Origin of the sequence: Catalinimonas alkaloidigena, assembly GCF_900100765.1 — a bacterium.
GTDB lineage: Bacteria > Bacteroidota > Bacteroidia > Cytophagales > Flexibacteraceae > Mooreia > Mooreia alkaloidigena.
This window is the reverse complement of the sequence record NZ_FNFO01000002.1, coordinates 632,816-687,381: the sequence shown is the minus strand read 5'-3', so window position 1 is coordinate 687,381 and position 54,566 is coordinate 632,816. Positions and strand designations below refer to the sequence as shown.

Annotated in this window: 65 protein-coding genes (2 of these 65 running past the window's edge); 33 read left to right on the top strand and 32 right to left on the bottom strand. The window is 54.4% G+C overall.

The window, feature by feature from the left end; translation table 11 throughout:
* On the top strand, nt 1–1,020 hold the end of the coding sequence (locus BLR44_RS06355; protein ID WP_089680389.1) for a M56 family metallopeptidase. Its footprint begins 1,197 nt before the window's first position; 1,020 of the gene's 2,217 nt are visible here — the last part of the coding sequence; its start codon lies beyond the left edge, outside the window; it ends in the stop codon at nt 1,018–1,020.
* On the opposite strand, the gene BLR44_RS06350 is transcribed toward BLR44_RS06355, so the two are convergent.
* Nucleotides 1,010–1,540, bottom strand: coding sequence for a DUF4269 domain-containing protein (locus tag BLR44_RS06350; RefSeq protein WP_089680387.1), 531 nt, complete (start codon nt 1,538–1,540; stop codon nt 1,010–1,012). The two genes, BLR44_RS06355 and BLR44_RS06350, sit on opposite strands and share 11 nt — an antisense overlap.
* Nucleotides 1,537–2,079, bottom strand: coding sequence for an NUDIX hydrolase (locus tag BLR44_RS06345; RefSeq protein WP_089680385.1), 543 nt, complete (start codon nt 2,077–2,079; stop codon nt 1,537–1,539). The genes BLR44_RS06350 and BLR44_RS06345 overlap by 4 nt, the downstream gene beginning before the upstream one ends.
* Before the next feature lie 146 nt (nt 2,080–2,225).
* Between BLR44_RS06345 and BLR44_RS06340 the strand changes: the two genes are divergently transcribed.
* Together BLR44_RS06340 and BLR44_RS06335 are read left to right on the top strand one after the other, a co-directional pair.
* The gene (locus BLR44_RS06340; RefSeq protein ID WP_089680779.1) at nt 2,226–3,209 is read left to right on the top strand and encodes an aldo/keto reductase; all 984 of its coding nucleotides are present in this window, start codon (nt 2,226–2,228) and stop codon (nt 3,207–3,209) included.
* Nucleotides 3,210–3,285: 76 nt separating this feature from the next.
* Entirely contained in the window at nt 3,286–4,353 is a 1,068-nt protein-coding gene (locus tag BLR44_RS06335) for an Ldh family oxidoreductase (RefSeq protein WP_089680383.1), read from the top strand.
* 5 nt (nt 4,354–4,358) lie between these two features.
* On the opposite strand, the gene BLR44_RS06330 is transcribed toward BLR44_RS06335, so the two are convergent.
* A complete protein-coding gene (locus BLR44_RS06330) occupies nt 4,359–4,715 on the bottom strand; it encodes an Hpt domain-containing protein (RefSeq protein ID WP_176955919.1) in 357 nt (118 codons plus the stop codon).
* A gap of 299 nt (nt 4,716–5,014) precedes the next feature.
* On the opposite strand from BLR44_RS06330, the gene BLR44_RS06325 reads away from it, so the two are divergent.
* The 3 genes from BLR44_RS06325 (at nt 5,015) to nspC (ending at nt 12,295) form a co-directional block, all read left to right on the top strand.
* Complete coding sequence (locus BLR44_RS06325) at nt 5,015–8,779, top strand: PAS domain-containing hybrid sensor histidine kinase/response regulator (protein WP_218127020.1); 3,765 nt, start codon at nt 5,015–5,017, stop codon at nt 8,777–8,779.
* Nucleotides 8,780–9,618: 839 nt separating this feature from the next.
* Nucleotides 9,619–11,007: an undecaprenyl-phosphate glucose phosphotransferase gene (locus BLR44_RS06320; protein ID WP_089680378.1), complete on the top strand. Its 1,389-nt coding sequence runs from the start codon at nt 9,619–9,621 to the stop codon at nt 11,005–11,007.
* Between the two features lie 112 nt (nt 11,008–11,119).
* Nucleotides 11,120–12,295 carry a carboxynorspermidine decarboxylase gene (nspC, locus tag BLR44_RS06315; protein WP_089680376.1) on the top strand — a complete coding sequence of 392 codons (1,176 nt, stop codon included), beginning with the start codon at nt 11,120–11,122 and terminating at the stop codon, nt 12,293–12,295.
* On the opposite strand, the gene BLR44_RS06310 is transcribed toward nspC, so the two are convergent.
* The 3 genes from BLR44_RS06310 to BLR44_RS28550 form a co-directional block, all read right to left on the bottom strand.
* Nucleotides 12,274–15,024: a PAS domain-containing hybrid sensor histidine kinase/response regulator gene (locus BLR44_RS06310; protein ID WP_089680374.1), complete on the bottom strand. Its 2,751-nt coding sequence runs from the start codon at nt 15,022–15,024 to the stop codon at nt 12,274–12,276. The two genes, nspC and BLR44_RS06310, sit on opposite strands and share 22 nt — an antisense overlap.
* 624 nt (nt 15,025–15,648) lie before the next feature.
* The gene (locus tag BLR44_RS06305; RefSeq protein WP_089680372.1) at nt 15,649–16,317 is read right to left on the bottom strand and encodes a YggS family pyridoxal phosphate-dependent enzyme; all 669 of its coding nucleotides are present in this window, start codon (nt 16,315–16,317) and stop codon (nt 15,649–15,651) included.
* Entirely contained in the window at nt 16,314–16,541 is a 228-nt protein-coding gene (locus BLR44_RS28550; protein ID WP_143017156.1) for a hypothetical protein, read from the bottom strand. The genes BLR44_RS06305 and BLR44_RS28550 overlap by 4 nt, the downstream gene beginning before the upstream one ends.
* Between BLR44_RS28550 and BLR44_RS06300 the strand changes: the two genes are divergently transcribed.
* The 5 genes from BLR44_RS06300 to BLR44_RS06280 are packed head-to-tail and all read left to right on the top strand — an operon-like array spanning nt 16,534 to nt 20,690.
* Nucleotides 16,534–18,093: a GH3 family acyl-acid amido synthetase gene (locus BLR44_RS06300; RefSeq protein WP_089680369.1), complete on the top strand. Its 1,560-nt coding sequence runs from the start codon at nt 16,534–16,536 to the stop codon at nt 18,091–18,093. The genes BLR44_RS28550 and BLR44_RS06300 overlap by 8 nt on opposite strands.
* The gene (locus BLR44_RS06295) at nt 18,090–18,746 is read left to right on the top strand and encodes a LysE family translocator (protein WP_089680367.1); all 657 of its coding nucleotides are present in this window, start codon (nt 18,090–18,092) and stop codon (nt 18,744–18,746) included. The genes BLR44_RS06300 and BLR44_RS06295 overlap by 4 nt, the downstream gene beginning before the upstream one ends.
* 48 nt (nt 18,747–18,794) lie before the next feature.
* Complete coding sequence (locus BLR44_RS06290; RefSeq protein WP_089680365.1) at nt 18,795–19,382, top strand: DUF6992 family protein; 588 nt, start codon at nt 18,795–18,797, stop codon at nt 19,380–19,382.
* A 10-nt stretch (nt 19,383–19,392) separates the two neighbouring features.
* Nucleotides 19,393–20,028 carry a flavin reductase family protein gene (locus BLR44_RS06285; protein WP_089680363.1) on the top strand — a complete coding sequence of 212 codons (636 nt, stop codon included), beginning with the start codon at nt 19,393–19,395 and terminating at the stop codon, nt 20,026–20,028.
* The gene (locus tag BLR44_RS06280; protein ID WP_089680361.1) at nt 20,028–20,690 is read left to right on the top strand and encodes an alpha/beta fold hydrolase; all 663 of its coding nucleotides are present in this window, start codon (nt 20,028–20,030) and stop codon (nt 20,688–20,690) included. Before BLR44_RS06285 ends, BLR44_RS06280 begins: the two co-directional genes overlap by 1 nt.
* A gap of 92 nt (nt 20,691–20,782) precedes the next feature.
* Here BLR44_RS06280 and BLR44_RS06275 read toward each other — a convergent pair whose 3' ends face one another.
* On the bottom strand, nt 20,783–21,154 hold the full coding sequence (locus tag BLR44_RS06275) for a VOC family protein (RefSeq protein WP_089680359.1): 372 nt from the start codon (nt 21,152–21,154) through the stop codon (nt 20,783–20,785).
* Between the two features lie 37 nt (nt 21,155–21,191).
* Nucleotides 21,192–21,401: a hypothetical protein gene (locus BLR44_RS06270; protein WP_143017155.1), complete on the bottom strand. Its 210-nt coding sequence runs from the start codon at nt 21,399–21,401 to the stop codon at nt 21,192–21,194.
* Between the two features lie 168 nt (nt 21,402–21,569).
* Between BLR44_RS06270 and BLR44_RS06265 the strand changes: the two genes are divergently transcribed.
* Nucleotides 21,570–22,235 (top strand): S24 family peptidase, encoded by a 666-nt coding sequence (locus BLR44_RS06265; protein ID WP_089680355.1) that lies wholly within the window; start codon nt 21,570–21,572, stop codon nt 22,233–22,235.
* A gap of 64 nt (nt 22,236–22,299) precedes the next feature.
* The gene (locus tag BLR44_RS06260; RefSeq protein WP_089680353.1) at nt 22,300–22,671 is read left to right on the top strand and encodes a VOC family protein; all 372 of its coding nucleotides are present in this window, start codon (nt 22,300–22,302) and stop codon (nt 22,669–22,671) included.
* An 8-nt stretch (nt 22,672–22,679) separates the two neighbouring features.
* Here BLR44_RS06260 and dtd read toward each other — a convergent pair whose 3' ends face one another.
* A complete protein-coding gene (gene dtd, locus BLR44_RS06255) occupies nt 22,680–23,132 on the bottom strand; it encodes a D-aminoacyl-tRNA deacylase (RefSeq protein ID WP_089680350.1) in 453 nt (150 codons plus the stop codon).
* 2 nt (nt 23,133–23,134) lie between these two features.
* Nucleotides 23,135–23,695, bottom strand: a complete 561-nt coding sequence (gene pth, locus BLR44_RS06250) for an aminoacyl-tRNA hydrolase (RefSeq protein ID WP_089680348.1) — start codon at nt 23,693–23,695, stop codon at nt 23,135–23,137.
* 118 nt (nt 23,696–23,813) lie between these two features.
* Here pth and BLR44_RS06245 point away from each other — a divergent pair, with 118 nt between their 5' ends.
* Nucleotides 23,814–24,296 carry an MOSC domain-containing protein gene (locus BLR44_RS06245; RefSeq protein WP_245705983.1) on the top strand — a complete coding sequence of 161 codons (483 nt, stop codon included), beginning with the start codon at nt 23,814–23,816 and terminating at the stop codon, nt 24,294–24,296.
* Between the two features lies 1 nt (nt 24,297).
* Here BLR44_RS06245 and BLR44_RS06240 read toward each other — a convergent pair whose 3' ends face one another.
* The 3 genes from BLR44_RS06240 to glgP all read right to left on the bottom strand — a co-directional run bounded on the left by BLR44_RS06240 (nt 24,298) and on the right by glgP (nt 26,913).
* Nucleotides 24,298–24,933 (bottom strand): HD domain-containing protein, encoded by a 636-nt coding sequence (locus BLR44_RS06240; RefSeq protein WP_089680344.1) that lies wholly within the window; start codon nt 24,931–24,933, stop codon nt 24,298–24,300.
* Nucleotides 24,933–25,211, bottom strand: coding sequence for a hypothetical protein (locus BLR44_RS06235; protein ID WP_089680342.1), 279 nt, complete (start codon nt 25,209–25,211; stop codon nt 24,933–24,935). The genes BLR44_RS06240 and BLR44_RS06235 overlap by 1 nt, the downstream gene beginning before the upstream one ends.
* Before the next feature lie 115 nt (nt 25,212–25,326).
* Nucleotides 25,327–26,913 (bottom strand): alpha-glucan family phosphorylase, encoded by a 1,587-nt coding sequence (gene glgP, locus BLR44_RS06230; protein ID WP_089680340.1) that lies wholly within the window; start codon nt 26,911–26,913, stop codon nt 25,327–25,329.
* Between the two features lie 192 nt (nt 26,914–27,105).
* Here glgP and BLR44_RS06225 point away from each other — a divergent pair, with 192 nt between their 5' ends.
* A complete protein-coding gene (locus tag BLR44_RS06225) occupies nt 27,106–28,902 on the top strand; it encodes a DUF885 domain-containing protein (RefSeq protein WP_089680778.1) in 1,797 nt (598 codons plus the stop codon).
* A 4-nt stretch (nt 28,903–28,906) separates the two neighbouring features.
* On the opposite strand, the gene BLR44_RS06220 is transcribed toward BLR44_RS06225, so the two are convergent.
* The 9 genes from BLR44_RS06220 to pgeF all read right to left on the bottom strand — a co-directional run bounded on the left by BLR44_RS06220 (nt 28,907) and on the right by pgeF (nt 38,041).
* A complete protein-coding gene (locus BLR44_RS06220) occupies nt 28,907–29,947 on the bottom strand; it encodes a LacI family DNA-binding transcriptional regulator (protein WP_089680338.1) in 1,041 nt (346 codons plus the stop codon).
* 221 nt (nt 29,948–30,168) lie between these two features.
* Nucleotides 30,169–30,801, bottom strand: a complete 633-nt coding sequence (locus BLR44_RS06215) for a nucleotidyltransferase family protein (protein WP_089680336.1) — start codon at nt 30,799–30,801, stop codon at nt 30,169–30,171.
* Nucleotides 30,802–30,817: 16 nt separating this feature from the next.
* Nucleotides 30,818–31,942 (bottom strand): XdhC family protein, encoded by a 1,125-nt coding sequence (locus BLR44_RS06210; RefSeq protein ID WP_089680334.1) that lies wholly within the window; start codon nt 31,940–31,942, stop codon nt 30,818–30,820.
* Nucleotides 31,939–32,349, bottom strand: coding sequence for a c-type cytochrome (locus BLR44_RS06205; protein ID WP_089680332.1), 411 nt, complete (start codon nt 32,347–32,349; stop codon nt 31,939–31,941). The genes BLR44_RS06210 and BLR44_RS06205 overlap by 4 nt, the downstream gene beginning before the upstream one ends.
* 825 nt (nt 32,350–33,174) lie before the next feature.
* Entirely contained in the window at nt 33,175–33,621 is a 447-nt protein-coding gene (locus tag BLR44_RS06190) for a DinB family protein (protein WP_089680328.1), read from the bottom strand.
* Between the two features lie 14 nt (nt 33,622–33,635).
* Nucleotides 33,636–34,985, bottom strand: coding sequence for an adenylyltransferase/cytidyltransferase family protein (locus BLR44_RS06185; protein WP_089680326.1), 1,350 nt, complete (start codon nt 34,983–34,985; stop codon nt 33,636–33,638).
* A gap of 207 nt (nt 34,986–35,192) precedes the next feature.
* Nucleotides 35,193–36,563 (bottom strand): alpha-L-fucosidase, encoded by a 1,371-nt coding sequence (locus BLR44_RS06180; RefSeq protein WP_089680324.1) that lies wholly within the window; start codon nt 36,561–36,563, stop codon nt 35,193–35,195.
* 67 nt (nt 36,564–36,630) lie between these two features.
* Nucleotides 36,631–37,146 carry a YfiT family bacillithiol transferase gene (locus tag BLR44_RS06175; protein ID WP_089680322.1) on the bottom strand — a complete coding sequence of 172 codons (516 nt, stop codon included), beginning with the start codon at nt 37,144–37,146 and terminating at the stop codon, nt 36,631–36,633.
* A 100-nt stretch (nt 37,147–37,246) separates the two neighbouring features.
* Complete coding sequence (pgeF, locus tag BLR44_RS06170; RefSeq protein ID WP_089680320.1) at nt 37,247–38,041, bottom strand: peptidoglycan editing factor PgeF; 795 nt, start codon at nt 38,039–38,041, stop codon at nt 37,247–37,249.
* A 79-nt stretch (nt 38,042–38,120) separates the two neighbouring features.
* Here pgeF and BLR44_RS06165 point away from each other — a divergent pair, with 79 nt between their 5' ends.
* Nucleotides 38,121–39,083 carry a serine hydrolase gene (locus tag BLR44_RS06165; RefSeq protein ID WP_089680775.1) on the top strand — a complete coding sequence of 321 codons (963 nt, stop codon included), beginning with the start codon at nt 38,121–38,123 and terminating at the stop codon, nt 39,081–39,083.
* Nucleotides 39,084–39,087: 4 nt separating this feature from the next.
* On the opposite strand, the gene BLR44_RS06160 is transcribed toward BLR44_RS06165, so the two are convergent.
* The 10 genes from BLR44_RS06160 to BLR44_RS06115 all read right to left on the bottom strand — a co-directional run bounded on the left by BLR44_RS06160 (nt 39,088) and on the right by BLR44_RS06115 (nt 44,282).
* Nucleotides 39,088–39,375 (bottom strand): hypothetical protein, encoded by a 288-nt coding sequence (locus BLR44_RS06160; RefSeq protein ID WP_143017154.1) that lies wholly within the window; start codon nt 39,373–39,375, stop codon nt 39,088–39,090.
* Between the two features lie 293 nt (nt 39,376–39,668).
* Complete coding sequence (locus BLR44_RS06155) at nt 39,669–40,025, bottom strand: hypothetical protein (RefSeq protein ID WP_089680315.1); 357 nt, start codon at nt 40,023–40,025, stop codon at nt 39,669–39,671.
* Nucleotides 40,026–40,796: 771 nt separating this feature from the next.
* Nucleotides 40,797–41,225 (bottom strand): hypothetical protein, encoded by a 429-nt coding sequence (locus BLR44_RS06150; RefSeq protein WP_089680313.1) that lies wholly within the window; start codon nt 41,223–41,225, stop codon nt 40,797–40,799.
* Nucleotides 41,226–41,329: 104 nt separating this feature from the next.
* A complete protein-coding gene (locus tag BLR44_RS06145; RefSeq protein WP_089680312.1) occupies nt 41,330–41,638 on the bottom strand; it encodes a helix-turn-helix domain-containing protein in 309 nt (102 codons plus the stop codon).
* 26 nt (nt 41,639–41,664) lie between these two features.
* Nucleotides 41,665–42,081, bottom strand: coding sequence for a hypothetical protein (locus BLR44_RS06140; protein WP_143017152.1), 417 nt, complete (start codon nt 42,079–42,081; stop codon nt 41,665–41,667).
* A 20-nt stretch (nt 42,082–42,101) separates the two neighbouring features.
* Nucleotides 42,102–42,509 carry a hypothetical protein gene (locus BLR44_RS06135; RefSeq protein WP_089680307.1) on the bottom strand — a complete coding sequence of 136 codons (408 nt, stop codon included), beginning with the start codon at nt 42,507–42,509 and terminating at the stop codon, nt 42,102–42,104.
* Nucleotides 42,510–42,565: 56 nt separating this feature from the next.
* Entirely contained in the window at nt 42,566–42,967 is a 402-nt protein-coding gene (locus BLR44_RS06130) for a hypothetical protein (protein WP_089680305.1), read from the bottom strand.
* Between the two features lie 25 nt (nt 42,968–42,992).
* Nucleotides 42,993–43,406 (bottom strand): hypothetical protein, encoded by a 414-nt coding sequence (locus tag BLR44_RS06125; RefSeq protein ID WP_089680304.1) that lies wholly within the window; start codon nt 43,404–43,406, stop codon nt 42,993–42,995.
* 31 nt (nt 43,407–43,437) lie between these two features.
* The gene (locus BLR44_RS06120; protein ID WP_089680302.1) at nt 43,438–43,857 is read right to left on the bottom strand and encodes a hypothetical protein; all 420 of its coding nucleotides are present in this window, start codon (nt 43,855–43,857) and stop codon (nt 43,438–43,440) included.
* Nucleotides 43,858–43,877: 20 nt separating this feature from the next.
* Complete coding sequence (locus tag BLR44_RS06115) at nt 43,878–44,282, bottom strand: helix-turn-helix domain-containing protein (protein ID WP_089680300.1); 405 nt, start codon at nt 44,280–44,282, stop codon at nt 43,878–43,880.
* A 111-nt stretch (nt 44,283–44,393) separates the two neighbouring features.
* On the opposite strand from BLR44_RS06115, the gene BLR44_RS06110 reads away from it, so the two are divergent.
* The 17 genes from BLR44_RS06110 to BLR44_RS06030 all read left to right on the top strand — a co-directional run.
* Nucleotides 44,394–44,669: a helix-turn-helix domain-containing protein gene (locus BLR44_RS06110; RefSeq protein ID WP_089680297.1), complete on the top strand. Its 276-nt coding sequence runs from the start codon at nt 44,394–44,396 to the stop codon at nt 44,667–44,669.
* Between the two features lie 38 nt (nt 44,670–44,707).
* Nucleotides 44,708–45,073, top strand: a complete 366-nt coding sequence (locus tag BLR44_RS06105) for a helix-turn-helix domain-containing protein (protein WP_089680295.1) — start codon at nt 44,708–44,710, stop codon at nt 45,071–45,073.
* Complete coding sequence (locus BLR44_RS06100; RefSeq protein WP_089680292.1) at nt 45,070–45,390, top strand: hypothetical protein; 321 nt, start codon at nt 45,070–45,072, stop codon at nt 45,388–45,390. Before BLR44_RS06105 ends, BLR44_RS06100 begins: the two co-directional genes overlap by 4 nt.
* Nucleotides 45,391–45,506: 116 nt before the next feature.
* Complete coding sequence (locus BLR44_RS06095) at nt 45,507–46,826, top strand: helix-turn-helix domain-containing protein (RefSeq protein WP_143017150.1); 1,320 nt, start codon at nt 45,507–45,509, stop codon at nt 46,824–46,826.
* A 6-nt stretch (nt 46,827–46,832) separates the two neighbouring features.
* A complete protein-coding gene (locus tag BLR44_RS06090) occupies nt 46,833–47,114 on the top strand; it encodes a hypothetical protein (RefSeq protein ID WP_218127019.1) in 282 nt (93 codons plus the stop codon).
* A 230-nt stretch (nt 47,115–47,344) separates the two neighbouring features.
* The gene (locus BLR44_RS06085; protein WP_089680287.1) at nt 47,345–47,530 is read left to right on the top strand and encodes a hypothetical protein; all 186 of its coding nucleotides are present in this window, start codon (nt 47,345–47,347) and stop codon (nt 47,528–47,530) included.
* Nucleotides 47,527–47,751 carry a hypothetical protein gene (locus tag BLR44_RS06080; protein WP_089680285.1) on the top strand — a complete coding sequence of 75 codons (225 nt, stop codon included), beginning with the start codon at nt 47,527–47,529 and terminating at the stop codon, nt 47,749–47,751. The genes BLR44_RS06085 and BLR44_RS06080 overlap by 4 nt, the downstream gene beginning before the upstream one ends.
* Complete coding sequence (locus tag BLR44_RS06075) at nt 47,748–48,167, top strand: hypothetical protein (protein WP_089680283.1); 420 nt, start codon at nt 47,748–47,750, stop codon at nt 48,165–48,167. The genes BLR44_RS06080 and BLR44_RS06075 overlap by 4 nt, the downstream gene beginning before the upstream one ends.
* A gap of 108 nt (nt 48,168–48,275) precedes the next feature.
* Nucleotides 48,276–48,764: a hypothetical protein gene (locus BLR44_RS06070; RefSeq protein ID WP_089680281.1), complete on the top strand. Its 489-nt coding sequence runs from the start codon at nt 48,276–48,278 to the stop codon at nt 48,762–48,764.
* A gap of 125 nt (nt 48,765–48,889) precedes the next feature.
* Nucleotides 48,890–49,429 (top strand): hypothetical protein, encoded by a 540-nt coding sequence (locus tag BLR44_RS06065; RefSeq protein WP_089680278.1) that lies wholly within the window; start codon nt 48,890–48,892, stop codon nt 49,427–49,429.
* Between the two features lie 2 nt (nt 49,430–49,431).
* Entirely contained in the window at nt 49,432–50,610 is a 1,179-nt protein-coding gene (locus BLR44_RS06060) for a hypothetical protein (protein WP_089680277.1), read from the top strand.
* Nucleotides 50,607–51,419 carry a hypothetical protein gene (locus BLR44_RS06055; protein ID WP_089680275.1) on the top strand — a complete coding sequence of 271 codons (813 nt, stop codon included), beginning with the start codon at nt 50,607–50,609 and terminating at the stop codon, nt 51,417–51,419. The genes BLR44_RS06060 and BLR44_RS06055 overlap by 4 nt, the downstream gene beginning before the upstream one ends.
* A gap of 2 nt (nt 51,420–51,421) precedes the next feature.
* Nucleotides 51,422–52,129, top strand: a complete 708-nt coding sequence (locus BLR44_RS06050) for a hypothetical protein (protein WP_089680273.1) — start codon at nt 51,422–51,424, stop codon at nt 52,127–52,129.
* Nucleotides 52,126–52,650, top strand: a complete 525-nt coding sequence (locus BLR44_RS06045) for a hypothetical protein (RefSeq protein WP_089680271.1) — start codon at nt 52,126–52,128, stop codon at nt 52,648–52,650. The genes BLR44_RS06050 and BLR44_RS06045 overlap by 4 nt, the downstream gene beginning before the upstream one ends.
* On the top strand, nt 52,595–53,059 hold the full coding sequence (locus BLR44_RS06040) for a HAMP domain-containing histidine kinase (protein WP_143017149.1): 465 nt from the start codon (nt 52,595–52,597) through the stop codon (nt 53,057–53,059). The genes BLR44_RS06045 and BLR44_RS06040 overlap by 56 nt, the downstream gene beginning before the upstream one ends.
* Nucleotides 53,060–53,123: 64 nt before the next feature.
* Nucleotides 53,124–54,476, top strand: coding sequence for a S49 family peptidase (locus BLR44_RS06035; RefSeq protein ID WP_089680267.1), 1,353 nt, complete (start codon nt 53,124–53,126; stop codon nt 54,474–54,476).
* A gap of 42 nt (nt 54,477–54,518) precedes the next feature.
* On the top strand, nt 54,519–54,566 hold the 5' portion of the coding sequence (locus tag BLR44_RS06030; protein WP_089680266.1) for a hypothetical protein. It continues 900 nt past the right edge of the window; the window shows 48 of its 948 coding nt (coding positions 1–48); it begins with the start codon at nt 54,519–54,521; its stop codon lies off the right edge, out of view.

Below are 54,566 nucleotides of genomic sequence, written 5' to 3'. Positions count from 1 at the left end.
CCGGTTACTCTGGTATCCCATGCCGACACGAGCAAATCGTCGAAACAAGACCGCACGTCGGTTACCATTACCGACCGTGACGAGAACGGCAAGCGCAAACGCATCAAAGCCGAACTGGAAGACGACGAGCTGGTGGAGTTGCGCATCAACGGCCGGAAAATTCCGGAGAAGTATTATCAGGAACACCAGCGCGAACTGGATCAGATTTTCAGACAACTGCGGCGCGGCACGTCCACGGCCCCTCGTGTTTACGTCGCGTCTTCGCGGGGTGGTGTGTCGGCCCTTCATGTAACGCCGCCGTCGCCAGTTGCGCCAATGGCTCACACCGAGACCATGACGATCTTGAGCGACCTGGCCTCACTGGGTGAGTTTGACTTGGTAGCCCCGTTGCCCGATTTCGAAGTCGTTATGCCCGCTCCCCTGGCCTTTACCGCGCCGATGACGGCCCCGCTAGCCATCGCCGTTCCGCCCTTCCCGCCCGATTCGCTCGATAGCCTCCGCTGGAACCACGAAGCCTTTGCCGAACACATGCAGGAGTGGCAGGAAGAATTCCGTCAGTCGCAGGAAGCGTGGCGGGAGCAGTGGGAAGTGTACCGGGAAGAACTACAGGAGCACCAACACGAATGGCAGGAGAAAGTGGACGAATACCGCGAGCAGGTTCGTGAACTACGCGAGCAGTATCAAGAAGAGATGCGTGGTTATCAGGACAAAGTGCGCGCCGAACAGGAGAAACTTCGTGCCCAACAACGCGACCACTTCCGGGAGCAACGGGCGCTGGCACAGGCCTACGCCGGCGATGTGGTGTTGAACGAAAAAGTGATCGACGCTTTTGAAGATGCCTTTGTGGAAGATGAACTCATTGAAGACCGCGACCGATATTCGTTCGAAATGTCGCCCGAGCGCTTGGTAGTCAACGGAACCTCACAACCGCGGGAGGTGCTGGAAAAATACCTCGACCTGTACGAAAAACTAGTTGGGAAACGGCTGCGCGGTAACTTCAATTACATGTTCAGCAAGTAGCATCCGCCCACTGCAACAGCGCTTCGTAGGGATCGCCCGACAAGCCCAATAAGTGCGCAAAAGCCGCTTCTGTCGATAGTCCGGTTCGTTTGAGCCGGACTATTTCGTTTCGGAACGCTTCGTCCCGGTCCTGTAAAATCCGGTGCTCGACCACCATATGCCGGTAACCGTATTGCGCGTCAACTGGTTGGGGCTGCCCAAAAATCTCTACCAGAAAACCCTGCGCGTTGAAACGCACCAGCACCGTAGGAACGGAACGCAACAGTTTCGTTTTCAACTCAAAATCAGGACGATGCTGAAAATGAGCCCGCAGGTGCCTTATGAAAACGTCGTCCTGTGCGAAGCAACAGGCCAGATCCAGGTCACTGCCGGGCAGGTCGATCTGGAGAGGAATGGTGCCGATCAGAACAGGATCAAAAGGTGCCAGTGCCGTCAGGATGTCCCCGTCAGTCAGAGCTCGGTACGCGCGTTGCTGCCGCACGTTTCCGGCTTGCAGGTAAGCCAAATCACGCCAGTTCATGACGTACGCAGGCAACTGCTTCCCAGGTACGTTTGCTTATCGGGCTTCAACCGATTTTCGAAATACCGTTCCAACGCAAAGCGGTGTGAGCTGAACGCCATGTCGTCCCAGGGAATTTCCGTCTCCGCAAAGAAATTAACTTCGAGGCTTTCCGGCCCTGCTTCGATGCCGGTCTCCTGCAACTGGGCCACAAAATGTATGATGATCTGATCGCAGTGCGGCAAGCTATAAACCGAGTGAAGTCGCTCTACTTTTACGCGGGCCCGCGCTTCTTCCCACGTTTCGCGAATGGCCCCTTCTTCTACCGTCTCGCCACTTTCCAGAAATCCGGTCGGCAAATTCCAGAAGCCATAGCGCGGCTCGATGGCCCGGCGGCACAAGAGAACCCGTTCCTCGTGCACCACCAGACAGCCCACCACCATTTTGGGGTTGACGTAGTGGACCGTGCCGCATACCTGGCACACATAGCGCGCCACGTGATCGCCCGCCGGCACTTTACAGTCGAGTTGGTTGCTACCGCAATGACTACAGAAATTCATACCGGGCAAAAGATAAAGTACTTTACCGGAACAGCCAACGCCCGCTGTAGGTTTATTCACGCGTATTTATCGCCTTATTTTCTGCAAAAAGGTTTGCCAACTAACGAGGTTTGGGCAACTTGGTCGCCGAACCTACTTTTATAGACATGCAATACCGTACTCTCGGCAAAACCGGCTGGCGCATTTCCGAAATCTCGTTGGGCACCTGGCAGGTGGGCGGCCGATGGGGCTCTCCCTTCAACGAAAAAACCGCCGCTCACACGCTTCGGGCGGCGCTCGACGGAGGCATCAACTTTATCGATACGGCCGATGTATACAGCGAAGGGCTTAGCGAGCGGGCGGTAGGAAACGTGCTGAAAGAATGCCGCGAAGAAGTCTACGTTGCTACCAAGTGCGGACGCCAAATCCAGCCCCACGTCACCGAAGGCTACACCCCGGCCGCGCTGACGAAGTACGTCGAAGACAGCCTAAAGCGGTTGCAGCGCGACACGATCGACCTGGTTCAACTTCACTGCCCTCCGACGCCCGTCTACGACCGTCCTGAGATTTTCGAAACGTTCGAACGCCTTCAGGAACAGGGCAAGATCCGCCACCTGGGCGTCAGTGTCGAAAAAATTGCGGAAGCGCAGAAGGCTATTGAATACCCGAACGTAGCGACCGTGCAGATTATCTTTAACATGTTCCGGTTGCGTCCTGCCGACGATTTTTTCCCGCAGGCGAAAGACAAAAACGTTGGCGTGATTGTACGCGTGCCACTGGCCAGCGGCCTGTTGGCCGGAAAGATGACCAACAATACGGTGTTCGATCCCGACGATCACCGCAACTTTAACCGCAATGGCGAAGCGTTCGACAAAGGCGAAACCTTTTCGGGTGTGCCGTACGGTCAAGGGCTGGAAGCAGTCGAGGCGCTGAAGAAGATTTTTCCGGAAGGCGAACTTGCTGCCTGGGCGTTGCGCTGGGTGTTGATGTTCCCGGAAGTGAGCACCGTAATTCCAGGGGCCTCGCACGCCGAACAAGTCGTTTCGAACGTCCACGCTGCCGAGTTGCCTGCCATTTCTCAGGAACAACTGCAGGCAGTCCGCAACGTATACGATCGCTACATTCGCGCCAGCGTGCACACCCTCTGGTAAGGAGAAAAGCCACACAAACCCTTTGTAACTAGACGCGGCCCATTACCTTAGCGGCCGCAACGTATTCTGATAGTCCATGCATTCTTACGAACAGCTCCGGCGATTTAGCGAACAGGTCTTCTTGCAGATGGGCTGCCCCCCCGACCACGCCGCGCTGGCAGCCGAAGTGCTTTTGTCCGCCGACTTACGCGGCATCGATTCGCACGGAGTAGCGCGCCTGTCGGGGTACGTACGTTTGTGGGAAGCGGGGCGCATCAACGCCACTCCTAACATCCAGGTGGTACACGAAACGCCCAGCACTGGCGTTATCGACGGAGACGGAGGTTTGGGACTGGTGGTCGGCCCCAAAGCGATGCAACTCGCCATCGAAAAGTCGCGCCAAGTAGGTAGCGGCTGGGTATCTGTACGCCATTCGAATCACTTTGGTATTGCAGGCTGGCACGCCATGCAGGCCCTCCAGCACGACATGATCGGGATGGCCATGACCAACGCTTCGCCGCTGGTGGCACCGACGTTTGCTATTGAACGGCTGCTCGGCACCAATCCCATTGCCGTTGCCATTCCTGCGGGAGAGCAACCGCCGTTTGTGGCCGACATGGCCACCACCACGGCCGCCAATGGTAAGCTGGAGATTCTGCAACGCAAAGGCGAGCCCGCGCCTGTCGGCTGGCTTCAGGACAAAGAAGGCCACAGCACCACCGATCCGCAGGGCGTAGCAAAAGGCGGGGCGCTGCTGCCGCTCGGCGGCGACCGCGAACACGGCAGCCACAAAGGGTATTGTCTCGGGGCTGTAGTTGATATTTTCTCGGCAGTGCTTTCGGGCGCTAATTACGGGCCTTGGGTACCACCTTTTGTGAGTTTCCTCTCCCCTCCCGCCAACCCGGTCGGGCAGGGCATCGGCCACTTTTTCGGGGCGATGCGCGTCGATGCGTTTCGACCGGCCGAAGAGTTCAAACGGCACATGGACCAGTGGATCGTTACGTTCCGTAGCGCAAAAACGGCCGATCCAACCCAGCGTGTTCTTATTCCGGGCGACCCCGAACGGGAGTCTGAACGCATCCGCAGTGAACAGGGCATCGAACTTCTGCCCCCGGTAGAAAAAGATTTACAACAGCTGGGCGACAAGTTCGGGATTAATCTTTAAATCTCTTACACATAAACCAATAGCTCCACGCGCAGCTCTTCCGTAGCGCGTTGGCATACCGCCATGAGCTTCTGGCTCAGCGCGCGTATCATTTCGGCCGGCTTCCCTTGTTTGGCCAATCGTTCCAGTACCACGATATCCTCCTTCAGGGCATGCAGCCCCAAGAACGTGACCGAAGGTTTGATTTTATGCGCGACATCGCGCACCGCGGGCCAGTCGTCCTGCACAAGTGCGACCCTAAGCCGGTGAAGATCCTCGGGTGTGTTCTCCAGAAAAGTTTCGATCATGTCACGAATAAACTCGTGATCGTCGTCGCTAAATTCGATCAGGTAGGTCAGGTCAACGGCTTTATCGTACTTCATACTCCCAATTGATAAAAGTGATGTAATGCGGTGCAGAAGAGATGAGCCAGCAATTGGCTTGAAAATCCCGCACAAGCAAATTTGTCCATTCTGCATTTTCGAAAACGTCCCATTCCCTTTCACACCTTACTTCCGGCAATCATTGGGGCAATCTGCATCGGCGCAAGCCGCTCGTACTCAGCCACTCGCTTCTCTGCGGAGATTTCTTAACATAAGTTACATGTCTGTGAAGGGGCCTGATTCCTTTCAATATGCTACACGGCAGGGCGCTAAATTTGATGATTACTAAGTATTTAAAAATGAAGCATTTGCTGTCAAAGCTTATCCACTTAGGAATCACTCCGGATACCACCGATCAAGAGAAGATCAACCTGCAAACCACCAATTTTGCCAGTCTGCTGTTAATGGCGCACGTGCTCTTTGCTATTGTCCTGTGGAGTCAGTTTGGTCAAGGCGACCACTTGTGGCTCAGCGGGTTAGTCCTCCTGAATGCCTTCCTTTGTCCGCTACTCATGTCTCAGGGACGTACGTTACGGGCGCGCACGTTGATGTTTGTGCTCACCATCGCCCACCTGAGTATCGTAGGTGCGGTGCTTCGCGAAGACGTTATTTTCGAAGCCTGTGTGTTATCCGGACTTTTTCTGCCATTTCTCATCTTTGACGCTCACCACAAGACCGCTCGCCTGGCGAGCATTGCATTGGTGATAGGGGTAGTCATTACGATGGAAATGACCCACTACAGCCTCTTTCCGGCAGCGACCCTGCCTGCATCGCTGGCCTCGCTCCTCCGCAAAATAGTGTTGGTAAGTTCATCCTGCGTGGGATTGGGGACGGTCGGTGTTTATGCATGGCTGCAACGGAAGCACAGCCGGGAGTTGGAAGGCATGATGCACCAACTTTATCTCCTCAATCAGGAAATGGCTGACAGGAAACGCGACTTGGAAGTTTATTCGCAGACCTCGCAGCAAATTTCCTCGCAAATCCAACACACGACGCACCAGTTCGGCCAGTTGATCGAGGCGATGCACGATCTGGTCATTTTTCACCGCGCCAACGGAAGTTTCGAAGTATTAACCCCTGCTGCTTTACATGTATTCGGCCTTACTCCAGACCAATTAACAGGTCGCACACTGGGCGATTTTGTCCATCCGGACGATCAATCGAGGGTAGAAGCCCACTGGCAACAGGGCATAGTACAACAATCGTCTACGTCGTTTACTTATCGGTTGCGTCACCACAGTGGCGCGTATACGTGGGTGGAAACCCATCTTTCTGTACATCCGGACGACGCAACGCGTCTGGTCTCGGTTACACGCGAGGTCGCCGAGCGGGAATTTTTGCGCCATTGCCAGTCAAACCCTCAGGCTTCTTCGTCTACACGTTACTTCAGTTATGATGTTTTGACGGAACAGCTGACGCCCCACCCCACTCCGCACCTTACTTCAGTGGTCGACACTTCGTCGTCACAGGCGTCGGAACAGGAACTGGCTTTGCCGGAATTTTCGCTCTGGAGACAGCACCTGAGCGAAGCCCTGCAAACGGGGCAGACCGTCGATGCGGAGGTTACCTGGCCAACGCAGCCGCACGCACGCTTCCGCGTCATGGCTTTCCCCGCTACTCCTCATAAAGTATATGGTTTTGTGCAGGAACTGGCGTCGTCTGCTTCGCAATTACTCCACTCGCCTTCTTTGTCCATGACGGCCTTCATCAGCGGTGCTCCGGCTGCCATTGCCATGCTCGACCGGGATATGCGGTATGTCGCCGCCAGTCAGCGCTGGTACAAAGACTATTTGTTAGAAGAAGACATCACGGGACAGTCGCACTACGACGTGTTTCCCAATTTTTCGCCCCACTGGCGGGAAATTCATCAACGCTGCCTGACAGGCATCACCGAAAGCTGCGAAGAAGACTCGTTTATTAACCTACTGGGCAAACAGGAATGGGTTCGGTGGGAAATGGGGCCGTGGTATGACGATCAGGGCGAAGTCGGTGGACTTGTGATCTTAACTGAAATTATTACCGCTCGTAAAGTCGCTGAACAAAATGCGGAACGGCAGCGCGTCCGTATGGAAGAAGTGTACCGCATTGCTTACCAATCCGGTCTCAGTTCCGGCGAAAAGATGACGCACCTGTTGAAGTTTGCCAATCAGGCATTGAACATGGATGCCGGAATGGTCGGACGCATCGAAGGGGCGACCTACATCGTAGAGGACGTGTTTTCGTATCATCCTCATTCCCTTTACCGGGGTCAGCAGTTCGAGCTGGCCAATACGTATTGCAATTTTACATTCAAGCAGAACCGGGTGCTGGCCATAGAAGAGATGCGGAGCTCTGCGTACCGCGATGCGCTCTGTTACGAAATTTTCGGCTTCGAATCCTATATCGCCGTACCCCTATGGGTGCAGGATGAGCCCTACGGTACCCTGAACTTCTTCTCGAATCGCCCCACCAAGTTCACGCAAGAAGACAAAGACTTTATTCAGTTGGTGGGCCAATGGGTAAACAATGCGTTGGAAAGTCGCCAATACGGAGAAGAACTGCTGGTGGCGAAAGAGTCGGCCGAATCCGCATCACAGGCGAAAGCCATGTTCCTGGCGAACATGAGCCACGAGATTCGGACACCGATGAATGCAGTTATCGGCATGACCCGCATTCTGATGGAAGATGCACGCGATGACCAACTCGACAACCTGAAGACGCTGAATTTTTCAGCAAATACACTGCTGCACCTGATCGACGACATTCTGGATCTGTCTAAAATAGAAGCCAACAAGATCGAACTCGAATCCATTCCTTTCGACATGGCGGCCCTTCTGTCGGACACCCACCGCATGTTCCAGCCCAAAGCCGCCGAGAAGGGACTGAGCCTGCAGATGGACATCGCTCCGAATGTGCCATATCACCTAAAGGGCGATCCGGCACGCATTGGCCAGATCTTGAACAACTTGTTGAGCAACGCCATCAAGTTTACGGCCAAAGGCTTTGTAAAAATTACCGTTTCGGAGAAAGAGGGCAACAGCGAGTACCGCGAGCTGCTGTTTCAGATTCAAGATACGGGCATTGGCATTTCGCCCGAGAAACAAGCCGCTATTTTCGAGCCCTTCGTGCAGGAAAGTAGCGAAACAACACGCCATTTTGGAGGGACTGGGCTCGGCCTCCACATCACCAAGCGGCTGGTCGAGATGCAGGAAGGCGAAATATCCGTCCACAGCGTTCCCGGCCAGGGCGCTACGTTTACGTTCACGCTCTGCTTGCCTACAGCCAGCACGGTAGCCGCTGCCCAAGCGACCGACTCCGCTGCCGAATGGCCCATTCCGGAAGGAAGCTCCATTCTATTAGCGGAAGACAATCTGATTAACCAGAAAGTGGCCCTCAAGTTTTTGACACGCTGGAACCTTGAGATCGACATCGCCAACAACGGTGTCGAAGCGCTACAAAAGATGGATGAGCGGCATTACGACCTGGTTTTGATGGACCTGCAGATGCCCGAAATGGATGGGTACCAGGCTGCACAGCACATACGCGAGTTAGGCGATCCGCGCAAAGCCCACGTGCCTATCATTGCCCTGACTGCCTCGGCCATGGCAGGAATCGATCAGGAGATCGTAACGGCAGGCATGAATGACTACGTAACCAAGCCTTTTCAGCCTAAAGAACTCAGCCACAAGATTGGGTTTTATATCCATCGTCATCGGGAATTTGTGGCCACACTCCAGCCGGAGTCGGTAGACTGGAATGCTTTGCCTGCCGCTCATCAGGATGCAGCCCAGTACCGCCAACTTTTGGAAGAGTGCCAACAGAACCTTAACGTTTTGGGCACCGCCATTGCCTTGTGCATCCAGCAAGGCGATTACCAACACGCTCTGGAGCAATACCATGCGCTACGCGCTACTTTGACGAAACTTACGCTTCACCAGTACGAGCACAAGCTCACTGTTTTGTCACAGCAATGGGGCACCCCACCCCACGAATCCAAAGCGATAGACCAGTTTCAGAAGATCACACAAGAACTTATGCAGGGGGTGCAGACCTATCTGGCTCAGCTAGACCAAACGGCTGCTTAGCATACCAGTACCTAATTCGCTTGCCCGGTTCGGCACATTATCTTTTAAGCTTACTTCCCTGTAGGCTCCGGATAAAGTGCCGAGCTTGGTATTTTCAAGGGCGGGTTATATTAATTTCTTGTAAAATTCTGGTGAGTATCTTGCATCGACAGCAAAAAATCCCTTTTTTCGTATCGATTTAGGCACCCCTGCCACGGCAGTCCTTCTACAAGCTCCACTACGTTCAGGACTTATCGCCGGATGCATAAATTAATCGCGCTATTTTCATAACCTCTTTCTGCCTCCCGCGTATACCAAACAAGTTATCGGCGGTTACTAAATATTACATCAGCCGTATATAGTAACGACAGGCAAGAACGAACAGAAAATATATTTATCCTGCCAATATTTTGCATTTAACGAGTAAAACTGGCAATCTACCGTTCGTTCGCTGGGGGAATTCGAAAATAATTTGATTTGAAAGCCAATTAGCTTACTTTTGTAATAATCGATAAGAAAATTGAATCAAATCAATATTTGCCTTACAAAATCAGTCATCATTACCTAACATTGCCCCTCCAAACGGCAGGGCTACCAAAAGGCGATGCTGCATTTGAAACCGATAGATTCAACGACGTACGACGCAAAGCAGGTACAAGTGAGATGATCAGAAATAGCTTCCATAGTTAACTCGCTTTACCTACTTCTGCTCATCCGGCCACCACTCCGGATTACTATAGCGGACAATCGAACTTTCGCAACCGACATTCACCGATTTCGAAGAGGTTTTTCGCTTCGTTTATTTAACTATTCTTATTTTATTTTTTAAAATATTGGGGACATTTACATTATCTAGGACTATGGAAAAAGTCAGTACTCACACGAAGCTGCTCAAAGCGGTTTTACTTGTTGTGGAGTTGCTACTACTAAGCTTGGGTTTCCGTGTCGCTTACTTTCTTAAATTCGGGCCAGAGATCAGCTTCACACATTACTATTCTCTGTTTGTCATTTTTAACTTAGCTTGGATAGTTTCCGCGCTTTTCAATGACATTTACCACGTTAAGGAAATCACCAATACCCGCAAGATGCTTAGCAACTTGGTCTATGCTTTCTTGTTACATGGGTTCATCATCGCGGTTTATATCGTAGGCTTTAAAGCCCACTATTTCTCTCGCGAATTTCTGGTCATGGCATATGGCGCATCGGCACTGGCAGTAGTAGCTGCACGTTTCATGCTCATTTCAGCGTACAAACGGTACAAACTGTCGACTACTGCCAACCGCAAGGCCGTAGTGATTGGGACCGGCCGCTCGGCTCACTCGTTGCATGACATGTTCATCACCAACAAAGAGCTAGGCTACCGCTTCATGGGTTTCTTCACCGATAAGCCGGAAGAAACGCCTCACCAGGATCTGATCCGTGGGCGCCTGGAAGACATCAAAGCGTATTGCCTGCGCGAACAGGTAGACGAAATCTACTTCGCGTTGCCGATTACCGAACGCGATTTGCTTGACGACATCGCCAAGTTTGCCGACGACAATTTCATCTACTTCCGCATTGTGCCTGACTTCAGCGCCTTCTTGCAGAAGAACGTCAACATCTACCACATGGACTCCATTCCGGTCATGACGGTTCGTAAAGAGCCACTGATGGAAACAACGAACCAGTGGTTGAAGCGGGCATTCGACATCGCATTTTCGCTGGCCGTCATTCTCTTCTTGTTCCCGTTCATTCTGCCGATCATCGCCATCGCCATCAAACTGGAATCAGAAGGTCCAATCTTCTTCAAGCAAATGCGTCCGGGTAAAAAGAACCAACTGTTCGCCTGCTATAAGTTCCGTACGATGCGCATCAACAACGTCACGCATCAGCAAGCGACCAAAGACGATCCTCGCATTACGAAAGTCGGTCGCTTCCTGCGCAAAACATCGCTCGATGAGCTACCTCAGTTCTTCAATGTATTGCTAGGCGATATGTCTGTCGTAGGCCCACGCCCCAACATGATCAACCAGTTGGAGCATTATTCAAAAGCCATCGATACGTATACATTGCGTCACTTCGTTACGCCGGGCATCACAGGCTTTGCTCAAGTGAACGGCTACCGTGGCGAAACTAAGCAGATGCACCTGATGCAGAAGCGAGTAGAATACGATGTAGCCTACATCGAGAACTGGAGCTTCGGGCTGGATCTGAAGATCATCCTCAAAACTGTTCTGAACATCATCAAAGGAGAAGAAAACGCGTACTAACCGTTCCGTAGACTTCTTCGAGATTCTAAGAGGAATGACATCATGTCGTTCCTCTTTCGTTTATACCGACTTCGGTCCGTAGCTTTTAACTTGCGCCTCGAACCATTTCCTCATGCAAAAAACACCGCTCGCCCTCCAACGTACCTATCCCACGGTCGATTTTCAGGCCATTCCTTCGGCTTGCTTTGTGCTGGAAGAAAAGCGCCTGCGCGAAAATTTGGAACTGATTAAGTTCGTGCAAGAAGAGTCTGGCGCCCAGATCATTCTGGCGTTGAAGGGTTTCGCCATGTTTGGTGCTTTTCCGCTAATACGCAAGTATTTGTCCGGTACCGCCAGTAGCGGACTTTACGAAGCCCGTCTTGGGTATGAAGAGTTTGGAGGCGAAGTGCATTGCTTCAGTACTGCTTACTTTGAAGACGAGTTCGAGGACATCCTGCGGTATTCCGACCACCTTTCGTTTAATTCGCTTAACCAGTGGGAGCGTTTTAAGCCGCGGGTGCAGCATGCTTCGAAAAAGATTTCGTGCGCGATTCGGATCAACCCGGAATATGCCGAAGTGACCACAGACCTGTACAATCCTTGTATACCGGGCTCACGTTTGGGACAGACCGCTCCGCATTTCGGTGATCAATTGCCCGAAGGAATTGAAGGACTGCATTTTCATACACTTTGCGAAAGCGATTCGTATGCGCTAGAGCGCACGTTGGCCGCCATTGAAGATCGCTTCGGTAAGCTGTTGCACCAGGCCAAATGGGTGAACATGGGTGGAGGTCACCTGATGACGCGTGAAGGCTACGACGTCGCGCACCTGATCCGGGTACTCAAACAATTCCAGGAAAAGTACGATGTCAAGGTAATTCTGGAGCCAGGAGCAGCCATTGCCTGGCAGACGGGCTATCTGGTAACGACCGTACAGGATATTTTCGACAGCCAGGGGATTCAGGCCGTTATTATCGACGCCTCGATTTCGGCGCACATGCCCGACTGCATCGAGATGCCCTACAAGCCTAAGATTTTAGGAGCGTACGATGCCGTCCCTACCGCAACGGCATACCGGATTGGGGGAAGCACATGTTTGGCTGGCGATTATGTAGGAGACTACCGCTTTGATCGGCCGTTGCAAATCGGCAACCGGTTGGTATTCGATGACATGATGCATTACACGATGGTGAAGACCACCTTTTTCAACGGCGTACGGCATCCGTCGTTAGGCATCTGGCATGAAGACGGGAGTTTTGAGCTAGTGCGTAAATTCAGCTACGAGGACTACCGCTCTAAACTCTCCTGATCGTCTGGCAGGTGGGTCTGAAGCTCGCGGATCATTTCGCCGACCAACTCAGCAATGCGATTAACAAGCGCCGTAGCCTGGTAGGAGTCGTAGTTCGGATCTTTTACCTGCTGCTTACTGCTTTCGACCAGCTTGATCAAGGCCTCTACTTCCAGTGATAGCAACGTTCCCCAGTGACGGTGTGACACTTCGCGGACGCGATCGTGGCTAGCCATCAACAGAGCTTCGCGGATTTCTTTCTCGAACTGGCGCAAGGCTTTGATGTACATATGCACCAAGCTCACCAGAAAAACAGGGTCGTCGTTAGAGATTTCTACTAGGTTACTGAAATTGATCTGCGAGGGCATAGGCGGGCGCTCCGTGGTGGTCTGAGGTCGTATATGCTTAGCAATAACGTTATAAAGCTCAACGGGTTTGAAAGGCTTCGGAATGAAATCGTCCATGCCAGCCTGTAGAATTTTCTCTTGTACCGCAGATGAAGCCGAAGCGGTGAAGGCCACGATGGGTATCGAAGCCCGTGCTTCCTGGCGCTCCAACGCACGAATTTTTGCTGCCGCCTCAAAGCCATCGCAGTGGGGCATGTGCAAATCCATCAACAGTAAGTCGTAAGCGACGTCCGGTTGCTCCCACATGTCGACGGCTTCCTGACCGTTAAGAGCGTAGTCGGCTTTGATGTGCCATTTGCTCAGAAAACGCCCTACGACCTCCCGGTTGATCTCGTTGTCCTCGGCCACCAGCAGGCGAACCCCTGTCAGGTCCACGGTTGCTTTCGCTTCGTTCTCCTGTACCTGATCTGGGTGGCCTTTCTCCATTTTCAGGTTGAAGCTGAAGGTGCTGCCCTGTCCTTCCACGCTCTCTACCGCGATGTCTCCTCCCTGCAATTGAATCAGCTTTTTGGTGATGGCCAGCCCCAACCCCGTACCGGCAAAGCGGCGGGCAATGTCTGGGCTGGCTTGCGTAAAACTTTCAAAAATCGCATCGCGCTTGTCGGCCGGAATACCAATACCGGTATCGATTACGCTAAAACGTATCCAGACATGCGTATCGGTCTCCTCTTCTACCTGCGCTCGCAAAGTCACGCTTCCCTGTTCGGTGAATTTGATGGCGTTACTCAACAGATTGGTCAGAATCTGCATCAGACGGACAGGGTCGCCCTGCACGACCTCGGGCAAAGCCGGATCAATGTCGGTGCGCAAAGCAATTGATTTCTGCTTGGCGCGCAAAACGAACGATTTCTCCAGGCCTTCCAACAAAGGTTGAAACTTGAACGCAATCGACTCCAGGGCAATTTTACCGGCATCGATTTTATTCAGATCCAGGATGTCGTTCAGCAATTGATAAAGCTGTTTGGCAGAGAACTGCAGCGCATTCAGCGTATCCCGCTGGTCGGGACGTGGATTTTCGTCCAACAACAGGTGTACAAATCCGATAACCGCGTTAAGCGGCGTCCGAATTTCGTGGCTCATGGTTGACAGAAACATCTCCTTGGTCTTCGCTAAGGCCTCAGCCTGCTCTTTGGCCACGACCAATGCTTCTTCCACACGTTTCCGTTCGGTGATGTCACGACCAGCCGCCTGCACGCCTACCAAACGACGGTTTCGGTATACCATTTTTACCGTATATTCCATCCACACGTACGTTCCGTCTTTGCGGCGGCGGCGGTAGCGTTTCATAAAGGGCACTTGTTCCGCCCGTTTTTCCGCGAAAAGAGCATGCAGATCGGCAGCATCGTCCGGATGCACAAACTCAAAGACCTCCCGCCCCAACAGTTCGTCCGGCTCATAGCCATACACTTCTTTGGCAGCCTGCGAAATGTATTTGTAGCGGCCGTGCAAATCCAGTAACAGCACTACGTCGGTTGAATTCTCCGAAAGGAATCGGTATTTGTTTTCGCGCTCACTTTGGTTCAGCGAAATACTGACCTGCTTAATAACCGCTTCGACGAACTCCAGTTCTTCGGGCGAAAGCCGGTGCAGTTCCTGATGGCGATGCGCAATGAGTAAAAGATATTTGCCCGGACGGAAATGAAACGGAAACGCATATATGCTGCCCAAATCCATTTCTTCGTGCAGAAGCTGCCAGGAACCATCCTGGACCAACAGAGGCAAGGGCTGATTTTTATGGCTGACGAGCCATTTCTTTTCTTTGCGAAAATACTCCGTAGCGTTTTTAAACTTCTTAAGTGGATAACTCACTAATGAAGAGGTGCGCGACGGATCACTTTCCTGGTCTACCCACTCAAACTTTTCTTTCAGATAGCCCTGGGTATCATTGACTTCGTAGACTGAACAACGTTCCATCTCGAGCGCTTTCCCCACAATGTTCACCATCTCGCGGTAGACCTTTTCGGTATCGTCGCTCAGGATCAGGTCGGAAATGTGGCTGATGGCACTGGCAAACCGCAGCTGCTGGTAGTCTGATACCGCGGCAGACAGCGTTTGTTCTGTACCGGGAGTAATGCAGATCAGGTGTCCCCCTTCTCCGGCTTGTACCAGTTCCGACACCGCAATGGTGACCGATTGCACAAAGGCGCCTTCGCGGAGCACTGTCCAGGACGACGCGCTCCCTACCGGCAGGAAGTCGAGTAGATCAGTAAGGTTGTTATTCGGCGCGTGGGTTTGCTCATGCAGAATGATCTGATGACGATCGGCGTGGATCGTCCAGGCACAGCGTTTCAGCGACAGACGTGGTCCTTCCACACAAAACATCTGCTCTGCCAGTTGGTTCATAGCCAATAGGTTACCATTAGCCTCTGTTACCAGACAGGCGATGTCTTTGATCGCATGGATAAGGCTACTAACGCCTTCGCTTACTAGATTATTCACAATGATCTTAACCTCTACCCGAGTGCATCGTGGTAGACCTGCATATAAATAAAGCTAAAAACTCCTGCACACCACACTGCTCAGGGCAACACTACAATACAGTTCCCAGCTTCGTATTGCATCTTCTGCCGCCTGTGGAGAAGCCAAACATGGTGTGCTACCAGTAGGTTATTTAGAAATTGAGAGATGCTTGGCGGAGCGATACTATGACAGATGGTGATTAGCCAAATATCTGAATTATAACCTTGAGCACCACGGAGGATTCACGTAGAATGCTACCTCAATTTAGATAAAATAAATATTTTTATCTAAATTTTAGACAAAAACACCTAATTGCTCCATTAATAAACAAAAACAACCCTTACAGCACGAAAAGCTATTTCCTCTATAACGGATTTTTCTTATGACAACTTGTGCTTTCTTCTTAAATATAGAAAATAAATAGTGGCTCCGGTGATCGGACCAGGATTTACCTTACTTGATTTCAGCCTCCTTCGCTTCAAACCCTATCGCCTGACTCTCATGGTGTTAGCGTGCTCCGAAGATGGAACTACCCACGCGAATCATGGTGCTGCCTTCTTCGAGGGCCATCTGGTAATCGCCGCTCATGCCCATCGATAGTTCCGTCCACGCTACCTGAGGTCCTTCGAACTTTAATGCAAATGCTTCCATCAGTTGCCTCAGTGACCGAAACTCGCTGCGAATCTGCGTTTCGTTGTCGGTATTAGTCGCCATGCCCATCAACCCACGGATTTGGATGTGTTCCATCTGCGCTACCTCTTCCGAGGCCAGAAGCTCGCGTGCCTCTTCCGGCAAAAGCCCAAATTTGGTTTCTTCTGAAGCGATGTAGATCTGCAACAGGCACCCGATGACCCGGTCGGCTTTTCGACCCTGCTTGTTGATTTCCCGCAACAATTTCAGGCTATCCACCGAATGAATCAGGTGGACAAACGGCGCGATGTATTTCACTTTGTTGGTTTGCAGGTGGCCAATCAGGTGCCAGCGCGTGTCCTCCGGCATTTCCGCTTGTTTGGCTACCATTTCCTGCACTTTGTTCTCTCCAAAATCACGTTGCCCCGCCTCGTAAGCTTCCTGCAGCATCTCTACAGGCTTTGTCTTGCTGACGGCCACTAGCTTGGCTCCGTAAGGCTGTACAATTTGACGGTAGTGAGATAATTGATGAGAAATTGTGCTCATTTTGCAAACTTTTGGGGTAAAGCTAGGCCATATCGCCCATATTTGGCAAAAGCCTTGCGGCAAGCGCGCCCTCCAATTTGATTTGTTTTTTCTTTAAAAGTGGTATCTTCATTACATAACCGCCAAAACCTCAGGGTGTTGCCGTTACCGATAGCAAGCAAATCTTCTATTTTTGCCACCTGACGCTGACAAGCACCGTTTAACAAACTTATTTTTATGCCCATTCTGGGATCGCTTATTAAGAGAGGTATTAAGCTCCGACAGAAAACCACGTTGCGTCCTCTCCTGCCCACACCGCTGCAGATGCAACGTAAGGTCTTGAAGAAACTACTCACCAAGGCACGCGATACCGAATTTGGCCAGGCGTACGGCTTTCGGGAAATCCTGCACAGCTTTGCTACGCCTCAGCCCGACGAGTTTTACTACCTCTACCGTCGTAACGTCCCAATCTACAATTACAACCAGATTTTTGAACAGTGGTGGAAACGGGCGAAAGCCGGCGAGCGGGATGTATGCTGGCCCGGACAGGTGCGGTACTTTGCGTTGAGCTCGGGCACCTCCGAGGCGTCTACCAAGCATATCCCCATTACTAAGGAGATGACCCGGGCCATTCAGCGGACGGGCACCAAGCAGATTTTCACGTTAGGGTACTACAACCTCCCGACCAATATTTTCGAGAAGGGCATCCTGATGCTGGGCGGAAGCACGCACCTTAATTACAGCGGGACCTTCTTTGAAGGCGACCTGAGCGGCATCCAGGCCAGCCAGATTCCGTTCTGGTTCCAGCACTTTTACAAGCCAGGGCCGCAAATCGCCAAAGAAACCGACTGGAATGCCAAACTCGATGAGATTACCCGGCGCGCCAGCGATTGGGACATCGGCGTAATTGTGGGCGTTCCGGCCTGGATTCAAATCCTGCTGGAGAAAATCATTCATCACTATCAGGTAGCGACCATTCACGACATCTGGCCGAACCTGACGATCTATTGCCACGGTGGGGTTTCGTTTGAGCCTTATCGCAAAGGGTTCGAGAAGCTGCTGGCGCATCCGCTTACCTACATCGAGACCTATCTGGCTTCCGAAGGCTTTGTGGCTTACCAGTCCCGCCCCAATCCCGATGGGATGAAGCTGGTGCTCGACAACGGTATTTTCATGGAGTTTGTGCCGTTCAACGACCGAAACTTCGACGACAACGGCGAACTAGTGGCCGATCCGGAGACCCTCATGATTCACCAGATTGAGGAAGAGAAAGAGTATGCGCTTCTGCTCTCCACCTGTGCGGGCACCTGGCGCTACCTGATTGGCGATACCGTCAAGCTGACCAACCGGGCTTTAAACGAAATTGTGATTACAGGGCGGACCAAACATTTCCTGAGTTTATGTGGTGAGCACCTGTCGGTCGACAACATGAACAAAGCCGTGCGGCTCGTTGCCGAAGAGTTGAACCTCGACATCAAAGAGTTCGGCGTAGCGGGCATTCCACATGACTCACTGTTTGCTCATCGCTGGTGGATCGGCACCGACGACCCTGCCAACGCGGCCGAAGTTCGCCAGCGCCTCGACGATCACCTGAAAGTACTGAACGATGACTACCGGGTAGAGCGGATTGCGGCCCTGAAAGAGGTTTCTGTGCAAATTGTGCCCTCCGCACTTTTTTACAAGTGGATGAAACTGCAAGGGAAAGAAGGCGGTCAAAATAAATTTCCACGCGTGCTGAAGAAAAACACGCTGGCCCAGTGGGAAGCGTTTCTCCGCGAGGAAGGCATCGACGCATGATTCAGGCGTTGGGAAGCGGTATTTTCTTCGGCCTTTCGCTGGCCATTATGATTGGTCCGGTGTTTTTTGCGTTGCTCCAAAATAGCATCCAGAAGGGATTTCGGGCGGGTTTATTGCTGGTAACCGGCATCTTTCTGACCGACATGCTATACGCCGCCGCAACGTACCTGGGCGTGGGCCGCGTCACAAGCGACAATGGGACCGTGAACCTGACCCTCGGGCTGATCGGCGGCCTTATCCTGATTGGGTTCGGCATCGGGTCGTTTTTCAAAAAACCTTCTTTAGCTCCCACTGACTCGTTCCAAACCGATCGTTTCGGCATCAGCCGCCGGGACGCGGGGCGCCAGATTACCAAAGGCATGCTGCTGAACGGCATCAATCCGTTTGTACTCCTGTTTTGGGTAGGGGTGGCCAGCACAGTGGCCTTGCGTACGCATTACACCCGTTGGCATGACTTTCTTTTTTACCTGGGTTTGTTGGGTACGGTATTCATGACCGACATCCTGAAAGTTTACTTATCGCGGCAGCTCAGCCGGTTCATCACCGTTACGCTGCTGACGTGGCTGAATCGCCTGGCCGGGATCGTGTTGGCGGGCGTAGGGTTGTACCTCCTGCTGTTTGCATATCGCTCGTTCGACGAACTCGTCTGGTAAACCTTTCGGGTCGCGGGGCGTTCTTACCTGAAGATACGCCCCATATGCATGAAAAACATTCTCCTTTCCGGCTTGGCAGCTCTCCTGAGCTTAAGCACCAAGGCACAAAATCTGGCGCAATTCAATGCCGGACGCCAACGCCTCGAACGCCTCACCACCCTTTCGCTGGGCACGTGGAGCGTAGGCAATTTGGCCGTTAACGGCCTGATGCTCAGGCAAAGTACAGGAGAAGCTCGCGAATTTCACCGGATGAATGTATATTGGAACCTGGTGAACCTGGCTTTTGTTGGGGCGGGTGTATACCAATGGCTCCGTGCCCAACCGCCTGCCTCATATTCCATGGCTGAAACGTTTGCGATGCAACAGCGTATGGAAAAACTCCTCCTCTTCAATGCCGGCCTCGACGTAGGGTACATTGCTACCGGCCTGTACCTGCGCGAACGGGCGAATAATGAAGAGAACCACCAGGTGCGCTGGCGAGGCTACGGCCGGGCCCTCATCCTACAAGGCGGATTTCTTCTGCTGTTCGATTCCACCATGTTTTTCTTCTTTAACCGCCACGGACGTCAACTGAACGTGTGGCTACAACGTGTAGAGCCAGCCCCCACGGGCACGGGCTTTCTGTGGAAATTTTAAGCTTGAACTTATGTCGACTGTTACCTTTTCTGCGCACGACCTGAAACATATGGAGCGCAATTTTCGGCGCGAACTCATCAACTCTGTAGCGGGATTCAAATCGGCGAACCTGATTGGGACCGCTGACGAGAATGGACGGACCAATTTGGCAGTTTTCAATTCGGTGGTACACGTAGGTGCCAATCCCCCCTATCTGGGTTTTGTGTTGCGTCCCCTGACCGTACCACGTCATACGTTCGACAACATCAAGGCCATCGGCCATTATACGATGAATGCCGTTCACGCCGATTTTGTCGAGAAAGCTCATCAGACCTCGGCCAATTACGACGAAGGTACGTCCGAGTTCGAAGTGTGCGGTTTAACCCCCTTCTATACCAAAGCCCACCCCGCCCCTTACGTGACCGAGAGCCATATCCGCATTGGCTTGAAGTTTACGGAACAACACCTGATCAAAGCCAACAACACCATTTTTATGGTAGGCGAGGTGATCGAAGTCATGGTGGATGAATCCATCTTGGACGAAGATGGCTTTGTTGCACTCGAAGCGGCCAATACGGTCGCATCGGTCGGCCTGGATGCGTACTACCAACCCAAGCGACTCACACGCCTGCCGTACGCCCGGGCCGAGGGCAAACTGGCGCAGTAATGCACCTGGTCTTCTTCCCAGGATTGGGAGCCGACGAGCGTGTGTTTCAGGATATATTTCTTCCTGGCCATACCAAGCAGTACCTGCAGTGGCTCCCCGTACGCCCAGAAGAAACCCTGGAGGGTTACACGCGACGACTTGCTGAGCAGGTGACTTCACCAGAAATATGCGTTTTTGTAGGCGTTTCGTTTGGAGGCATCGTGGCACAGGTGATGTCTCGATTTCGCCCGCCGCATCGGTTGGTGCTGATTTCCAGTTTCGTGCACCCGCACGAACTTCCACCCCTGTTCCGGGCGCTTGGCAAGCTTCGCATCACGCGGTGGTTTCCCATGTCGCTGCTGCGCATCCCTACGCCGTTTACGTACTGGATGTTTGGCGCCGATAACGCACGTACGCGTGGCCTCTTGAGCAACATATTGCACGATACTGATGTCGATTTTTTGCGTTGGGCACTTCAACAGGGGTTGGCATGGTCAGGCAACACAGGACAGCTAATTCACCTGCGTCTCCACGGCACCCGTGACCGACTCCTGCCACCGGCGCGCATACACGGTTTTGTGCCGATTCATCGGGGAGGCCACTTGATGGTGCTTACACAGGCGGAGCAGATCAATCGACAACTGAGTGCCTTGTTGGCGAACGAACCAAAACAGAACTCCTGATGTACCATTTACCCAAAACAAACCAATAAAAAACCCCGCCCGCAATGCGGACAGGGTCGGGTCACGTAGGAAAAATTGCTGATTGAGAGAGGCTAATTATACGTGTGTACCCCTACGTGATTTCCTTCGGTGTCTTCAAATACGGCATAACTCCCATACTCCGGCATTTTCGTAGCCGGAATGACAATCTTCCCGCCGGCCGGCTCGACACGGGCCAGAATTTCGTCCAGATTATCGCCCAAATTCAAGTAGACTTTTGCCCCGGCGGGTCCGGGTATCTGCCCCGCTCCAGCCACGATTGCTCCCCCTACTCCTTCCTGCTCCATAGTGTCCTGAAACATGGCCATACGGTAACCATCCGACTCCTGAATCGGGAGCTGATGTGCGTAAATTATGCTGTAAAAGCGGTGTGCACGGTCAAAATCAGCTACTGGGATTTCGAACCAGTTCAACGAGTTTTTCATGAGGTATCGGGTTTAAGGATGAGAACTCGAGGGAAGCTTACTCTACCATAAGCCGGAAATAATCGACGCCGTGGTCGTGGCGTACCCATTCGATGTACTGCTTTTCGGCAAGCTGCTGCAGCACCGACAGTCGCTCCCGCCCAATGTGGACATGACACCCGTGAAGCGCATCCGGATATTCGAGGAAACGACGCAATTCGCGTTGCTCAGTGAGGTTGAGCCGCTGGTTCATGATAGGTAATACCATGTTGTGGATGAGGTGACGAATCTGGACCAAAACAGTAGTGTTTGAAAGACTTGTCAAATGTACTAAAACAAACCAAAACACACCAGTTCGTACCTAAAATTTTAGAACCAAATTTTTGAAATGGTGCGTTTTCCTCTACTTTTGTAAAAAACGAACTCAAGGCGGACCATGAACCAAGCAGAGCGACTAGCGACATTACGGAAACAAACCGGCCTCACACAACGGGAAGCCGGCAGCCGGGTGGGTGTGAGCCATAGTCGTATAAATGTTTACGAGAAAGATTCTAATGTTCGGATTAAAGTGCCAGTTTTACGGAAACTCGCTGCACTCTACGGCACCACCCCCGAGTACATTGAAACCGGAGAGAAAAAAGTAAACCAACCGTTGAATAAAATGCCACCCCGCGTCATTGTACTGGACCCCACCGAAACCCGCGAAAACATTCTTTTCGTTCCCGTAAAGGCGCAGGCTGGTTATCCGCGTCTGTTGAACGATCCTTCGTTCATCCGCGATCTGCAGACGTTCAGCATTCCCGGTTTCACCAACGGTACATACCGCATTTTCGAAGTAGCCGGCGACAGTATGCAGCCCATCATTCAGCCCGGCGATCTGCTCATCTGCGAGCACATCGAATCTCTGGAAGAAATTAAAGATGGCGACATCTACGTGATTGTCAGCACAGAAGGCATCTTGGTGAAACGGTGCATCAACGCCGTCCGCAAACGCGGCGCCGTGATCATCGAATCGGAAAACCCGGAATACAAACCCGACGTGGTGATGGCCGCCGACATCCTGGAAGTCTGGCGCTACAAAGCCAAAATCACCCGCAACTAGATAGATCTTATGGCAGCGTTTCCGCTGCCTTTTTTATAGCATTTCACTCAACTTCCTCTCTCCTATGTCCACTCCCTTCCTGGGCCTCCGCACTACTATCTACAAAGTGACTGACATCGACGAGGCAAAAACGTGGTATTCACAGGTGTTGCACATGCCTCCTTATTTCGACGAACCGTTCTACGTGGGTTTCAACGTAGCGGGCTACGAACTGGGACTTCAGCCCGAAGCGCATGAGCCGGACAAAACCGCCAGTGTTGTCACGTATTGGGGCGTCGACGACGTTCAGAAGAACTATGAGGCGTTGCTAGCGCTGGGCGCGAAAGAGTTTGAGCAACCTCAGGAAGTGGGCGGAGGCATTTGGGTCGCCGCTGTGAAAGATCCCTGGGACAACGTCTTCGGCATTATTCACAATCCCCACTTCTCCCTGACGTAGGTTCGGTTTTACTTGCGGTCTTTCGTATCGATGACGATCGTGACCGGACCATCGTTCAACAGACGCACTTTCATATCGGCGCCAAACTCGCCGGTGGCAATGGACTTGCCCAGATCGGTCGTTAACTGCTCAATCATCCGCTCATACAGCGGAACAGCCACGTCGGGACGAGCCGCCTCGATGTACGAAGGCCGGTTGCCTTTTTTGGTACTGGCATGGAGCGTAAACTGACTGATCAGCAGCAAGTCACCACCTACGTCGAGCAACGAGCGGTTCATTTTTCCTTCCTCGTCGCCAAAAATCCGCAGCTGTACTACCTTTTTGCTCAGCCACGTCAGGTCTTCGTCTCCGTCGTCGTGCGTAATGCCCAACAGCACCAGCAATCCCGTTCCGATGGCGCCGCGCACATTGCCATCGATGGTGACCGAGGCTTCGCTGACACGTTGAATGACGGCAATCATACTTACTGGTTGAACTGGTTCATAGTCCGGTCGATCCCCACCGTACAAAACGAAAGAATCATTTCACAGGCGCGATCGATCGGAATCAGAATTTCATCCATCTCTTCTTTGCTGAAGTTGCTCAATACGTAGTCGATCTGACGTCCGCGCGAGAACTCACTGCCAATGCCGAATCGCAAGCGTGCGTAGGTCGTTGTGCCCAGCACTTCCTGGATATTGCCTAGCCCATTGTGGCCGCCATTCGAGCCTTTGCCTTTCAAACGCAGTTTGGCAAAAGGCAGCGCCAGATCGTCGGTAACGACCAGCAGGTTTTCAACGGGGATTTTCAGTTCTTTCAGCCAGTAGTTAACCGCCTTACCACTCAGGTTCATGTACGTCGTCGGCTTGATCAGATAAATGGTACGCCCCTTGTATTTGAACTCGGCCGTGAAGGCATGCCGACCGGAGCGAAACGTGGTGCTTTGCTGGTCGGCCAGCCGGTCGGCGACCAGAAAACCAATGTTATGACGCGTAAGCTCGTATTCAGGACCGATGTTGCCCAGGCAGGCAATCAGATATTTCATGATAATTTCGTTTGGTTTAGCGATCTTTGACCGCAACCGGACCGCAACCGGACCGCAACCGGACCGCAACCGGACCGCAACCGGACCGCAAAGAAGCGGCTAATCCCCAACTTTCCAAGTGCAAACGATAAATGACCTGATGCAGATTCACCCCCACGCCGGCGCGCTGGAGTGGATCGGCCTGCGTCCCGGACGCGATGCTCCCATGCAGGTGGTAGACGAAGTAGAGGTGCAGCCCGGTCAGGGCTTGAAGGGTGATCGCTTTTCGGGAAAAAATAGCGACAAACGCGCCGTAACGCTGATTCATGCCGAGCATCTCACGGCCGTGGCATCGTATCTCCACCGGGAGGACGTAGATCCGGGACTGGTGCGGCGCAACCTGGTGGTGCGCGGCCTGAACCTGCTGGCGCTGAAAGAACGACAATTCCGCATTGGCGAGGAGGTGATTCTGGAATGGACCGGCGAATGCCACCCCTGTTCGAAGATGGAAAAGAACCTGGGGCCAGGTGGGTACAACGCCATGCGTCAGCACGGCGGCATTACAGCCCGTGTCATTCAGGGCGGCACCATCCGTCGGGGCGATGCTATCGTGCCCCTATAACCTAATGTAGCTTTTCTAGTTCCGCCCGCAGATTTTCGCGAGCTTGCGCCTCCCGCTGTTGGAAATGAGCAGTTCGGTAAAGGGTGGGTTCGTTCAAAAACGCTTCCAGCACTTTTCGGCGTCCGGGCTTGTACAGCAGGTCGGGTACGTGACGGTATTCCTGCCGAATTTGCTGAGCATAGCGCTGGTACACGGCGGGCGAAGCGCTCAACACCGCCAAATCGAAAGCCAGAAACCAGTGCAGTTCAACAGGTTCGTTTGGCTCCCGGTCCTGATGCCGTTGTGTGCGTCTGATCCAGTGCGCTACCTGTTGGAGGCGCACGGACTCAAAACGCGTTTGTTGTAAAAAGTGAATCGCCTGTTGCGCGCTGCGCAGCTCGTTGTCGTTCCGTAACGGATTGTACACCGCGTCGTGAAACCAGATGGCAAATCGCACGGCATCGTAATCGGGCAATGCCGACCTGAATTCCTTTGCGTACGTCAGCAAAGCGGCGACGTGCGCCAGGGTATGATAATGCCGCTGTGGAGCAGTATAGGCCCCGTGCAGCTCCTGCCACGTGGTTTCCGTCAGCATCGGCGCCACTTCGTAAGGCGCCACCAACCGCATCCACTCGCCTTCCAAAGCTTCTTCTTCCATCACGCCTGAATTTCCGGTTTCTCTTTGCGCGCCCGGTACGTGGAGCAACTGTCCCGAAACCAACGTTCCATGCCGTGCAGATCTTCTCCAAAACGGTCGATAAATTGCTGAATACACCCTTCGCTGAGGTGCATGTCCCAGTTTCCCTGCTCGTCGACGGGCACACAGTCGCACAAATCAGGCGCTTCTTTGGGCTGACAACGGTTTGTCAGAACCAACAGCAACACCCCGAATGCCAGCCACCGCCCCCGGGTTAACAGACCTTGTAGACGCATCATTGCCAACAACTTACGGATATTCTCAGATACACGCCACTTCCCGCACCTCTGCGCAACAAAAAACGCTGCCCTGCCCGGAGGCAACGCAGCGCATCAAAGTAGTCGTTGACCAAGACTACTCGTGGTAGTCGTACATCAGCTCGTAATATTCGTCCGCCATGCGGTTGGAATCAAAGCGGGGCGTCACTTCCAGCATGCTGCGCTTCACCAGTTTTTCCCACTCTTTCGGGCGGTCGTAGTACAGCGGCAGAATTTCGTTTTCCAGAATGCCCATCAGGTTTTCGTAATCGTTCGTATCCTGCTGGTCGATCGGCAAAGTCGGGTCAGTCGGCGGAATGATGAACGCGTTTTTGCCGTGCTCGGCAAATTCCGGTACCCAGCCGTCGGAAATCGAAAAGTTGATGGCTCCGTTCATGGCCGCCGTCATGCCGCTGGTGCCCGACGCCTCGCGCGGACGGCGCGGCGTGTTCAGCCAGATGTCGGCTCCCTGTTTCAGCAGCATCGACAGCGCCAGTTCGTAGCCGACCAACACCGCCGTATTTTTGGTTTTGTAACTGGACGTCACCAGGTGATCGAAACGGCTGATGGCGTTGTAGTCGAACGGATACGGTTTGCCTGCCCAGATGATCTGCACAGGATACTTGTCGTTGTTGATCAGGCGGTTGAAACGCATAATATCACGCTTGATCAGGTCCGCGCGCTTGTATTCGGCGAAGCGCCGCGCCCACACGATGGTCAACACGTCTTTGTCAAAAATCTTCCCGGTCTGGTCAGCCACGGTTTCGAACAACCGCTTCTTTAGGTGTTTTTTCCGGTGGAAAAGCGCTTCGTCGTCGCCGGAAGCCAGGTTACCCGCCAGCTGTTTGTCGGCCCAGTAGGTTTTGTTTTGCGCGTTGGTGATGTGGATGATCTTGGCAATACCAGAATTTTCGCCCCACATGTCGCGCGACACTTTGCCGTGCAATTCGGATACACCGTTCGCGATTTTGCAGAGGCGCAGCGCCGCCAAGCTATGGCTGAAACTATCCGTGTCGATGCCGGTGATCTGACGCACTTCTTCTAACGGCAGGTTGGAGAAAAAGCCCATCTGATGCAACTGATAGATGTTGTGCTCTTCGTTCCCGGCTTTTTCGGGCGTATGCGTCGTGAAGCATACCCGCTTTTTCACTTCGTTCAGGTCGTGGCCAAACTTCTGGTACAGATGGAACGTCAGCGGCAGCGCATGGCCTTCGTTCATGTGGTAAATGTCGGCACCGCCCAGCGCATCCACGACTTTTGCGCCCCCGACGCCCAACACCAGATTTTGCGCGATGCGCGTGGCCGTGTTGCTGTCGTACAACCGGTGGGTAATGGTCTGCGCCAGGTGATCGTTTTCGTCGATGTCGGTCGTCAGGAAATACATCGGAATGGTGTTGAACACCTCGGGCCGCAGGTACAGGGCCTTGACGTAAATCTGGTGGTTGTTGACGTAGACGGGCACCATAATGCCGCTGTCTTCCAGAAAGTTGTAGTACTTCTTCCGGAACAGCACCTTCATCGTGTTGTCTTCGGTTCGTACCTGATCGTAATAGCCGTATTTCCACAACATGCCGATGCCGATCATGTTCTGTTTCAGCTCGTAGGCGCTCCGCATGTGCGACCCGGCCAGAAAGCCCAGTCCGCCCGAGTAGGTTTTCAGGCTTTGGTGGATGGCAAATTCCATACAGAAATACGCCGCACGTGTCTTATACTTGGGGTCATAAGAGTACGGATGTTCGATAGTATGCACGCTCAAATTCTTATCGTTTACAATCAAAAATAAAAAGTGGCACTTTCGAAAAAGGTCCTCCAAATTACGACATTGAGTAAATTTTCATATTTTTCTTATCTGATTTTCAGGCACTTTTCCTTCTTTATGTCATATTTCAAACGCAACTGTTTCGTTCCTACGCTGGCGGGTTTGGTGGCCCTTCTGGCGCTCTGCCAATGCAGTTCTCCTACACCGCAGGAGAGGCCGGTACGCTACGACATCCGGTTCGACTCGCTCAAAAACCATATGGTCGAAGCGCTTTGGGACCTGAATCCTACGTCGGCGCTGTGGGCAGGACGGCACGAACACGACTCGCTGCTCACCATTCCGACGCCCCAGTTCCGTAAAAAGGAAGCAGCTTTCTACGCCCGTTGGCACGATAGCCTGGCGGCCTATCCAGTCGATTCGCTTTCCACTCAGAATCAGATCGATTACTACATCTTGCAGGACCTGATTGCATCGGAAGTGTGGTACGCCGATACGTTTCAGGCCTACACCTGGAATCCCGCCACCTGGAACGTGGGCGGCAGCTTTGCGGAAATTCTGAACGGCCGCTACGACGCCCGCGACACCCGCCTCCGGGCCATTGCCAACCGCCTGCAGTACGTTCCCGCCTACTACGCTACGGCCCGCGCCACGCTGGGCACCCCGACCCTCCCCCATACCGAGCTGGGAATCCTGCAAAATCAGGGCGCACTTACGGCGGTGTTCGGCCCGGCCATGGTCGATTCACTGGCGGCATCGGGACTCACCGACGAAGAGAAAGGGCAGTTTCAGGCCCGGCTCGATTCCGCCCGGCACGCCATTGAGGCCTACATCGCATTTCTGAAAGAAACCCAAACCCGTTTGACACCCGCCTCGGCCAAAAGTTTCCGCATCGGGCCGGAACCGTTCCGGCGCAAGTTTGCGCTCGACATTGTGTCCAGGTATACGGCCGACGAGGTGTACCAGAAGGCGCTGGACCGGAAGGCATACCTTCACCACCACATGGACTCGCTGGCCAATTTGCTCTGGCCCAAGTACTTTTCGGGGCAAACGCCACCCACCGATTCCCTGCAAAAAATCCGGCGGGTGATCGACGCGGTAGCACAAACCCACACCGATCGCGATGCGTTCGTAGAAACCGTTCGGCAGCAGATTCCGGAATTGATTGCCTTTGTGGACCAACACGATTTGCTGACGCAAGACCCCGAAAAGCCGCTGGTGGTGCGCGAAACGCCGCTCTACATGCGGGGCGGTGGCGCAGGGGCGTCAGTTTCCGCCCCCGGGCCGTACGATCCGACAGCCGATACGTACTATAATGTGACACCGCTGGATGACTACGATGCCGCCGGGGCCGAGAGTTACCTGCGCGAGTACAACCAGTACACACTACAGATCCTGAACATTCACGAGGCCATTCCGGGCCACTATACCCAGTTGGTGTACAGCAACAAATCCCCCTCGATCATCAAAAGCTTGTTCGGCAACGGTGCGATGGTAGAGGGTTGGGCGGTTTACAGCGAACTGATGATGCTGGAAGAAGGCTACGAAAATTCGCCGGAAATGTGGCTGATGTACGACAAGTGGAACCTGCGCGTCACGACCAACGCCATTCTCGACCACTTGGTGCAGACCACCGACTTTTCGGAGCAAGAGGCGTACGATTTCCTGATTGGGGAAGCGTTTCAGGAACGCGCCGAAGCCGAAGGAAAATGGCGACGTGCGCGGCTGTCGCAGGTACAACTCAGCAGCTACTTCACCGGTTTCACCGAAATTTATGCCCTGCGTGAGGAGCTAAAGCAGCGCATGGGCGACGACTTTGACCTGAAGGCCTTTCACGAAGAATTTCTCAGCTACGGCAGTGCGCCGGTCAAATACATCCGTCAGTTGATGTTAGAAAACCATCCGGCCTCGAAGTGACGCGTTACAGCAGGGCTTCGGCTTCAGGGACCGACGAGCCGCGTACGATCATGTGCGTGCGCAAAATCGTGGTGGTGGGTTCAACTTCCACATCTCCTCCGGCTTCGATCTGTTCCAACAGAATGCGCGTAGCCGTCTGCCCCATCTCGAAAGCGGGCTGAGCAATGGTGGTCAAGTGCGGCTCCACGATGGTTCCGAGCGGATCGTTCGAGAAGCCCACCAGCGCGATGTCTTCGGGAATGCGGATTTTCCGCTCCCGCAGCAGTTGCAGCGTAAAGAGCGCGATGTAGTCGTTGAAGGCGAAGATGCCATCGGGTGGCTGGGGCAGCGCCAGCAACTTTTCTGTAGCCGCCCGCGTCTGTTCCCGCTCAATGTTGGTATAGCCGATCAGTTCTTCGTCGGTCGGAAGGCCGTGTTTTTTCAACGCTGCCCGGTATCCCTGCAACCGCTCGTGGCTAATCGGCAGCGATTCCGAGCCCATCAGGTGCGCAATGCGGCGCGCCCCGCGTTCAATCAAATGTTCCACCGCCTGAAAAGCGCCGTCGTAGTCGTCGACCACCACTTTCGAGACGCCCTGTGTTTCGGGAGCACGGTCAAAAAACACCACCGGCACGCCCCGCCGCCGAAAGGCCTCAAAATGTTCGTCCGATTTGGTTTCGCGGGTGATGGATGCCAGCAGCCCGTCGACTTTGTTGCGAAGCAGCGTTGTGGCGGCGGCTTCTTCCTGTTCTTGTCGTTCGTTCGATTGGCAGAACATCACGTTATAGCCTGCCGCCAGCGCCGTTTCCTGAATGCCGCTGATCGCCGCCGAAAAAAAGTGGTGCGTAATCTCCGGTAAAATCACCCCGATGGTGTGGGTGCGTCGATTCAACAAGCTAAGGGCCAGGGGGTTGGGTTGATAATCTAGCTCTTTGGCCAGCGCCTTGACGGCTTCGCGGGTCTTTTTGCTGATGCGCGGGTGGTCTTTCAACGCCCGCGACACGGTAGAAGGAGAAATGTTAAGTGCGTGGGCAATATCAACTATGGTTGCCTGAGTTTTCTTCATGAGATGGGAGGCCGTGGTCAGAGTGCAAAGGTTTGCCTAAATATAAAAATTTTGTACCACACCCCTCATTTCGAGTACGGAATGGAAAAATTCTTTTACCCTAAGAGGGAATTCAAGGCAAAACCATAATCACTTCCGGCAAAAGAAGGCCCTTGGGTCGTAAAAAAACCCTACTCTTTTACAAAAGCAGGGTTCTTGTAGAAGTACGGTAAAAGTCTTTTCTAGACGGCAGCTTGGGTCTGTTGCATGAGTTGAGAATATGCTTCGGGCGTATCCACATCGAGCAAGCCATGCGGGCAATCCAGCAACTCGACATCAGTCAAATGGTTACGGATGATGTGACGGGCTCCTTCGTCGCCGCTCAGTTGCTCTAACTCGTCGAACAATTCGCAGGAGAACAAAGCAGGTGCGCCGATGGTCCTGCCGTTGGGTTCGCCACTATACCGCGAAGCCACAATTTCTTTCGGCGACTTTTTGTAAGCCGCCACCAGTTGCTTGATGTAAGCGGCATCGATCAGCGGTTGGTCGCACAGCATAATCGCCGCGGCCTTCAACGTCGGTGCCAACTGGCGGAGGGCTTTGATTCCCACCTGAATGGACGACCCCATGCCGGTCTGCCAATCGCGGTTGATGACCATTTGCACAGGGTATTTCAGCAATTCGCGGCGCATCTTGGAAGCGTTGGCGCCCAACACCACGACCAGCGGCTCTAGGCCCGCTTCGGTGCCGATCGAAACGGCGTGTTGTAAGAAGTTAAGTTCACCAAAAGGAAGGAGTTGTTTAGGTTCTCCCATACGGGACGAGTTTCCAGCTGCCAGGATGATTCCCCCGACAGTAGATTTACGTTTAGGCATAAGACAGTAAAGGGAATTAAAGAGAGAGTTCTACGTTCTTTGAATCTATAGGTACGTGAATCGGACCTGTTTTGTTACGCAGCATCCCTCCGGTCCGCTTCCGGAAAAAAGCCTGAATTTCGGCTACGATCGAAAGGGCAATTTCCTCGGGCGTTTCGGCACCCAGGTCCAGCCCGATGGGCGAAAAAATGCGCGGATCTTCCGTAGGCGCGCCTTCAGCCGCCAGCGCGTCCTGCATCCGTTCCCATTTTTTACGCGGGCCCAAAATGCCGATGTACGCTACCTCTGTAGGCAGCAACGTCCGTAAAACGGCCAGATCGTATTCGTAGTTGTGAGAAAGCAACACCGCCGCCGAGAAACGTCCGGGTTGCAACTGCGGTACGGCTTCGGTCCGGCCTGCATACACCACACACGAAGCTTCAGGGAATCGCTTGGGCGCTACGTGCACAACGCAATCGTCTGTAACGACGACGCGCCAGCCCAGTTGGTGGGCCAATGTCACCACCGGCTGGGCGTCGAAACCGGCACCAAAAATAAGCACTTCAAGTTCAGGCGCTACGTATTCCAGCAATACATCGGCACTCCCTTCCGCCGTCGTGAAGGTGCGCACGGCCGAGCGTTCCTGTTGCAGCACTTCGTCGATACTATCGGTAGAAAGCGGTGCGATGGGCTCCTGGCGGGACACCAGCTGGTGCAGAGCCAGCGGTAGTTCCAGCGTACCTTCTGTCCGAAAAACCGTGGCCAGCACCGACGCCTCGCGCCGTTCTGCCAACGTGCGCAGGCTATCTAGGTGCTGCTGCGCGGCCGGATGCACCAAAGGTTCGATCAACACGTCGATCACGCCCTGACACCCGAGCCCGACGCCCAGGCTGCGCGCGTCGGCATCGTTGGTAGTATCGTACGTCACCAGGCGTGGTTCGCCGCTGCGCGTCACTTCCTGCGCCCTCCGCAGGGCATCGCCTTCCAGGCATCCCCCACTGATGGCCCCGATCCAACGTCCTCGTTCAAACATCAGCATCCGGGCACCCGGCCGTCGGTACGACGACCCGCGTACGTGTACAACCGTTGCCAGGGCTACGGGCGGTGCTTCGCTGCTTACTGCCCGGTCGTAGGCTTCCAGAATGGCTTTGATCTCTTTCATTTTGTTCCCTCCCGTACTTTTTTCACTTCTTCCAACTTTACAATTTCGCCTTTGTTGCCCCAACTGTTCCGCACATAGTTCAGCACGTCTGCTACTTCCTGGTCACTCAATCCTGTCGCGGGCATTGCGCCCTGGTACGTGACACCGTTTACGGTAACGGGACCTTGCAGGCCCACCAAGGCGATTTTGATCGAACGGGCTTTGTCGGCCATCAAGTAGTCGGATTCGGCCAACGGCGGAAAAACCCCGGCCATGCCCTGCCCTTCGGCCATATGGCAGGCGATACACAGGTTACTGTAAACGGTTTTGCCCCGCTCCATGCTGGCCTGCAGGTCATCGTCGTTCGATTCTACAAAAGAGGGCAGCACCACCACACTCAGCAGTGCCAGAATAAGGGTGAGTTTCATGTGAGTAAATTATCAAAAAAATGGCAACGTCTCTTCGGTTCTTGTCACGAAGAGACGCCTAGCTTTTTACGTAAAGCCCCGCCCGCATGGTTATAAAAGAAAATACCGGAGTGAGTCTGAACCTATCCTAAAGCCAGCACTACGCTTCTTACGCTCTTTCGCCTTCCATATAGTGATAATGTGGCTGACTAGCCGAAGAGAAGCTGCCAATACAATCAGGATCACGAGCCTTCTCTGTGAGTTTCGTAGGACTCAAATTTATAATTTGATGCTTCACTGCCCACTCGAAGCAACTGATGTCCAATGGATACGAGGTCAATACACCTGTCAATCGGTTGGCTTTGATCCATGGGCTACATTTAGTTTCCTGAACACGCCACCCGGAAAACGCCCCTTTCCCACAAATACCCAAACTGTCTCCTCCTCTTCTGATCTCATTTTCCTTTCGCATTTATCGCTCGTACAGCCTGCACGAACACTAAAAAAGCGAGCCTTTGGCGGCAATTTGGACAAAACAGATCCCGTTCCATCTGCGGATTTTCAAGCTGTCTGATAAACGTAAAATTCTTGTAGGGGAAGTGCTTCTGTTCTGTAAAGCCAAAATACCCAGGTCGGTACGACGCAACGTCCAGCATGCAGAAATCGCACAGGGTAAGCGTTATGCCCTGGTATAGTTCAAAAACGGCATAGGTGTGTTTGTTTTCCTGCAAGTCGTTCCGTTCTGCGGGAACGTCCCACCCGCAAGCGTGGCAAGGAGCGCATTCCCTCACCTCTAACTCAGTGAAACAAACGGGGCAGTTTTGCTGATTTTTCACGTGGCTCTCCTCATCGATGCGCTAGTTGCTGCAAGTGGTGCTTCAGATGAACCACATAATCTTCCACCAGATAGTGCAACGTGCGGAGTTCCGGCGCCCCCTCCTTGCTTGTGTTGCAGGTAAGAAGCATCTGCTCGTCGGAGATGCGGTTTACGGTGCGCACCAGTTGTTGATTGAGCAGTTGCCAGAGCAGAATCAGCTCCTGCGTGTCGGCGTGCTGGTAATCCTGTAAAGCGACCCATGCCTCCTGATCGTAGACCACATGGGGTGCAGGTTCGTACTGACTCACCACAAACCGCCGCAGGTTGTTCATCGCGCTGTCGATCAGGTGGCCCAGTAGTTCGCGTTTGGACCAGACCGTCGGGCTTTTCTTGGCCGACCACGCCTCTTCCGGGATCGTCTGAAACGACTGCAAACTGCGGTTGATCAGGTCGATGATTTCCTCGGTCGGGTGCATGGGCGTAGCGCGGCTTAAATAGGATTCAGCGTTTTAACATCCTGGTATTCAAACTCAAAGCTGATTTCGAAGCAGTCGACAAACCGCCGTTTCATCGCGTTTTTCAATGCCTCGGGGTCGTCGCAGCAGAACACAAACGCGCCACCGCCGCCCGCACCACAAATTTTCCCGCCCCAGGCGCCGTTTTCCAGCGCAAAGTCGTACATGGCGTCGAGGTTTTCGTTCGTGCTGGCCGGCGTCAGGAGCTTTTGCGCTTCCCAGTTGGCCGCCATGATGTCGGCACACGCCCGGAAATCGCCTTGAGCCAGCGCCTCTCCGAACGTACGACCGTATTCCGCCAGTTGCTGAAGTGCCTTGCGCCCGTCGTCGGTCTTATGGTTTTTGTATACGCCCTCCACGGCCGACTGTGCATTGCGGCTCACGCCGGTATGGAGCAGCAGCAGGTGCTTCCGAAAGGCCTCCAGCGTGTCGCGCGAAACGTCTAGCGGCAGCGGCTTGCCGTAATCGTCGCCGAACTCGAACGTGTGGAATCCGCCGAACACGATGCCGTACTGATCCTGCCGCCCGATGAACCAGTTCAGTTCTTTGTTTTCAAGGTTGAACAGGTCTTCCCCGATTTGCGTGAGCGTACGCCCTTCGGCGTTGTACGTTTTGGAATTGAGCATCTCCAGCACTTTCACGGCCGTGGAGGTACTTAGCCCGCTCCCCCGCGGATAGCCCGCAAAATTGAAGGCTCCGTTGCGGTACTCGATCAACGGGCTGATGGCCACGTTCGAAACGTAGCCTTTTTCACCGTACATGATGTAAGGGATGTCGGTCCAGCCTCCGGCGAAATCGATGCGCAACGGCGCTTTCAGGCCGTAGTTAATTTTGTTGATGATGTTAGTCGTGGAGGTGGCTTCCAGCTCCGGCGGCACCACCCGACTCACAAACTTGATGGTCGTTCCTACTTGGCTGCACAACGCCTGCTTGGGTTCGATGGACGAATCGTCGTCGTTCAGCACGAACACGTCGGGGCGGAGCAGATGCATCACCTGCTGGAAGTCGATTTTGCCCGGCTGCAGTGCGTCGTCGTTCAGCACCACGTAATCGACGTCGTGCATGGCCGCGATCAAAAACAGACGGTTCTGTTCCGGGTTTACGGGCCGGCCGGGGCCTTTCAGCTGGGTGAGGGTTTGGTCCCGCCCCACGCCCACCACCAGCAGGTCGCCCAGGTCCTTGCATTGGTGAAAAAAGACGGCATGGCCCGACTGCAAAATGTCGTAGCAACCGGTCGCAAACACGATGGTTTTGTCAGAGTTTTCTTTGCGCAGGCGCTCCAGCCCTTCGGCGGTCAGCACTTTTTTTCGCAGACGATCGATCATAAAATAAGTTCAGCAAGCTTCGCTTTGTCAGAGAAGCCAAATAGTTATCGGTAGATGATGAGCGGCACCGTGCGGTTCGGCAGGGCGCCTATGCTTCTGCGCACGACCGCTTATTCAATGAAAGCGTCGGGTCACAGAAGCATGATCACACAAATATGCGTATTAATTGCCAAGCGCACCGGTTCGCCACGCCACAGGCATCGCTGCTTACCGCCCGGCCCCACCTTCGATCTTGAATACAAAGGCGTAGTCGCGGGCGTCGCCCAACGGCAGAATGGCAGGCGGCGTGATAGTCAGTTGCCCGCCGCTTTGTTTCGTCTTCACCGCCGCCTCGCGCCCCAACAGGCGCACCTTACCGCCCGCGACGCCCTTCAGGCGTAGCGTCGCCGGATACTGCGTGCAGAGTACGTACAGATCAGCGCCTTTCTGGGTGAAGAAAACGCCCTCCTGTTCGTTGGCGGCACTGCCCGTCCACATTCGGGTGCCGTAAATGGCCTCGCCGTTGGCCTCCAGCCACGTGCCCATGTCGAGCAGGCGTTGTTGCATGATGACCGGAATGCGTCCGTCGGCCGTCGGGCCGATGTTCAGCAGCAGATTTCCCCCGCGCCCCACCAAGCCGACCAGCAGATGGATCAGGTCTTTCGACGATTGATAATCGCTTACCTCTTCGGCACGGCTGTACCCGAACGAATGGCCAATGCCCCGGCACTCTTCCCACGGACGCGCCATCTGCCCGCTCTGCTCATCGTTGTGTACCAGACCGTACTCCGTCGTGTAGAATCCCCCGTGTTTGCTCCGTGTTTCTTTCCCCCACCGGTCGTTCACCACCACGTCGCGCTTTACCGGCGATTCGTTGTAGAGCCACGCCAGCCATTCCGGACTGTGCCAGCGTTCGCTGGGCAGATCCCACTCGCCGTCGGTCCAGACCAAGTCGGGTTTATAGCGCGTCACGAGGTCGTTCAGTTGCGGCAGCATGTGCTCTTCCACGTAGCGATCGGGGTTCTGCTGATAGAGCGGGTTGAACCACTCGTAAAGCGAGTAATAATAGCCCATCCGCAGCCCTTCGGCGCGCACCGCCTGCATCAGATCACCGGCCAGATCGCGGTGGGGGCCCACGTCGACGGCATTCCAGTTCCAGCTCTGCGCACTTGGCCAGAGGGCAAATCCATCGTGATGCTTCGAAGTCAGGACCACGTAGCGTGCCCCAGCCTTCTTGAACAGGGTAGCCCAGTCGGTCGGCTCGAACAATTCGGCTTTGAAGTGCTGAACAAAGTCAGGATACTTGAAATCTTCGCCCCACACCCGGTTGTGGTACGCCACAAACTGCGCGTGCCCTTCGGCGGTAGAATCGACCAGACGTTTCCAGTACCACTCCGCATACCGGGCGTAGAGGCTTACGTCTTTGGGGGCGTACGAAGGCACCGAGTAGACCCCCCAGTGAATGAAGATGCCAAACTTGGCATCCTGGTACCATTCGGGGACGGGGCGGTTATCGAGCGAGGCCCAGTTGGGTTGATACGGTTGCGACATGGCGGAGAAAGTGAGCGCCGTCAGGAGTGATACTAAAATGGAGCGCATAGGTCAGTAGGTGTTTATGAGCAAAGGCCAGGCGTACGAATCCAAAAAATAGACATTCCGCGCGGGTCTACCATTCCAAACGTTTGCGCAGTTCGGTCACGTGGGCGACGTGGTGCCGCCCGTGCCAGGCATAATTGGCCAGCGACTGCAACAACGTTTGGCTTCCCATCTCCGGGTGTTGGTAGGTACGCTCGAACGCTTCGTCGGGCAACGCCCGCAGCAACACACTCCAGCGCTGGTGTACACTGTCCAACAGACGAAGCGACACTTCGATGGGCTCCTGAGCAGCGTCCGGCAGTTCGGCCCAGGCCGCCTGGTCGTAGGGTTTGATGGTCGGGTTATTTTCGGTCAGGGCCAGACGCCAGCGAATGTACCCGTTCATGTGGCTGTCGGCAACGTGATGCACCAGCTGCCGCACGGTCCAGCCCCCGGGGCGATAGGGCGTGTCCAACTGCTCGTCCGAAAGTCCGGACACGGCTGCCAGCAGTTGGGCGGGCAACTGGGCGATGGCCTCGATTTGCTCAGCTCGGGGCTGTTCGGGTTGCGCTTCGAGGGTACCGATGGGAAAGGAAAAAGAACTCATAGAAAAGGAAGTTTGAGGTGTGGGGCGTATCTGGAAGTTTGCGCAGGCAGGTGCCGGCCTAGTTGTTTGCGTTGGTATCTGGATACTGATTGTAAGGACGTTAGCGAGGCTGAAGGACGATGCCAGCCGAGAAGCGTCCGGTGTTGTTCCGGGAACGGCGGGCGGAGAAGAACTGGTCGTGATGCTGATAGGTACAAATCCCCGCCACCTCAATCGACTCAGGTCGGACGCCCAATGCGAGGAGTTGGTGACGGTTGGCGTTCCACAAGTCTACATATCCCTTTTCGGGAACGGTTTGGTGCGGACGTACAAAGCCTTCCCCCAGCGCAGCGTTAACTTCTTCCACCACTTCCGGGCCTACTTCGTAAACCTCTGCACTGATGGAAGGCCCGATCCCGGCGAGCACCGCGGCGGGATGCGTACCGAAATGGTCCTGCATGGTACGCAGGGCGTTTGTCAGAATACGACCGACGGTCCCGCGCCACCCGGCATGCACCGCCGCAGCCACATGCCGTACCGGATCATAGAGCACAATCGGGACGCAGTCCGCAGCCAGCACAGCAATGCAGACACCCGGCGTCGACGTGACTAACCCATCCGTTTCTGCCAGTGCCTCCGGCCGCGTCTCCTTGTCTACGACCGCCACAACGGCACTGTGGGTCTGTTGAGGGATGAACAGGCGGTCAGGCGTCACCCCCATGGCTTCGGCAACGCGAGCGCGGTTGGCTTCCACGTGCGCAGGCGCGTCGCCTACCCGAAAGCTCAGGTTCAGTGCGCCCAGGTGTTCGTGACTCATACCGCCGCGCCGGTCGCTAACGAAGTGCCGAAGGTGCGACTGGGTAGCCAAATGGTCGAATTGCCAGAGGGTCAGGGGGCCAAAAGTTTGCTGGTGCATGCGGGAAGATCGTCGTCCGGTCCGCCGAATTTACGGTAATTTTCTGCGTTCGCTCAACTTCTCCCGATTCCTACTTCTCATGAAAGATCTGCTGCTGCGCTACGCTTTCTGTGCCGCCACGTTTTGCCTGTTCTTCCCCATTTTTCCAGGTGGGGCCCAGCCGAATGCGGCCCAACCGAATGAGGCCCAGGGAAAACCCGACAAAAAGCTTCAGGCCCAGCTGGAGCAACTGGTCGCAGGCTTTCGGGGGGACGTGGGGATTTACGTGCGTCATCTGAAAACGGGACGCACCGCCATGATTCACGCCGACTCGCTCTTCCCGACGGCCAGCATGATCAAAATTCCGATCACCATCGCGCTATTCGACAAAATCAACCGGGGCGAACTGGACTACCACACGCCGTTGGTGTACCGCGATTCGCTGTTGTATCCGGGAGAAGACATTCTGGGTTCGTTTCAAGACAGTGCGGTCATCGAACTGAGCAAGGTCGCGATGCTGATGATCACCACGAGCGACAACACTGCCAGCCTGTGGGCACAATCGCTGGCCGGGACCGGCACAGTTATCAACCAGTGGTTAGCCGACCACGGCTTTCGTCACACGCGTGTCAATTCGCGTACGCCGGGGCGGGAACCCAACCGGACACACTACGGCTGGGGGCAGACGACGCCGCGCGAGATGGCAGAGCTGCTCGTGATGATCCGGGAGGGGCGGGTGATCAACCCGGCGGCCAGCGAGCGCATCTACCGCAACCTGTGTCACATTTACTGGGACCACGAAGCACTTTCGCAAATTCCGCCTACCGTGCAGGCCGCGTCGAAACAGGGCGCCGTCGACGAATCGCGTTCGGAGGTGGTGCTGGTCAATGCGCCCTCCGGCGACTACGTGTTTTGCGTCATCACCAACCATCAGCAAGACCAAAGCTGGCAACAAGACAACGAAGGCTACGTACTGCTACGGGACGTATCGTGTCTGCTCTGGCAGTACTTCGAGCCGCGCTCCCACTGGCAACCGCCCGCCCACAATGAAGCGTGGCAATAACGCCCTACACCCGCGAAAGCAGTAGCGAATTTTTACGGGGATTCCGCTTCAGCGGCAGTTGAGGGAACTGCACTTTGGCGCGCGTCAGCAAATGCATGGCTGCATCGGCCGAAGTCGGTTTTGCGTCCACCACAGAACACATCTGCAGATCGGCAGGTTTGTAGTTGGTAATCAGCACTTTACTCCCCAAAAACTGCACAGTCACATCCCACTCCGAGTGCCGATAGATGTCTACTCTAACCTCCTTAAACCCTAGTTCAATCAGATAAGAAGTAAAAGAGAAACCGGACATTGTTAATTGTTAAGCGAGTATAAGAGACGTAGGATTAATCCATCCCTCTAACCGGAAGTAACCGCTTATTGTTCGGCGATAGGTCGATAAATGAAAAAATAGTTGGAGGCAATTGCGCCTACATAGGAACTGTGGCCCTGGCAACCACACACGCGGTTTAGTTGAGCCGTTGGTTACACGGCAGGCGATCCAAAACGAGGTGCGTCAACGCTTTCCTGGCCAGCCGATGTGAGGTATCGGACATCTTCACCGGAGCGATCGTAAAGCATCATAGGCCTCCCGGCACTCGCTATTTACCTCAGGATGTGCTTGTTGAGTTGCTCTTCGATTTCTTTTCTGGCCTCCAGGTACAACTTTCCCGCCCACATCTTGGCTTCCAGCATTTTGTGTTGCATCTGATAAATCTCCTTCAGCTGGGTAATGGGCAGGCCGCGGGTAATGATGGCGTGGTGCGTGAGCAACTGCATGGTGTCCTCACAGTAGTGCACCAGGTGTACCGGCGACGAACGCGTCAGCTCTTGTCCGTCCAGCGAGCTCCACACAATCTCTTCAGGATAGAGCCTGATTTCGAAATCTTCTGCGGTAGGGTCGCCCCAGACGGCGCTTTTGCAGCTCGCCGAGCACACGATAGGCCCTACCGGCAGATACAAAGCTCCACTCCCAAAGATAAGGTCTCGATTTCGAGTAATGTCCGCTTCTATGTCTGACATACGATACTCTCCGATAAGGTTAAGCAGATGCGCTCTGACATGTTTCCCATGCCTCTAACTACCGCTTGTCGACCAATGTTGGAATTTCCGCAAAAAAGCGGACAATTTCTCAAGGCCGAGTGTGGGTAACCCAAAGCATCAACCTGGCCAGCGTTACGAACCCAGTGCATGGGAGGACGGTCGTCCGGGTTAATCCTCTTCCAAGAGCCTCCTGACCGCCTGAAGTCAATTGGTAGCATCATACCCGGTGGTGCATCCGTCCTTAACGTTTGGGAGCCATTATCCCTACGGAACGGTTCTACCGCGGCTTTCATCACAAGCGTGGGCTTTTTCGGTTCCGAATTACGTGCGGGTGCTTTACCTCTAATTTATTCAACAAATAGCAAAATGCCTCACAGGCCTGTTGCCCTCACCAAGCAGGTCAGGTAATCTCAGGAAGCAAAAATCAAGTCGGCGGCAGCTTACTGTCTTGTTGCTTTATAATCGCGGGATTTTAAACCAGACCATGACCTGAAGAAAAGATGGATTTGAATCGCTTATTAAAAAGAAAGGCAGTTACGATAAGAGTACGTAACTGCCTGGTTATCAAGTGGGCCCTGCTGGTCTCGAACCAGCGACCACCTGATTATGAGGCAGTTACATCAGACTCCAAAACAAACAAATCAGCCAAATTTCAAACATTCACACTAATTAGGTCTGAAATAGGTCTGACTATCTGCGGTAAAAGATGTTCAATTTCTGCCCCCCGGGGGCTTCGTATTCACTCCCCGTCCTGATGATTTTAAATTCAAGATCATGATGCTCGTAAAGCGTGAGTTCCAGTACTACGCCGACCTGTGCTAAAGACTCGGTTGCTTCCGACATCGGGGGAGCATTCAACAACAAGTACCGCGTGTCTTTTATATACTCCCGCACATCCGTCGCAATATGTGTTACATCGGCTTGATGCCTCTTAGACATAACCGTTTTGAGGATATCTAGCGACTGATCGCGTTTAGGAAACCACAAAATGATAAAGTACACATTCGACTCTTTCACCAGAAGGTACAATAGGCCATCGGTGAGGTGAATGATCTCCGGATGGTTTGCAATCTCCAACCAGGAAAGGTCCAGGATTTGCTGTTTGTTAAGAGCGCTCATGCAAACATTAGTTTTGATGAAAAAAATGCTCATTATTTAATCCTTCCACCTGCTCCTCCAATAGTTGTAGATGCATCTGCAAACGCTTGATTTCCTCATTGATCTCATGCCGCAGTCGCAAAAGGTCGGTCTGGGTAATACCTAGCTGCAATGTCTCTATTTTTTGAATGCGCGAGGTTCACCCCCGCTTGCTGAGCTACCTGATGAATGGTAGCTGGTGACCCGATCAGTTCATGAAGCGTGACACCCAGCGCCGCCGCGATCAGCTCCAGCTTGGAGAGTTTGCCGTCGCCGTGGCGAATGATTTTGCTGATTTGCTTTTTCGATAGTCCGGTTCGATCGGCCAATTCACGGATGGTAATCCCACGCTTCTGTAGTATGAGTAGAAGGTTGTTCCGGAGGTCGTAAGCCATGGCAAAAAGTAATGGGTTTGACGTCTTTACTTTCGTTTAAACTTGTTAAAATTCTCTTCAATTTCTTTGCGGGCCTCTGGGTAGAGTTTCCCGGCCCACACTTTAGCTTCCAGCAGTTTAAGCTGTATTTGGTAAAGTTCTTTAAACTGAGCGGTCGGTAAGCCCCGGGCGGTGATGGCGTAGCGGGTGAGGAGCTGAATCGTATCCTCACAAAAATGCACCAGGTGTACCGGAGCCGAACGCGTCAGTTCCTGCCCGTCCAGCGAGTACCAGATGATTTCTTCCGGATAGAACCGGATCTCAAAATCTTCTGCCGCAGGATCGCCCCACAAGGCTAGTTTACTGGCCGCAGAACAAAGAATCGGGCCTATCGCGAGATACGGTTTTCCGCTACCAAAAATAAGCTCCCGATTCCGGGCAATGTCCGCTCCTAGGTCTGACATACGAAACGTATCAAAAAGGTTTAAGCGGAGTCTTTTTCGATTTCTTCCCACGCCTCCAGGTACAGCTTGCCCGCCCAGATTTTCGCCTCGAGTAATTTGGCATGCACCTGATAAAGCTCTTTGAGCTGCTCATCAGTCAGGGCATCATTTTGGCCATTATGCAAAAGCAGCGTGGAGAGGCTGTTGCAGTAGCGCACCAGACGCGCCGGTTGTGAGGTAGCAAACTGCCGGTTTTCTAGCGTAAACCAGCGTATCAGGTGGGGATACAGTCTGATTTCAAAATCTTCGGCGCTGGCATCCCCCCAGACGGCTTTCCGATTTTCAGGAGAAACCTGGAAGGGCCCAACGGTATAATAGCCTTGCTGCGTATTGAAGATGATGCTCCGGTTCATCTCAATTTCCGCTTTCGCTTGATCTCTGTCCGACATAGGGCTCCCTCATCAACAAGCTGTGTGGTTCAACCTTTGGACTACAAAACTTTGTATTAGCGCATCAGGAAGTAAAGACTCCAGGCAATCAGCAAAGCCATGAGGGCATTAATCAGTACAAACGCCCACCAGTAACGCAGTTGAAAGATATGCCCCTTCAATTGCCTGACGGACAGTTCTCGCAGCATCTTTTCCACCTGCGCAGGAGTCTCTTCCTTTTGCCGGAAGACGCGGTAGCCTTCTTTGACGACCTCCTTCCCCTTTTGGGTTAAAATCATAAACTGGGCTGAGCCCAGTGGTCTGACGAGCCCTTCGTGCACCAGGCGGTTTACGTATCCCTGGCAGGTGGGATAATCCAGCCGCAGATCATCCATACAGAAGTCGGCTACATATAACGCCCCCGGATCCACCTCATACAACCGGAACAGAATCCGGTCAATTACTTCCTCATCGGTCATTTCTTCCTCCCCTCTTCAGAAGGGTTTAACGCGGACTCACACCTTTCTCCGCCTCTATTTTTTGGTTGGCCGCCAAGTACAATTGACCTGCCCACATCTTAGTTTCGACCAGTCTGTAGAGAACTTGAATAAACTCTGCAATTTGGATCGTGTTAAGGCTGTTTGCAGGAATTCGCTGTGTCACCACCACAAGCAGATCGTTACAGTAATCTACCAGATCGACCGGTGAACCATGGGCGAATTCCTGCCCTCTAAGTGTGTACCAGCGTACCTCTTCTGGGTAAAGCCGGATTTCAAAGTCCTCCAGGTCTGCGTCTCCCCAGATGGCATGCCGATTTTCGGGTGTGACCTGAAAGGGTTTAATGGCATAGTAGCCATGAACTTCTGTGCCGAAGACAGTATCTCGGTTTCTCTCAATTTCGGCTTCGGCTTCTGACATCCTATTCTCACGGGTTAAATTTCTTTCAAGATCAAAGCGTGAAAGAATCTTTCTCCGCCTCTATCTTTTGCTTAGCGGCCAGGTACAACTGCCCTGCCCACATTTTGGCTTCGATCAATCGATACTGAATACGGCCAAGCTCATCGAGCTGGTCAGCGCGTAGGTCATGAGCTAGCCCCGTGTGGGTTACCAGTACAAAGAGGTCATTGCAATAGCCTACCAAATCGACCGGCGAGGCCACGGCTAAGGCCTGACCCTGCAGGGTATACCAGCGCACCTCTTCGGCGTAAAGTCGAATCTCAAAGTCTTCTACATCGAGGTCTCCCCAGATGAGAGGGCGATTTCCGGGCGAGACGACAAAGGGCCCCACCGCCTGGTAAGCATCCCGATCTTCGCCGAACAGCGCCTTGCGGTTCTGCTCGATTTCTGCCTTCATTTCCAGGAATAGCATAGGTCACATGGCCTCCTCACTCACCGTTTCTTCAATACTTCGTTCAACTCCTTCAGCAATGCTACCTCCCGCTCCAGCCCTTTGACCCGCTCCCGACACACGTCTAGCTCGTTAGCATTGCGGATAGCCTCTTCCCCACTGATGGTCGTCACATCCCGGCTCGTGGAATTCGCCAAGTTGACACCACCGCGATCAGCATGCTGGTAATAGCCTGATTGGTTACCTAGAAGAGTCTCGATAGGCACATTTAATGAATCAGAGATCTTGAAAAGTGTGGAGACACGAACAGTCCCATTTTTCAGCATTTTCTTGAAGCCCACGCTAGTCATCCCAGCATCAGAAGCGAGTTTTCCTTCTGACACACGGCGCTGTTTCATTATTTCAGTAACTAAATCTGAAAACTTTTCGCTTTGAAAATCAGGCATTTATACAATATTTTAAACTCCAGTTAAAACCAGAGTTTGGAAATTTCTTAACTGAAGTTTATTATTGCTATAACTAAAGTTTGTTATTCTCAACTAGAATAATGCTTTTTCATGGCAACTACAATATCCAAAGCGGCGAAAATCCGAAACCGGATTCAGGAGGTCATAGAGTCTAAAGCAAAACCACCTTTTGTGTACCGTCCTACCCATGCTTGGTTTGAAAAAATTGGCGTGGGAAAGCAGAAATTCGGCAGAATGCTCAGAAATGAAGAACAACCCGATTTAGTCCAACTAGAGTTAATTGCCCGCGAACTGGGATGTTCAATTGACGACCTAATCGTGAAGCCTAAGCGCTCTTCTGATTCACAACCCGAACTTTTTCAATAATCGCGTCAGTCCCGGCGCGCAACAACTAGGCCACTCTCATGAGCGATTTGACCGCCCAAGCGACCAAAGGAGACATCTCGCTGATCCTGAGTAACATGGAAAAACTGGAAAAAGAACTCCTTTTTCTGCGTCAGGCCCTGTCGTCTAAAGTGACAGTGACAGTGGAGGAGTTTGCGACCTCGACCGGCCTGGAGGTGAAGCTGGTGCAGAAGTACTGTCGCGAGGGCAAACTAAAGGCCACGCAGGTGGTCAAAGGCGGCTCGTGGGTAATTGCCGCCTCGGAAATCGACCGCTTGCTGAAGGAAGCCGAGGCCAACCAGCACACGCAGCCGAAGTACACCACGCGCCGAAACAACCTGTTGAACCGCGCCGCCGGGCGGCTCCCCAAACGCAAGAAGTCATGAGCATGCAGACCGAGATCCAACGCCATGCGCAGGAGTTGAGCCTACTCCAGGCGCTGATCGAAACCCTATACGCACAGGGACGGTACGAAGCGGCCTACTGTGCCGAGGCCGATGCGCGCGGCCTGATGCAGGCTACCGGAGGTCTGCATGTATACCTGGATGGTCATTCGCGTGGGTTCGACTCCCAGGCCAGGTACGAAGGGAAGCAAGGGCTACTGGGTGGTACCCTAGCCTTGCCGCTGTCGGAAGAGCCCCGGAGGGGTAACGCTTTCCGGGCTCACCGACATCCGGAAAAAAAGTTAGATAAACTCGGCTAAACCTTACACCAGATGCGGCATGAGCGCCAAGACGGCAAAAGGAAAAACCCATCTGGGGAGCTACCAAATGGGTTCAAAATAGCAAGATGGAGTACTTGCAGAAACAAAAAACTTACATGGTAAATGTACTACTAAATCTGGATTATCGCGCGCTGTACGCCAACTTTTCCTGGCACGTTTCGACGGCCAACGTATCCGCGTATTTCAATCGCCATCTGGCCCGGGTTTTTGCCGGTGACCTCCGGCAGCGCCACGGCTGCTGCCGCGAACTGGCCGAGAAGCTGTTCGTTATTGCCTTCGCGCAATACCGGCAGGCCGTCTTCGCGCCCGGCTACGACGGCGGCCCCATCTGGATCTACACCAACAACGCCCAACTGGCCCACGCCTGTAGCTGCACCAAGCGGACCATCATCAACCAACGGAAGCGCTTGCAGGAGTGCCGCTTCATTCTGGGCACCCGCTTCCACGGCTCCACCCACGAATACGAGCTGTTGCTCAACCCGCTGATCCTGTTCAAGGCGCCGGACGAGGTGTGGAAAACCACGTGGATAGCCGAGGAAAACCGCTACGACCTGCACATCGAGAAACCCGCTCAAAACGCTCCTGAGGCCGTTTCGCCCGCTGCGGTAGTGAAAAATTTTCACCATAAAGGGGATAGGCTACCTGACTTAATGAGTAATACGGAGAAAGCGGTGTGCACAACTGCGGTTGTGCACGGGGAGATGACCCCGGCGCTGCCGGGGGGGGCAGCGACAACGGGGGGCAGCGACGAAGAAAAGCAAGGGAACGCCGGGCAAACGCCCTCGAAAAATTTGGAGGTTTTCGACGAAAATCCGACGCCCCCGCCCCCTACCGGCCGTCGGGGGGGAGTGGCAACGGAGGGGGGGCGCGCGGGCGGGCCGCGGCCGCCGGCTCCCTCGGTCTCCGACAAGTTGCTGATGTACGTCGAGTGGCTCTGGAGCCTGGCGCAAGTGGTGCTCTACCCTGGGAAAGGCTTCACCACGCAGGAACACAAGCGGGCCAAACAGGTGATTGTCAGGCTGTTTGAGGATGTACCCGACGAGCGGCTGGCGACCGCCTACACCGACTACGCCGAACGCATCGGCCTGGTGAAAAAGTGGCTGGAGAAGGATGACGAGCGGTTTGTGACGCTCCCCTGGTACTACTTCGACCCTGGCCGCGACCGCTACGGGTTCACCAACACGGCCGGTTGGCTTGTCAAACACCGACAGCGCCAGCGCGAGTACCACAAGCTGGAAGTCTACCGGCAGGCCGTCCGGGAGGTGATGAAAAACGCCGGCCTTCCGCCCGACCATCCCAGGCGACGCGACCCCAACCAGGTCTTTCTTCTGGCCGAACGCCGGGTGCAGCGCCTCGGCTGCAAGGCCACACTCAACAAGTTTTACTGTGCCATTGTCCACAAAACGACCTCATAGCGCTATTTGATGAGCATCGAACAGTGGAAACGAACCGCCCTTGCTTATGCGTTGGTCTACTTCAAAAACCAGGATACCCCCCGCAAATTCTACAGCCGTTCCCGGGGTAGCCCTGCCCACCAGGCCCTCGACGAGGCCGTGGCTAGCCTGGTCTCCATGTGTCACCGGCTGGGCATGGAGCGGATCCGCGGGGTAGTGGTGAAGCGCAACGAAGGCAAAGGCTTTGACGATGAACTTTTGCGGAAATACAGCCAGAAAAACGGATGGCAGAAGGGAGTACCGCCATGACGATCCAACTGGAGCTGGCAATGAAGTTCGTCAACTCATCAAAAAAGAAAACCCGGCCTTATTCGGATGGGGCCGGGCAATCAATGATATCCAACTCACATCTCTAAGTCAGACATGGCAAATCTAGTAAACATTGAAATGATCAGCATCATGCTGATCGGCGCAGGGGCGCTGGCCGTCGCTGCATTTGTAATCGGCATATCCGTAGGACTCCACATGAAGAAGGAAAAATGAAAGCTACCGAAGAACAGATGCTGATTTTACTGGCGTGGGAAACAGCCTCTATTACCGAAGCGCACGCCGCTCGGTTGTTGGGTCTCGATCGGCCAAAAGCGCGCGCGTTCCGCAGTGCGGTACTGGCATCGGCCCGGAAACTGATCCACGAGGCAGCACAGAAAGGAGGAAGCCACTTATGAGCTACCAAGACGAAATCTGTGCCCTTCGCGAGAAGCTCCGCGAACTGGAACAGACCAACCAGGATTTATTAGCCGACATGAACCAGCTGGTAGGTGCGGCCAAAGTCAGTAAAGCCGATCAGGAGAAATTCCGCTTTATTGCCCAGTACTGGGACCAGCTGCCGCTGGTGGATCTGATGTGCATCGCCGTTCGGCGCAAAGGAAAGCAAGCCAGCCCATGAACGACCGCGACCTCTACCCGGAGAGCTGGGAGGCCATTTCGGCCCGGATTCGCTTCGGCCGTGCCGGCGGACGCTGCGAACAATGCGGCATTCCGCACGGCACGTTCGGCTACCGGGATCAGCAAGGGCACTTCCACTCCCTGGTACAGGTATTTGCCGCCATGCTCCAGGGCATAAATCCTTTCGAAGGCGACCTGGCGGGTGTAGAGCCGGGCAAGCCGACCCAGATCTTTCTCCAGTGTGCCCACAAAGATGGCAACAAGTCCAACTGTACGGATGAGAACCTGATCAGCGTCTGCCCTAAATGTCACTTCGACATGGACCGCCCCGGCCAGCCGCCTGCACGCAGCTACGGCCGCCGCTACCGGCTCCATCAATATGACTTATTTCATTCACCCAGCGATGAGGCAAGATGACGAGTATCGTCTTGCTAACCCACTCAGAATGATACATTTAGGGGATGATCTTACAAGGCGGGAAGCTACAGCGAAAGCAAAGTATAACGATCTGTAGTACCTTAACTCATGCTACTCAAAGTACCCGTCCGTTCCCATCTCAAAAAGTACCTTCAGTCGTCGTATCGCGATGGCCAGGAAATTGGCAAAGGCGATGAGTTGCACACCTACCTCACCAGCCTTCTAAAAAAGCCTCCGCTGGACTACCGACCCAAGCCCGTGCCCGGAGAATTTATTGCTTTTCGGCTTTCCTCTTACCTGGTGCAAAGAAACATCACGTTTTTGTCAGACCAGGCGGCACTCAAATTCAACATCCGCCTGGAGGCACTGGTGCGCGATCAGTTCCACCGTACCATGGACGATTGGATCTATACGCAGGGCTTTAACTTCACCGAAGCCTTCTTCCGCTGGATGGGCCTCTACGACTGGACCGAAGAGGAGATCCAAATGGAGGCGCTCAAAAAAAGCTACTACCGGTATCGGCGGAACGCAGAAAAAATTGCAGAAAATAAAATAGAAGGGACACCCCTTGTCCTTTTTTTGTCCTTAGCATCCTAAGCCCCGCGTAGCGGCTGCCGTCCGTCGTTCCTGACCATTTCTGCCACCTACAGCAGAAGTCGGCCCTCCGTGCATGTCTTTTTCTTTTCGCCGCTCAGGGGCCTATTTCGCCCTAAAACTACGCGGTGCAAAGTCTGGCTCAACCCATTGGCGAGAACTTAGGCGGCCTCATCTTCCTGCAACTCTATCGGTGCAAAGAGGTGGTCCGGATCCCCATGCCCTTTGGTCAGATGATCAGTCAGGAAATGATTTTGGTGACCGATGCCCAAAGCGCTCAGCTCTACTTCACGCCGGAAACGGGCGGCTTTCAGGAAAGCCAGGAAGAAGATGCCCAGCAAGGCACCTACTACAGCCAGGTGCTATCCGTATTTGTGCCGCAGGACAATCCTGACGCCTCGGCCTGGCTCGATGAGCACCAGGATGGGGAATTCATCGCCATCTACGTCAACACCAACGGCCTGGCCAAGCTCGTCGGCAGCCTGGACAACCCGTTGCGGCTGAAGGCCAAACTCGATACCCAGAAGAAGCTCCGCGGACTCGCCGGCCATGAACTCACGCTCAGCCGGCAGGCCGCCCGCAAAGCGCCGTTCTACCTGGCGACGCCCTACGTACCGCCCCTCCAGGGCCGACGCTTCACCTCACGCTTCAACTTCCGATTCGCGTAACCATGGCCGAAGACAAACTCACCCGACAACAATTCGCTGCCCTCTTGCTGCAGTACCTGGCCGACCAGGATCCGGAAGGCGACCAGATCGCCCCGGCCGACGTGCGCGAGGTGCTCACAAAACTGATGCTGTCGGTATTTAACAAGCTGGAAGATGGTGCCATCCGTAGCGCCGCACTCACGCTTGCACACGAGGCGCCGCTGAATACCTTTGAAGCACTCAGCAACCAATCGGTACGTTCCCTATCGGCCAGGTTCCCGACGAAAAACAACATCGAGCACGGCAGCGCCGGCCTGATCGTCACCAAAGACCTGCGCAAAGAAGCCGGTCAGGGCATTGCTTACCAGGTGCTGTTCGACGGCGCCTGGCGCAAGCTCCTGCTGGACATGGGCCGGCCCGTGCCGCCCCCAAACGTCGCCTGGGTCGACGGCGAACCGGAGGTGAACCGCGACGATGCCAATGCGCAGGTGCAACTCCAGGGACCGGAAGGCACGAGCAAAACCTTAGCCGTGGGCGAATCGAGCTACGTCTTCCCGCCCGCCACGCTGCCCTATCCGGCCGTGAGTGCCGGCAAGGTGGTCGGCGTCTATCCCGCTGCCCACTACCTGGCCCAAACGCCCCAGTACGAATTTCTCGTCGGACCGGAAGTGGACGAAGACGGCCAGACCCGCGTGCAGTACCCCACGGTACCGGACGGCTACGTGGTGTTCGGCCAGTTCGAGCTGACCGCGGCCGGCACCCAGGAAGCGCCCGAACAGCGCTACGTCGAAGGCGCTGTGCTGCCCGGAGGTACGATCCAATGGCCCACTGCACAAGGCGTACTCGACCTGCAAAGCCTGGCGGCCGCTGCCCCCGCACCGTATGAAAGAAGTGGCGCCACGGTGACGATTGATCAGCGCGATGCGCCGATTCATCACAATACGGCCACCGCCCTCACCGGCAATCTGACTGTCGCTGTGACGGCCGCCGGCGTCGGAGGCGTCGTCCGGATCCGGCACAACGATAGCTCGGTGCCGACGCTAAACGGGACCAGCCTCAACGTTATCGTCAGCGGAAGCACATACGGTGGTCTGACCATCAACCGCACCGGTACCTACGTGGTCAGCCAGAAAAATCTGATCTGGATCTCGGCCGTCCGTGCCACCGAGATTGACCTCCACCTCACGCAGCCCGCCGTATGATCCCCGCTCACCACTTTATCGCGAGTCTGGGCAAAGCCCCGGATCCGTTGGCCTCCCTGGTGACCTACTGGGACGAAACCTGCGAGGTAAGCGCCGCGGCGGGGGACACGCGCTGGTTTAGCAAAGGCAGCGACGCCAGTGCCAGCACCGGATACCGCTGGCTGTTTGCAGGCCTTACCCCGTCCTTCGCAACCGGCACCGGGCTGTACTTTGATGGGACCAGTACCTTCGCCCGCCTGCAGGCCGTGACGGGGCCGGGCGCGGGGTCGTTTACTTCGCTGGACGGACTCTGGACCCATGCCAGCGGCTTTACCGTGGTCGCGGTGGTCATGGACCAGAGCACTGCCAACGTGGCTCCCCTGCTGGCCAGAGCCTCCGGAACGGCCAACCCCGCCAACTTTCGGGTGGGTTATTCTGCAGCGGCCGGCTACTCCTTGCGCTTTGACTCCGGCAACCTGAGCACCATCAGCAACACCCGCTGGTACCAGGCCAGTGAGTTTATGCAGAACGGCGGGGCCTTCAAGTTGAACGGCTATCGCTACCTGTTCTCGACCGGCAACAACGGGGCCGACAGTGTGCGCTTCTACCAGAACGGCGTGCTGGGCACGACAGCCATCAACTACCAGAACGGCAGCCCGACCGCTATTGCAGGCGGGGGCGGAGGCCTGTACCTGGGTTGCCAGGTCGAGCCGTCCAGTAACAAGATTTTCAAAGGCTACCTCAAATTCTTAGGCTTGGCCTACGGGTTGACCGACGCTAAGTTCAACCAGCTGCAGGCCTATCTTCTTCAACGATATTCCCTTTCCTGACCATGGCACTCACGCCTGAACAACTCAAACGCGCCTGGAACTCGGACCAGGCCCGCACCCATGCCGAAGTGGCTCTGCTCCAGTTCCAGCTCGCTCACCAGAACGACACGAGCGAAGCGGCTCCGCTGGCCGTCCGCCGCGCGCGTCAGCCCCTTGTTCTCAATCCTGCGGCCTACATCCAGAAGGCCGCACAGCTCATCATCGTGGCGCATGCCGCCCTGCTAAGCGCGGATCCGGAAACGGGCCTGATCGACGTCTCCGGCATCGACTGGACCGCCGCCCTGGAGACCACCGACCCGACGGAGCGCCTGGGCATCGTGGACCTGATGGCCGGCGTCACGCGGGAAACCTACGGGGTGGTCGACCCCAGCGATCTGCTGCTCCGTAACGAGAAGCTCACCGATGCCTTTCTGATCGACACCTACGGCTGGACCTCGTCGGCGCGAGACCTGGCCACCATCATGATGATGGACGTGCGCTTCCGCATCCTGGAAGCCGGTGGAGATCTTTCGCAGATCAATCCCCATCATCTCCAAGCGTTGCAGATGATCGGGGTGGTGCTGGACGAGATGAAAGAAGTCTTTGCCCGCCACCAGGCAGCCCGCACGCAGGTACTGGCCGGGCAGGATGTGGCACCGGACTTTTCGGAGCTGTCCATCACCTACACCCTGTTCGACATTTCCACCGTGTACAACACGCCGACTGCATGAAGCCGACGACTGGAAACATAGCCCTGGTGCACAACCCGCTCCGGTGGTGGAAGCCGATGACCTGGCTGTATGCCGGCATCCGCCGGATCACCCGCTCGGAGTGGAACCACTGCGTCATCTTCTGCGAGCTGGAAGGTCAGCTCTTTGTCTGCGAAGCTTTGGGCAAGGGATTTTTCCCTTATCCCTACGAGCAATGGCTGGAGCGTGCGCCGGACCGCCGTACCCGACTACTCCCTTGGACGTGCGACGTAAGCGAGATTACCCCTCATTTTGGTAAAAAGTACGATTATTGGGGTACATTTGTCGCCCAACTACTCTTTCGTATAGGTGGTTGGTGGATTGGACCTGTCGAAACAAGAGCAACCCGGTTGCTGGCCTGCGCTGAAGCCGTGGCTACGATTTATCAGCTACCTAACCCGTGGCAATGGGCACCTTGTGATTTTCTAGCCTACGAATCGATTGAAAATGAGCGACCGAGAGTATCATCAACAAAAACGCACCTTAAAAGTGAGCGTGCGTAATACAGACGCCGCGGCCAATCACCCTGCGGATCCTCAGGAGATCAAAGAGTACCAGGAGCTCATTTTGGCATTGTCTGATGAGTTGAATGCACATCGGGAAGTGCTTAATCGACTTTACCATCAAGAATTCCGGGGGCCTTTGTGTCGGATCAAGGGATTAGCACTGGTCATCAGGACGTGTATTAAAGATGAGGACCTCAAACAACTCGATCAATTTGCTGAACTGATTCAAGTGGTAGTGGACAACTTCACCAAGCGGGTTGATGAAATTATCGAAAAGTCACCCTATCAGGCCGAACCAGATGAGCAACTGTACAATACCCTCGAACTGATCCGACAGGTGTACCAGGAATCTCAGTATCCTCGGCCGTCTACTGACGACACACCAACGGGTGACCCAACCCCGTAAACTTCTTGTCCTTTTTTAAGGCAGGAGCGCCTGCCATCTTCGAACCTGTAACAACTGGTGACAGGTGCGAAACTTTCATTTACTTCATGCGATCCGTCGGGGCGTCTGGTACATCGATGCCGATGCCGTTCAAACCCTGCTTCCGTACAGCGCGGCCTTCCTGAAAGGGCAAGAGGTGCGCATGTACGACGAAGATCGGGAAGAGCGGGAGATGAAGAACCAGCCCTATGCGCTCTGTGCCGCGGCCGCCACGGCCAGCCCCGATCGCTACAAATCCTACGACGAAGCCCCGAAGAACTCGGTAGCGGTCATTCCTCTGCTGGGCGCGCTCACCAAATACGACTACTGTTACGAGCCAGGCATGCTGACCCGTGGAGCGCAGATCCAACAGGCAGACGGCCATCCCAACATCGCCGCCATTCTGCTCCGGATCGATTCGCCCGGGGGCAGTGCCGACGGACTCAAGACGCTGGCCGACCTCATCAAAAACACCGAGAAGCCCATTGTGGCCTTTGTCAACGGCATGATGTGTTCGGCGGCCATGTGGCTCGGCTCGGCCTGTGATCTCATCATCGCCAGCGATGACCTCAACATCATCGGCTCAATTGGCTGCATGATGGCCTGGGCCGACGTGAAGCCCTATTACGAAGAGATGGGCGTCAAATTCCATGAGGTCTATGCCGAGCAGTCGAAAGACAAAAACAAGACGTCGCGGGACGCCAACACCGGCCACTACAAGCCACTCCAGGAAGAGTTGCTCAACCCGGCCGCGGCGATGTTCATCTCTGCCATCAAGGCAAACCGCCCGGACGTTTCGGACGATGCCCTGACCGGCAAGACGTACCTGAACGAAGACGCCCAAGCCAGGGGGCTGATCGATGAGATCGGCACGTTCGACTACGCCGTACAGCGGGCTTCCGGGCTGGCCCGTACCCATGCTCCTGCATCACAAACCCAATCCTCCAATAAAACCCAGAATCAGATGAAGCTGAAAAGTGCATGGACCTCGCTTTTGGCCGTGTTCGGCATCAGCCTGGCCGCCGATGCCACGACGAGTGAACACCAGGTCGACATGACCGAGGAAACGCTCGAAAAACTCAACGCCGAACTGGCTGCCAAAGCGGCTGTGGAAGCTCAATTGACGGAAGCGAATGCCACCGCGGAGGCCCGGCAAAAGCAAATCGAAGCGCTGACCGCGCAGGTCACTAGCCTGACCCAGGAACGCGACGAAGCGCGGGCGGAAGCGGCTGCCTACGGCGCTCAGCCGGGTGAGCGTCCGACCCACCCGGTACAGCGCAAAACCGATGCGATTGACTCCAGAAAGGATGTTTCGCAGGAGACCATCGATGCCCTGCCCCACAATGCAGCGCTCGACGCGGATCCACGCTTTGCCGCACGGCCCACCGCAAACGACTGAGTAATTCAATCATAGTTCATAACCCCTTTTCAAGCTTAGACGATGGATATTGCAGATATCATCACCGAATTCGGGGCCTACTACTTAGGT

Coding starts and splice junctions, on each gene's coding strand:
- BLR44_RS06135 (WP_089680307.1), bottom strand. CDS start 42,509: ATGTCGGACAGAGATCAAGCGAAAGCGGAAATTGAGATGAACCGGAGC.
- BLR44_RS06040 (WP_143017149.1), top strand. CDS start 52,595: ATGAGCGACCGAGAGTATCATCAACAAAAACGCACCTTAAAAGTGAGC.
- BLR44_RS06180 (WP_089680324.1), bottom strand. CDS start 36,563: ATGCGCTCCATTTTAGTATCACTCCTGACGGCGCTCACTTTCTCCGCC.
- BLR44_RS06190 (WP_089680328.1), bottom strand. CDS start 33,621: ATGCACCCGACCGAGGAAATCATCGACCTGATCAACCGCAGTTTGCAG.
- BLR44_RS06295 (WP_089680367.1), top strand. CDS start 18,090: ATGATTCAGGCGTTGGGAAGCGGTATTTTCTTCGGCCTTTCGCTGGCC.
- BLR44_RS06310 (WP_089680374.1), bottom strand. CDS start 15,024: ATGAACCAACTGGCAGAGCAGATGTTTTGTGTGGAAGGACCACGTCTG.
- BLR44_RS06110 (WP_089680297.1), top strand. CDS start 44,394: ATGGCAACTACAATATCCAAAGCGGCGAAAATCCGAAACCGGATTCAG.
- BLR44_RS06150 (WP_089680313.1), bottom strand. CDS start 41,225: ATGAGCGCTCTTAACAAACAGCAAATCCTGGACCTTTCCTGGTTGGAG.
- BLR44_RS06305 (WP_089680372.1), bottom strand. CDS start 16,317: ATGAGCACAATTTCTCATCAATTATCTCACTACCGTCAAATTGTACAG.
- BLR44_RS06165 (WP_089680775.1), top strand. CDS start 38,121: ATGAAAGATCTGCTGCTGCGCTACGCTTTCTGTGCCGCCACGTTTTGC.
- BLR44_RS06120 (WP_089680302.1), bottom strand. CDS start 43,857: ATGCTATTCCTGGAAATGAAGGCAGAAATCGAGCAGAACCGCAAGGCG.
- BLR44_RS06270 (WP_143017155.1), bottom strand. CDS start 21,401: ATGGTATTACCTATCATGAACCAGCGGCTCAACCTCACTGAGCAACGC.
- BLR44_RS06290 (WP_089680365.1), top strand. CDS start 18,795: ATGAAAAACATTCTCCTTTCCGGCTTGGCAGCTCTCCTGAGCTTAAGC.
- BLR44_RS06340 (WP_089680779.1), top strand. CDS start 2,226: ATGCAATACCGTACTCTCGGCAAAACCGGCTGGCGCATTTCCGAAATC.
- pgeF (WP_089680320.1), bottom strand. CDS start 38,041: ATGCACCAGCAAACTTTTGGCCCCCTGACCCTCTGGCAATTCGACCAT.
- BLR44_RS06260 (WP_089680353.1), top strand. CDS start 22,300: ATGTCCACTCCCTTCCTGGGCCTCCGCACTACTATCTACAAAGTGACT.
- BLR44_RS06085 (WP_089680287.1), top strand. CDS start 47,345: ATGAAAGCTACCGAAGAACAGATGCTGATTTTACTGGCGTGGGAAACA.
- BLR44_RS06345 (WP_089680385.1), bottom strand. CDS start 2,079: ATGAATTTCTGTAGTCATTGCGGTAGCAACCAACTCGACTGTAAAGTG.
- BLR44_RS06320 (WP_089680378.1), top strand. CDS start 9,619: ATGGAAAAAGTCAGTACTCACACGAAGCTGCTCAAAGCGGTTTTACTT.
- BLR44_RS06215 (WP_089680336.1), bottom strand. CDS start 30,801: ATGCCTAAACGTAAATCTACTGTCGGGGGAATCATCCTGGCAGCTGGA.
- BLR44_RS06350 (WP_089680387.1), bottom strand. CDS start 1,540: ATGAACTGGCGTGATTTGGCTTACCTGCAAGCCGGAAACGTGCGGCAG.
- BLR44_RS06070 (WP_089680281.1), top strand. CDS start 48,276: ATGCTACTCAAAGTACCCGTCCGTTCCCATCTCAAAAAGTACCTTCAG.
- BLR44_RS06160 (WP_143017154.1), bottom strand. CDS start 39,375: ATGTCCGGTTTCTCTTTTACTTCTTATCTGATTGAACTAGGGTTTAAG.
- BLR44_RS06280 (WP_089680361.1), top strand. CDS start 20,028: ATGCACCTGGTCTTCTTCCCAGGATTGGGAGCCGACGAGCGTGTGTTT.
- BLR44_RS06100 (WP_089680292.1), top strand. CDS start 45,070: ATGAGCATGCAGACCGAGATCCAACGCCATGCGCAGGAGTTGAGCCTA.
- BLR44_RS06220 (WP_089680338.1), bottom strand. CDS start 29,947: ATGAAGAAAACTCAGGCAACCATAGTTGATATTGCCCACGCACTTAAC.
- BLR44_RS06240 (WP_089680344.1), bottom strand. CDS start 24,933: ATGGAAGAAGAAGCTTTGGAAGGCGAGTGGATGCGGTTGGTGGCGCCT.
- BLR44_RS06095 (WP_143017150.1), top strand. CDS start 45,507: ATGGTAAATGTACTACTAAATCTGGATTATCGCGCGCTGTACGCCAAC.
- BLR44_RS06330 (WP_176955919.1), bottom strand. CDS start 4,715: ATGAAGTACGATAAAGCCGTTGACCTGACCTACCTGATCGAATTTAGC.
- BLR44_RS06045 (WP_089680271.1), top strand. CDS start 52,126: ATGAAGCCGACGACTGGAAACATAGCCCTGGTGCACAACCCGCTCCGG.
- BLR44_RS06210 (WP_089680334.1), bottom strand. CDS start 31,942: ATGAAAGAGATCAAAGCCATTCTGGAAGCCTACGACCGGGCAGTAAGC.
- BLR44_RS06115 (WP_089680300.1), bottom strand. CDS start 44,282: ATGCCTGATTTTCAAAGCGAAAAGTTTTCAGATTTAGTTACTGAAATA.
- BLR44_RS06075 (WP_089680283.1), top strand. CDS start 47,748: ATGAACGACCGCGACCTCTACCCGGAGAGCTGGGAGGCCATTTCGGCC.
- BLR44_RS06080 (WP_089680285.1), top strand. CDS start 47,527: ATGAGCTACCAAGACGAAATCTGTGCCCTTCGCGAGAAGCTCCGCGAA.
- BLR44_RS06140 (WP_143017152.1), bottom strand. CDS start 42,081: ATGTCAGACCTAGGAGCGGACATTGCCCGGAATCGGGAGCTTATTTTT.
- BLR44_RS06265 (WP_089680355.1), top strand. CDS start 21,570: ATGAACCAAGCAGAGCGACTAGCGACATTACGGAAACAAACCGGCCTC.
- BLR44_RS06130 (WP_089680305.1), bottom strand. CDS start 42,967: ATGACCGATGAGGAAGTAATTGACCGGATTCTGTTCCGGTTGTATGAG.
- BLR44_RS06050 (WP_089680273.1), top strand. CDS start 51,422: ATGGCACTCACGCCTGAACAACTCAAACGCGCCTGGAACTCGGACCAG.
- BLR44_RS06325 (WP_218127020.1), top strand. CDS start 5,015: ATGAAGCATTTGCTGTCAAAGCTTATCCACTTAGGAATCACTCCGGAT.
- BLR44_RS28550 (WP_143017156.1), bottom strand. CDS start 16,541: ATGGGCATAAAAATAAGTTTGTTAAACGGTGCTTGTCAGCGTCAGGTG.
- BLR44_RS06335 (WP_089680383.1), top strand. CDS start 3,286: ATGCATTCTTACGAACAGCTCCGGCGATTTAGCGAACAGGTCTTCTTG.
- nspC (WP_089680376.1), top strand. CDS start 11,120: ATGCAAAAAACACCGCTCGCCCTCCAACGTACCTATCCCACGGTCGAT.
- BLR44_RS06125 (WP_089680304.1), bottom strand. CDS start 43,406: ATGTCAGAAGCCGAAGCCGAAATTGAGAGAAACCGAGATACTGTCTTC.
- BLR44_RS06105 (WP_089680295.1), top strand. CDS start 44,708: ATGAGCGATTTGACCGCCCAAGCGACCAAAGGAGACATCTCGCTGATC.
- BLR44_RS06235 (WP_089680342.1), bottom strand. CDS start 25,211: ATGATGCGTCTACAAGGTCTGTTAACCCGGGGGCGGTGGCTGGCATTC.
- BLR44_RS06145 (WP_089680312.1), bottom strand. CDS start 41,638: ATGGCTTACGACCTCCGGAACAACCTTCTACTCATACTACAGAAGCGT.
- BLR44_RS06300 (WP_089680369.1), top strand. CDS start 16,534: ATGCCCATTCTGGGATCGCTTATTAAGAGAGGTATTAAGCTCCGACAG.
- BLR44_RS06275 (WP_089680359.1), bottom strand. CDS start 21,154: ATGAAAAACTCGTTGAACTGGTTCGAAATCCCAGTAGCTGATTTTGAC.
- BLR44_RS06285 (WP_089680363.1), top strand. CDS start 19,393: ATGTCGACTGTTACCTTTTCTGCGCACGACCTGAAACATATGGAGCGC.
- BLR44_RS06225 (WP_089680778.1), top strand. CDS start 27,106: ATGTCATATTTCAAACGCAACTGTTTCGTTCCTACGCTGGCGGGTTTG.
- dtd (WP_089680350.1), bottom strand. CDS start 23,132: ATGATTGCCGTCATTCAACGTGTCAGCGAAGCCTCGGTCACCATCGAT.
- BLR44_RS06205 (WP_089680332.1), bottom strand. CDS start 32,349: ATGAAACTCACCCTTATTCTGGCACTGCTGAGTGTGGTGGTGCTGCCC.
- glgP (WP_089680340.1), bottom strand. CDS start 26,913: ATGGAATTTGCCATCCACCAAAGCCTGAAAACCTACTCGGGCGGACTG.
- BLR44_RS06175 (WP_089680322.1), bottom strand. CDS start 37,146: ATGAGTTCTTTTTCCTTTCCCATCGGTACCCTCGAAGCGCAACCCGAA.
- pth (WP_089680348.1), bottom strand. CDS start 23,695: ATGAAATATCTGATTGCCTGCCTGGGCAACATCGGTCCTGAATACGAG.
- BLR44_RS06060 (WP_089680277.1), top strand. CDS start 49,432: ATGGCCGAAGACAAACTCACCCGACAACAATTCGCTGCCCTCTTGCTG.
- BLR44_RS06055 (WP_089680275.1), top strand. CDS start 50,607: ATGATCCCCGCTCACCACTTTATCGCGAGTCTGGGCAAAGCCCCGGAT.
- BLR44_RS06185 (WP_089680326.1), bottom strand. CDS start 34,985: ATGATCGATCGTCTGCGAAAAAAAGTGCTGACCGCCGAAGGGCTGGAG.